The sequence below is a fragment of the Streptomyces sp. NPDC111802 genome (assembly GCF_055634335.1).
On the sequence record NZ_JBVKCZ010000032.1, the window covers coordinates 1 to 56,360 of the forward strand.

At 67.8% G+C, this 56,360-nt stretch carries 53 protein-coding genes (1 of these 53 running past the window's edge); 26 read left to right on the forward strand and 27 right to left on the reverse strand.

The window, feature by feature from the left end:
* Positions 1-553 (reverse strand): chemotaxis protein CheB (locus tag ACZ7NC_RS30345; RefSeq protein WP_471492691.1); only part of this gene is annotated, 553 nt, incomplete at its 3' end.
* A 296-nt stretch (positions 554-849) separates the two neighbouring features.
* Between ACZ7NC_RS30345 and ACZ7NC_RS30350 the strand changes: the two genes are divergently transcribed.
* Complete coding sequence (locus tag ACZ7NC_RS30350; protein WP_471492692.1) at positions 850-1,221, forward strand: STAS domain-containing protein; 372 nt, start codon at positions 850-852, stop codon at positions 1,219-1,221.
* A gap of 357 nt (positions 1,222-1,578) precedes the next feature.
* Here ACZ7NC_RS30350 and thiC read toward each other — a convergent pair whose 3' ends face one another.
* Complete coding sequence (gene thiC / locus ACZ7NC_RS30355) at positions 1,579-3,378, reverse strand: phosphomethylpyrimidine synthase ThiC (RefSeq protein ID WP_471492693.1); 1,800 nt, start codon at positions 3,376-3,378, stop codon at positions 1,579-1,581.
* Positions 3,379-3,895: 517 nt separating this feature from the next.
* Between thiC and ACZ7NC_RS30360 the strand changes: the two genes are divergently transcribed.
* Positions 3,896-5,494 carry a YibE/F family protein gene (locus ACZ7NC_RS30360; RefSeq protein WP_471492694.1) on the forward strand — a complete coding sequence of 533 codons (1,599 nt, stop codon included), beginning with the start codon at positions 3,896-3,898 and terminating at the stop codon, positions 5,492-5,494.
* A gap of 279 nt (positions 5,495-5,773) precedes the next feature.
* Here ACZ7NC_RS30360 and ACZ7NC_RS30365 read toward each other — a convergent pair whose 3' ends face one another.
* The 4 genes from ACZ7NC_RS30365 to ACZ7NC_RS30380 all read right to left on the reverse strand — a co-directional run bounded on the left by ACZ7NC_RS30365 (position 5,774) and on the right by ACZ7NC_RS30380 (position 8,055).
* A complete protein-coding gene (locus tag ACZ7NC_RS30365) occupies positions 5,774-6,211 on the reverse strand; it encodes an SsgA family sporulation/cell division regulator (RefSeq protein WP_471492695.1) in 438 nt (145 codons plus the stop codon).
* A 97-nt stretch (positions 6,212-6,308) separates the two neighbouring features.
* Positions 6,309-7,022, reverse strand: a complete 714-nt coding sequence (locus ACZ7NC_RS30370) for an IclR family transcriptional regulator (RefSeq protein ID WP_471492790.1) — start codon at positions 7,020-7,022, stop codon at positions 6,309-6,311.
* Between the two features lie 342 nt (positions 7,023-7,364).
* Complete coding sequence (locus ACZ7NC_RS30375; RefSeq protein WP_030957557.1) at positions 7,365-7,577, reverse strand: DUF5326 family protein; 213 nt, start codon at positions 7,575-7,577, stop codon at positions 7,365-7,367.
* 160 nt (positions 7,578-7,737) lie between these two features.
* Positions 7,738-8,055: a cupin domain-containing protein gene (locus ACZ7NC_RS30380; protein ID WP_471492696.1), complete on the reverse strand. Its 318-nt coding sequence runs from the start codon at positions 8,053-8,055 to the stop codon at positions 7,738-7,740.
* A 60-nt stretch (positions 8,056-8,115) separates the two neighbouring features.
* On the opposite strand from ACZ7NC_RS30380, the gene ACZ7NC_RS30385 reads away from it, so the two are divergent.
* The 5 genes from ACZ7NC_RS30385 to ACZ7NC_RS30405 all read left to right on the forward strand — a co-directional run bounded on the left by ACZ7NC_RS30385 (position 8,116) and on the right by ACZ7NC_RS30405 (position 11,842).
* Positions 8,116-8,493, forward strand: a complete 378-nt coding sequence (locus ACZ7NC_RS30385) for a phage holin family protein (protein ID WP_471492697.1) — start codon at positions 8,116-8,118, stop codon at positions 8,491-8,493.
* A 7-nt stretch (positions 8,494-8,500) separates the two neighbouring features.
* The gene (locus tag ACZ7NC_RS30390; RefSeq protein WP_471492698.1) at positions 8,501-8,992 is read left to right on the forward strand and encodes a low molecular weight protein-tyrosine-phosphatase; all 492 of its coding nucleotides are present in this window, start codon (positions 8,501-8,503) and stop codon (positions 8,990-8,992) included.
* Positions 8,989-10,134, forward strand: coding sequence for a cystathionine gamma-lyase (locus tag ACZ7NC_RS30395; protein WP_471492699.1), 1,146 nt, complete (start codon positions 8,989-8,991; stop codon positions 10,132-10,134). Before ACZ7NC_RS30390 ends, ACZ7NC_RS30395 begins: the two co-directional genes overlap by 4 nt.
* 231 nt (positions 10,135-10,365) lie before the next feature.
* A complete protein-coding gene (locus ACZ7NC_RS30400; protein WP_471492700.1) occupies positions 10,366-11,271 on the forward strand; it encodes a LysR family transcriptional regulator in 906 nt (301 codons plus the stop codon).
* An 88-nt stretch (positions 11,272-11,359) separates the two neighbouring features.
* Positions 11,360-11,842 (forward strand): NUDIX domain-containing protein, encoded by a 483-nt coding sequence (locus ACZ7NC_RS30405; protein WP_471492701.1) that lies wholly within the window; start codon positions 11,360-11,362, stop codon positions 11,840-11,842.
* Positions 11,843-11,873: 31 nt separating this feature from the next.
* Here ACZ7NC_RS30405 and ACZ7NC_RS30410 read toward each other — a convergent pair whose 3' ends face one another.
* Positions 11,874-13,565 carry a globin domain-containing protein gene (locus tag ACZ7NC_RS30410; protein WP_471492702.1) on the reverse strand — a complete coding sequence of 564 codons (1,692 nt, stop codon included), beginning with the start codon at positions 13,563-13,565 and terminating at the stop codon, positions 11,874-11,876.
* Between the two features lie 414 nt (positions 13,566-13,979).
* On the reverse strand, positions 13,980-14,612 hold the full coding sequence (locus ACZ7NC_RS30415) for an HAD family hydrolase (protein WP_471492703.1): 633 nt from the start codon (positions 14,610-14,612) through the stop codon (positions 13,980-13,982).
* A 287-nt stretch (positions 14,613-14,899) separates the two neighbouring features.
* On the opposite strand from ACZ7NC_RS30415, the gene ACZ7NC_RS30420 reads away from it, so the two are divergent.
* Complete coding sequence (locus tag ACZ7NC_RS30420; RefSeq protein ID WP_471492704.1) at positions 14,900-15,766, forward strand: GNAT family N-acetyltransferase; 867 nt, start codon at positions 14,900-14,902, stop codon at positions 15,764-15,766.
* Between the two features lie 82 nt (positions 15,767-15,848).
* On the opposite strand, the gene ACZ7NC_RS30425 is transcribed toward ACZ7NC_RS30420, so the two are convergent.
* Both ACZ7NC_RS30425 and ACZ7NC_RS30430 read right to left on the reverse strand, forming a co-directional pair.
* A complete protein-coding gene (locus ACZ7NC_RS30425; protein WP_471492705.1) occupies positions 15,849-16,271 on the reverse strand; it encodes a GlcG/HbpS family heme-binding protein in 423 nt (140 codons plus the stop codon).
* Between the two features lie 116 nt (positions 16,272-16,387).
* Positions 16,388-17,599 (reverse strand): MFS transporter, encoded by a 1,212-nt coding sequence (locus ACZ7NC_RS30430; RefSeq protein ID WP_471492706.1) that lies wholly within the window; start codon positions 17,597-17,599, stop codon positions 16,388-16,390.
* 141 nt (positions 17,600-17,740) lie between these two features.
* On the opposite strand from ACZ7NC_RS30430, the gene ACZ7NC_RS30435 reads away from it, so the two are divergent.
* Both ACZ7NC_RS30435 and ACZ7NC_RS30440 read left to right on the forward strand, forming a co-directional pair.
* A complete protein-coding gene (locus ACZ7NC_RS30435; protein ID WP_471492707.1) occupies positions 17,741-18,199 on the forward strand; it encodes a MarR family winged helix-turn-helix transcriptional regulator in 459 nt (152 codons plus the stop codon).
* A 9-nt stretch (positions 18,200-18,208) separates the two neighbouring features.
* Positions 18,209-18,661, forward strand: coding sequence for a GNAT family N-acetyltransferase (locus ACZ7NC_RS30440; protein WP_471492708.1), 453 nt, complete (start codon positions 18,209-18,211; stop codon positions 18,659-18,661).
* 112 nt (positions 18,662-18,773) lie between these two features.
* Here the strand turns inward: ACZ7NC_RS30440 and ACZ7NC_RS30445 are convergent, their stop codons facing one another.
* Entirely contained in the window at positions 18,774-20,165 is a 1,392-nt protein-coding gene (locus ACZ7NC_RS30445) for a serine hydrolase domain-containing protein (RefSeq protein WP_471492709.1), read from the reverse strand.
* 338 nt (positions 20,166-20,503) lie between these two features.
* On the opposite strand from ACZ7NC_RS30445, the gene ACZ7NC_RS30450 reads away from it, so the two are divergent.
* The gene (locus tag ACZ7NC_RS30450; RefSeq protein ID WP_471492710.1) at positions 20,504-21,070 is read left to right on the forward strand and encodes a dihydrofolate reductase family protein; all 567 of its coding nucleotides are present in this window, start codon (positions 20,504-20,506) and stop codon (positions 21,068-21,070) included.
* A 106-nt stretch (positions 21,071-21,176) separates the two neighbouring features.
* On the opposite strand, the gene dnaB is transcribed toward ACZ7NC_RS30450, so the two are convergent.
* On the reverse strand, positions 21,177-22,655 hold the full coding sequence (gene dnaB / locus ACZ7NC_RS30455) for a replicative DNA helicase (RefSeq protein ID WP_471492711.1): 1,479 nt from the start codon (positions 22,653-22,655) through the stop codon (positions 21,177-21,179).
* Positions 22,656-23,114: 459 nt separating this feature from the next.
* Between dnaB and ACZ7NC_RS30460 the strand changes: the two genes are divergently transcribed.
* On the forward strand, positions 23,115-24,452 hold the full coding sequence (locus ACZ7NC_RS30460; RefSeq protein WP_471492712.1) for an MATE family efflux transporter: 1,338 nt from the start codon (positions 23,115-23,117) through the stop codon (positions 24,450-24,452).
* Between the two features lie 163 nt (positions 24,453-24,615).
* Here ACZ7NC_RS30460 and rplI read toward each other — a convergent pair whose 3' ends face one another.
* The 4 genes from rplI to rpsF form a co-directional block, all read right to left on the reverse strand.
* A complete protein-coding gene (rplI, locus tag ACZ7NC_RS30465; RefSeq protein WP_059194386.1) occupies positions 24,616-25,062 on the reverse strand; it encodes a 50S ribosomal protein L9 in 447 nt (148 codons plus the stop codon).
* Between the two features lie 18 nt (positions 25,063-25,080).
* Positions 25,081-25,317 (reverse strand): 30S ribosomal protein S18, encoded by a 237-nt coding sequence (gene rpsR, locus ACZ7NC_RS30470; protein ID WP_003949403.1) that lies wholly within the window; start codon positions 25,315-25,317, stop codon positions 25,081-25,083.
* 57 nt (positions 25,318-25,374) lie between these two features.
* Positions 25,375-25,968, reverse strand: a complete 594-nt coding sequence (locus tag ACZ7NC_RS30475; protein ID WP_471492713.1) for a single-stranded DNA-binding protein — start codon at positions 25,966-25,968, stop codon at positions 25,375-25,377.
* A 77-nt stretch (positions 25,969-26,045) separates the two neighbouring features.
* A complete protein-coding gene (gene rpsF, locus ACZ7NC_RS30480; RefSeq protein ID WP_005482942.1) occupies positions 26,046-26,336 on the reverse strand; it encodes a 30S ribosomal protein S6 in 291 nt (96 codons plus the stop codon).
* A 261-nt stretch (positions 26,337-26,597) separates the two neighbouring features.
* On the opposite strand from rpsF, the gene ACZ7NC_RS30485 reads away from it, so the two are divergent.
* The 3 genes from ACZ7NC_RS30485 (at position 26,598) to ACZ7NC_RS30495 (ending at position 29,371) form a co-directional block, all read left to right on the forward strand.
* Entirely contained in the window at positions 26,598-26,906 is a 309-nt protein-coding gene (locus ACZ7NC_RS30485) for a hypothetical protein (protein WP_471492714.1), read from the forward strand.
* A gap of 216 nt (positions 26,907-27,122) precedes the next feature.
* Positions 27,123-28,241, forward strand: coding sequence for a peptidoglycan bridge formation glycyltransferase FemX (gene femX, locus ACZ7NC_RS30490; protein WP_471492715.1), 1,119 nt, complete (start codon positions 27,123-27,125; stop codon positions 28,239-28,241).
* Between the two features lie 98 nt (positions 28,242-28,339).
* A complete protein-coding gene (locus tag ACZ7NC_RS30495; RefSeq protein WP_471492716.1) occupies positions 28,340-29,371 on the forward strand; it encodes an alanine racemase in 1,032 nt (343 codons plus the stop codon).
* A 94-nt stretch (positions 29,372-29,465) separates the two neighbouring features.
* Here the strand turns inward: ACZ7NC_RS30495 and ACZ7NC_RS30500 are convergent, their stop codons facing one another.
* The gene (locus ACZ7NC_RS30500; RefSeq protein ID WP_471492717.1) at positions 29,466-30,965 is read right to left on the reverse strand and encodes a glycosyltransferase family 87 protein; all 1,500 of its coding nucleotides are present in this window, start codon (positions 30,963-30,965) and stop codon (positions 29,466-29,468) included.
* A gap of 171 nt (positions 30,966-31,136) precedes the next feature.
* The gene (locus ACZ7NC_RS30505) at positions 31,137-33,761 is read right to left on the reverse strand and encodes a transglycosylase domain-containing protein (protein WP_471492718.1); all 2,625 of its coding nucleotides are present in this window, start codon (positions 33,759-33,761) and stop codon (positions 31,137-31,139) included.
* A 352-nt stretch (positions 33,762-34,113) separates the two neighbouring features.
* Between ACZ7NC_RS30505 and ACZ7NC_RS30510 the strand changes: the two genes are divergently transcribed.
* The 4 genes from ACZ7NC_RS30510 (at position 34,114) to ACZ7NC_RS30525 (ending at position 37,904) form a co-directional block, all read left to right on the forward strand.
* Positions 34,114-34,797 carry a PadR family transcriptional regulator gene (locus ACZ7NC_RS30510; protein WP_471492719.1) on the forward strand — a complete coding sequence of 228 codons (684 nt, stop codon included), beginning with the start codon at positions 34,114-34,116 and terminating at the stop codon, positions 34,795-34,797.
* Positions 34,798-34,840: 43 nt separating this feature from the next.
* Positions 34,841-35,923, forward strand: coding sequence for an inositol-3-phosphate synthase (locus ACZ7NC_RS30515; RefSeq protein ID WP_471492720.1), 1,083 nt, complete (start codon positions 34,841-34,843; stop codon positions 35,921-35,923).
* Between the two features lie 96 nt (positions 35,924-36,019).
* Positions 36,020-37,297 (forward strand): MFS transporter, encoded by a 1,278-nt coding sequence (locus ACZ7NC_RS30520; RefSeq protein ID WP_471492721.1) that lies wholly within the window; start codon positions 36,020-36,022, stop codon positions 37,295-37,297.
* Positions 37,298-37,406: 109 nt separating this feature from the next.
* Positions 37,407-37,904 carry a DUF3824 domain-containing protein gene (locus ACZ7NC_RS30525; RefSeq protein ID WP_471492722.1) on the forward strand — a complete coding sequence of 166 codons (498 nt, stop codon included), beginning with the start codon at positions 37,407-37,409 and terminating at the stop codon, positions 37,902-37,904.
* A 166-nt stretch (positions 37,905-38,070) separates the two neighbouring features.
* Here ACZ7NC_RS30525 and ACZ7NC_RS30530 read toward each other — a convergent pair whose 3' ends face one another.
* Complete coding sequence (locus ACZ7NC_RS30530; RefSeq protein WP_471492723.1) at positions 38,071-39,513, reverse strand: CCA tRNA nucleotidyltransferase; 1,443 nt, start codon at positions 39,511-39,513, stop codon at positions 38,071-38,073.
* A 269-nt stretch (positions 39,514-39,782) separates the two neighbouring features.
* Between ACZ7NC_RS30530 and ACZ7NC_RS30535 the strand changes: the two genes are divergently transcribed.
* From ACZ7NC_RS30535 to trxA, 7 genes are all read left to right on the forward strand, one after another.
* On the forward strand, positions 39,783-42,191 hold the full coding sequence (locus ACZ7NC_RS30535) for a DUF6049 family protein (RefSeq protein ID WP_471492724.1): 2,409 nt from the start codon (positions 39,783-39,785) through the stop codon (positions 42,189-42,191).
* Positions 42,192-42,236: 45 nt separating this feature from the next.
* Complete coding sequence (murJ, locus tag ACZ7NC_RS30540) at positions 42,237-44,465, forward strand: murein biosynthesis integral membrane protein MurJ (protein WP_471492725.1); 2,229 nt, start codon at positions 42,237-42,239, stop codon at positions 44,463-44,465.
* A gap of 137 nt (positions 44,466-44,602) precedes the next feature.
* Positions 44,603-46,321: a protein kinase family protein gene (locus ACZ7NC_RS30545; RefSeq protein ID WP_471492726.1), complete on the forward strand. Its 1,719-nt coding sequence runs from the start codon at positions 44,603-44,605 to the stop codon at positions 46,319-46,321.
* Between the two features lie 31 nt (positions 46,322-46,352).
* Positions 46,353-47,093, forward strand: a complete 741-nt coding sequence (gene sigM, locus ACZ7NC_RS30550; RefSeq protein ID WP_471492727.1) for an RNA polymerase sigma factor SigM — start codon at positions 46,353-46,355, stop codon at positions 47,091-47,093.
* On the forward strand, positions 47,090-48,025 hold the full coding sequence (locus tag ACZ7NC_RS30555) for an anti-sigma factor (RefSeq protein WP_471492728.1): 936 nt from the start codon (positions 47,090-47,092) through the stop codon (positions 48,023-48,025). The genes sigM and ACZ7NC_RS30555 overlap by 4 nt, the downstream gene beginning before the upstream one ends.
* A 173-nt stretch (positions 48,026-48,198) precedes the next feature.
* Positions 48,199-49,167 (forward strand): thioredoxin-disulfide reductase, encoded by a 969-nt coding sequence (gene trxB / locus ACZ7NC_RS30560; RefSeq protein WP_471492729.1) that lies wholly within the window; start codon positions 48,199-48,201, stop codon positions 49,165-49,167.
* A gap of 42 nt (positions 49,168-49,209) precedes the next feature.
* Positions 49,210-49,542, forward strand: coding sequence for a thioredoxin (gene trxA / locus ACZ7NC_RS30565; RefSeq protein WP_471492730.1), 333 nt, complete (start codon positions 49,210-49,212; stop codon positions 49,540-49,542).
* 98 nt (positions 49,543-49,640) lie between these two features.
* Here trxA and ACZ7NC_RS30570 read toward each other — a convergent pair whose 3' ends face one another.
* The 8 genes from ACZ7NC_RS30570 to rnpA form a co-directional block, all read right to left on the reverse strand.
* Positions 49,641-50,258: a GNAT family N-acetyltransferase gene (locus ACZ7NC_RS30570; protein WP_471492731.1), complete on the reverse strand. Its 618-nt coding sequence runs from the start codon at positions 50,256-50,258 to the stop codon at positions 49,641-49,643.
* A gap of 318 nt (positions 50,259-50,576) precedes the next feature.
* Positions 50,577-51,674: a ParB/RepB/Spo0J family partition protein gene (locus ACZ7NC_RS30575; RefSeq protein WP_471492732.1), complete on the reverse strand. Its 1,098-nt coding sequence runs from the start codon at positions 51,672-51,674 to the stop codon at positions 50,577-50,579.
* Entirely contained in the window at positions 51,671-52,744 is a 1,074-nt protein-coding gene (locus ACZ7NC_RS30580; RefSeq protein ID WP_471492791.1) for a ParA family protein, read from the reverse strand. Before ACZ7NC_RS30580 ends, ACZ7NC_RS30575 begins: the two co-directional genes overlap by 4 nt.
* A gap of 298 nt (positions 52,745-53,042) precedes the next feature.
* Complete coding sequence (gene rsmG, locus ACZ7NC_RS30585) at positions 53,043-53,759, reverse strand: 16S rRNA (guanine(527)-N(7))-methyltransferase RsmG (RefSeq protein ID WP_471492733.1); 717 nt, start codon at positions 53,757-53,759, stop codon at positions 53,043-53,045.
* Positions 53,760-53,886: 127 nt separating this feature from the next.
* Positions 53,887-54,399 (reverse strand): Jag family protein, encoded by a 513-nt coding sequence (locus tag ACZ7NC_RS30590; RefSeq protein ID WP_393455640.1) that lies wholly within the window; start codon positions 54,397-54,399, stop codon positions 53,887-53,889.
* Positions 54,400-54,414: 15 nt separating this feature from the next.
* Positions 54,415-55,683 (reverse strand): membrane protein insertase YidC, encoded by a 1,269-nt coding sequence (gene yidC, locus ACZ7NC_RS30595; RefSeq protein ID WP_471492734.1) that lies wholly within the window; start codon positions 55,681-55,683, stop codon positions 54,415-54,417.
* 3 nt (positions 55,684-55,686) lie between these two features.
* Complete coding sequence (gene yidD, locus ACZ7NC_RS30600; protein WP_471492735.1) at positions 55,687-56,040, reverse strand: membrane protein insertion efficiency factor YidD; 354 nt, start codon at positions 56,038-56,040, stop codon at positions 55,687-55,689.
* On the reverse strand, positions 56,037-56,360 hold the 3' portion of the coding sequence (gene rnpA / locus ACZ7NC_RS30605; protein WP_148000334.1) for a ribonuclease P protein component. The gene runs 48 nt beyond the window's last position; 324 of the gene's 372 nt are visible here — the last part of the coding sequence; its start codon lies beyond the right edge, outside the window; it ends in the stop codon at positions 56,037-56,039. Before rnpA ends, yidD begins: the two co-directional genes overlap by 4 nt.

Consider the following 56,360-nt stretch of genomic DNA (forward strand, 5'->3'; position numbering starts at 1 on the left):
TCTCAAGAGGTAGCACGAAGTCCACCCCTGCGGCGTCCACCGCCGCCTGCGGCATCCCCGGGAACTCCGCGCTCTGCGGATCCTGCACGATCACCGTGCCCCCGCGCGACTTGACGGCCTCGACCCCCGTGGCGCCGTCCCGGCCGGTCCCGGTGAGTACACAGGCGATCGCTGCCGCCCCGTAGGCACGGGCAACCGACTCAAAAAGGAGATCGGCGGAGGGACGGACGAAGTGGACAAGCTCAGTACTGGTCAGGGTCAGGACACCATCGGAGCCGACCACGAGGTGCCGGTCGGGTGGGGCAATATAGACGGTGCCGGGCAGCGCACACTCCGCCGCCTCCGCAAGCTTCACCCTGAGCTCGGTACGGCGGGCGAGGATCTCGGCGAGCACGGTCCGGTGCCGCCGGTCGAGGTGCTGAACGACCAGCACAGGCACCCGTAGATCGGGGCCCAGCCCCCCGAGCAGCAGACTCAGCCCCTGGACACCGCCCGCGGACGACGCGACGGCGACGATGTTGTAGTCATCCACTGATGGCCTGTCGACCGTCACATCCTGAGCCTAGCCGAACCTTGGCCGACCGGGGAGAGGCGCAAGCAGCAGGCACAGCCGCAGGCCACCCCCTGACTGGCACCTGCGGGCCCATCGTCAAGGATATTCAAGATATTCACCTAAAGGAGGGATGTTCTCTCGGGTGAAGCGTTTCTGTTTGAGATTCCATCCTGCTGCGGGTGTGCATCGGCCTAGAGTCCCGTTGCGTCACCCGTGCTCCCGGTGGCTGTGGACCTCCGTCTTCACCCGCTTCGGAACCCAAGCGGGCAGCCCCCTGAACTCACGGTGATGCCGCCATGTCCAGGAATCCCTCTCCTCCCACCCAGCGCATTCGCATATATGCGACGGCAGGACGAACGGTCGTCGAATTGCTCGGTGACATCGACATCGCCGCCGCCCGCTGGATCACCCCGCAGTTGGACGCGACGACAGGCGGCTCGAAAACCGAGCTTGTAATCGATCTCGGCCCGGTCGAGTTCCTCGACTGCTCAGGACTGACGCTGCTGTGCCGCGCACGACGGCGCATCGAGGAACGAGGCGGACATTTGACTCTCGTCTGCCCTCACCCCGTCATCCGCAAAATGCTCCAGATCACCGGACTCAGCCAAGTCTTCGCCCTGACAGCCACACTGGACGAAGCACTCGACGGCCATACACCCGCGTGCTGAGAGCGGACCCCCGCCAGAGGGGTGTGTTCGCCCACCCAAGGCTGAATCAGGCTCTTACTCTCGGCGCCGTTCACCCTGAGCTGTCACTGGAGACATGCTGCTCATCGAGCAGGAGAATCGGCCTGTGCAACGGGCCATCAACGACCCCGTGCCCCCGGGTCCGAAAAACACTCGTCAAGAGGCCGGAGCCCTTTCCGTAGCGGACATCACCGGACTCCGCCCTCGTCCTCCCGCCCCGTATTCAAGTTGGAGCATACTTCCACACCGCCCCGACCGGCCGTGAGGCCGATCCGCCGGCGGCCGTCGCCCACATTCGACGATGGCCGCCACCATCACTACTTCTCAGGTGTCGGCAGATCAGTCCGCAATCGGCAAGTAGACGCGGTTCCCCTGGGCGGCAAACTCGGCGGACTTGGCCATCATGCCCGCCCGGATCTCCTCGTCGCTGGTCACAGTCCCATCAGGGCCGAATCGTTCAATGATGTTTTTGCTGATCTTCATCGAGCAGAACTTCGGCCCGCACATCGAGCAGAAGTGAGCCGTCTTGGCCGGCTCGGCGGGAAGCGTCTCGTCATGGAACTCCCGTGCCGTGTCCGGGTCCAGGGCGAGATTGAACTGGTCCTCCCACCGGAACTCGAAGCGGGCGTCGGACAGCGCGTCGTCCCACTCCTGCGCACCGGGGTGCCCCTTGGCGAGGTCGGCCGCATGGGCGGCGATCTTGTAGGTGATGACGCCGGTCTTGACGTCGTCACGGTTGGGCAGGCCCAGGTGCTCCTTGGGGGTGACGTAGCAGAGCATGGCCGTGCCCCACCAGGCGATCATGGCGGCACCGATACCCGAGGTGATGTGGTCGTACGCCGGCGCGACGTCCGTGGTCAGCGGGCCGAGCGTATAGAACGGAGCTTCATCGCAGATCTCCTGCTGAAGGTCGATGTTCTCCTTGATCTTGTGCATCGGGACATGGCCCGGGCCCTCGATCATGGTCTGTACGTTGAAACGCTTGGCGATCGTGTTGAGTTCCCCGAGCGTCCTCAACTCCGCGAACTGTGCCTCGTCGTTGGCGTCCGCGATCGAGCCGGGCCGCAGGCCGTCGCCCAGCGAGTACGTGACGTCGTACGCGGCGAGGATCTCGCAGAGTTCCTCGAAGTTCTCGTACAGGAACGACTCCTTGTGGTGCGCCAGGCACCATGCCGCCATGATCGATCCGCCGCGCGAGACGATGCCGGTCTTGCGGTTCGCGGTGAGCGGTACGAACGGCAGGCGGACGCCTGCGTGGACCGTCATGTAGTCCACGCCTTGCTCGGCCTGTTCGATGACCGTGTCCTTGTAGATCTCCCAGGTCAGCTCCTCGGCGCGGCCGTCGACCTTCTCCAGCGCCTGATAGAGCGGCACCGTGCCGATGGGGACGGGGGAGTTGCGCAGCACCCACTCGCGAGTGGTGTGGATGTTGCGGCCGGTCGACAGGTCCATGACCGTGTCGGCGCCCCAACGGGTCGCCCAGGTCATCTTCTCGACCTCCTCCTCGATGGAGGAGGTGACCGCGGAGTTGCCGATGTTGGCGTTGACCTTCACCAGGAACCGCTTGCCGATGATCATCGGCTCGATCTCCGGGTGATTGACGTTGGCGGGGAGTACCGCCCTACCGGCGGCGATCTCCTCGCGGACCACTTCGGGAGAAACGTTCTCCCGGATGGCCACGAACTCCATCTCGGGTGTGATCTCACCGCGGCGTGCATAGGCGAGCTGTGTGACGGCCTGGCCGTCACGACTGCGACGCGGCTGGCGCGGTCGTCCGGGGAAGACCGCGTCGAGGTTGCGCAGGCCGCCACGCGGCGAGGTGTGCTTGATCCCGTCGTCCTCGGGACGGACGGGACGGCCCGCGTAGTCCTCGGTGTCGCCGCGGGCGATGATCCAGTTCTCCCGCAGCGGGGGAAGCCCACGGCGGACGTCGGTCTCGGTGAGTGGATCGGTGTACGGGCCCGATGTGTCGTACAGCGTGACCGACTGCCCGTTGGTGAGGTGCACCTGGCGGACCGGCACCCGCAGATCGGGGCGTGAGCCCTCGACATACGCCTTGTGCCAGCCGATGGACTTCCCGGCCTCCTGGGACTTCTCGTCCTGAACGGAGGCAGGCGTGCGCGCGTCCTTGATGGTCATGAGACCTACTCCCTACGCCGGCATTACCCGGTAACAGGTTCGGCGGTCGACGCAGCGGTATCCGTCTGCCGACGTTTCGTGTGAAACATCACTCGCGATGGGTGATGTTTCATGTGAAACATCGCTGGGACGGAGGTCAGCGCCCTCTCAGCCCGGTGCTCCGAGCTCCCGCGTGTACAAAGGTGGCTCCACGCTAGCGTCAATTCGGGCGCGGTGAACAGAGGGCCCCGGTCGTTCTTGCGATGATCGGTCGGTGACCACGAAGCATGGACCTCCGTACCCACCCCCCGAGCCACCCCGCGGCTCGGGCGCCGGAAGCGGCCCCCGAAGCGGTCCCGGGAACGGTCCCTCGCGGGGCAACGGCCGTACAGACGGCCGGGGTTCAGGTGTTCCCGGAGGCAGATACGACGGCGGATACGGCCGTGGTTCCGTGGGCGGCCAAGGCGATCGGGCGGCTGGAAACGGCGGCTGGCACGAGCACGGCAGCCGACCCGGACCCGGCCCCGGCTCCGAAGGGATGCCGGAGCAGCGAGGCGGAGCCGGCGGGGGGTACGAGCGTGGTCCCGGCGACCGTGGCCCGCACAGCTATGGTCCCGGCGAACCTGGGCCGCACAGCTATGGTTCCGGCGAACCTGGCCCGCACGGCTGTGGTCCCGGCTCCGGCGGCTCGGCGGGGCAGGGACCCGGTCCGAGTGACCGGGACGGTCACGATGCCGGTAGTGGCCATGGTCACGGATCCGGATCCGGCGGGCCACGGGGCGGTGGCGACGGTGACGGGCATGGGCATGGGCATGGGCACTCACACAGTCACGCCCACGGTCCGGCGGCCCCCGTCTCCCGACATCTGCGCAAGGTCATCGCGGCGGTTCTGATCCCGTTCGCGGCGGCGGTGATGGTGGGGCTCGTGGTGCTGTGGCCGGGCGGTGCCCCGGGGCACGAGCGCACCGGGGTCGGCTTCGACCGGCAGACACAGCAGGCCACGGTCACCAAGGTGGTCGAGCTGAACTGCAAGGACGCGGGCAGCTCGGGAGTGCCACCGACCGGCGACACCTCCACCGCCGAGGGTTCCTCCGCGGTGCAGCAGGAGCGCGGCACCTGCAAGAAGGCGACCATCCGGGTCGACACCGGCAAGGACCAGGGCCGTACGTTCACGGAGATTGTCCAGCCCGACCAGTCCCGGCAGTTGCACGAGGGCCAGGAGGTCGTGGTCGCCTACGAGCCCTCCGCGCCCAAGGATCTCCAGTACTCGGTCACCGATGTGAACCGGCGCGTGCCGTTGGCCGTGCTCGCCGGCATCTTCGCACTCGCCGTCGTGGTCGTCGGGCGGCTGCGAGGTGTCATGGCACTGATCTCGCTGGCCATCAGCTTCCTGGTGCTCAACTTCTTCATCCTGCCCGCGATCCTCCAGGGCTCGAACCCGCTGATCGTGGCGGTGGTGGGGTCGAGCGCCATCATGCTGACCGCCCTCTATCTCTGCCACGGCCTCTCGGCCCGTACGTCGGTCGCGGTGCTCGGCACGCTGATCTCGCTGCTGCTGATCGGCGTCCTCGGCTCGGTGTTCATCGACTGGGCCGCGCTCACCGGCAACACCGACGACAACACCGGCCTCATCCACGGGCTGTATCCGTCGATCGACATGAGCGGGTTGCTGCTCGCCGGCATCATCATCGGTTCGCTCGGTGTCCTCGACGACGTGACTGTCACCCAGACGTCCGCGGTCTGGGAGCTGCACGAGGCCAACCCGACGATGGGCTGGCGCGGGCTGTACCGGGCCGGCATCCGCATCGGCCGCGACCACATCGCGTCCGTCGTCAACACGCTCGTCCTCGCCTACGCCGGCGCCGCGCTGCCGCTGTTGCTGCTCTTCTCGATCGCGCAGAGCGGCGTCGGCACGGTCGCCAACAGTGAACTGGTCGCGGAGGAGATCGTGCGCACGCTGGTCGGCTCCATCGGACTGGTCGCGTCGGTTCCGGTGACCACGGCCCTGGCGGCCCTGGTGGTCTCGGCCGACCGGCCGGAGAAGGGGGCGGCGGTGCCAACGGGCACCCAGCCGGCCACGGCGGGCGCGCAGCCGGCTCCGGGTCGCGGCGGGCACGGACGACGGCGCAAGCGGTGAGAACGTCAGCGGTGACGCGGAAGCGGTCACGGCGGATGCGGTTACGCCAGAGGCGGTGACGTCGGATGCGGTCATGGCGGCAGATGCGGTGACCGCAGAGTGCGGTGACGGTCCGGCGCTGACAGCAGAGCGGCCGGCTGAAGGCCGCCCGACCCGGTGCCGCCGACTCCGCCCGTCCGGCGGAGCGTGAACCACACTCGGCGGGGCGGAAGCGCCCCCACGCGCCCCTTGCGCACCCGCTGAAGCGTTACGCCACGCCGCTCTTGCTGACATGACGCCTCACCCGGCGCTCTGCTCCTCCGCCAGGATGCGATCCAGGGCCTCGTCGAGGTGGGCGTCGAAGTCGGCGAGCGTGTCCTCCTGCCCGAGGGGCACCAGCTTGTCGGTGCGGTCGAGGAAGGCCACCAGCGGCGCCACGGAGGAGCGGAACAGCGCCTGGTCCACACCGACCTGAAGCCGGATCAGGACGTCGCCCAGTGTCTCGGCACCCGCCGGTGAGACCCGTACATCTCCCTCCCCGCACGGCCGGCCCACCCCATCGACCAGCAACTCACGGCCGAAGGCCCAGGTCACCGGGGCGTCACCGGGCAAGTGAAAGGTCAGCCGTACCGCGTAGGGATCACAGGTCTCGTAGCGCAGCTCCACCGGGATGCGGAAGGACAGCTCCTCGGAGACGAGAAAGCTCATCATGACCTCTGCCTGTACGGACTCGCGCATCGCCTACCCCGTCGTTTGCCTTCGACTGGCCGGGACCGGATCCCGAGCCTGGAGGAATCTTGCTGAACGTACACGAGAGATCACAAGGAGTGAGTTTTCAGATACTGATAGAGATCGCCAGTGACCCCAGAAGTCGCCCGATCTCCTCCTGCAGCTGACGTGCCGCCGACAGCAGCCGATCGGCCTGTTCGACGGGCATGGAAATGGCCATCGTCGCGGCCGTGGTGCCCACCGTGATCGGGATCGCCGCGCACACCGTGCCCAGCGCGTACTCCTGACGCTCGGTCACCGGCTCCATTCGACGAATCCGCTCCAGACGGCGGAGCAGCGCGCGGCTGTCCCGGACCGTGTACGGGGTGATGGCCTGCACGGGATGGCGCTCGAGGTGGTCGCGCCGGGCGTCCTCGTCCAGCTGGGACAGCAGGCACTGACCGATGGCGTGCGCATGGCCGGTCTCACGGAAGTCGGCCCATTCCTCGACCGCCGGATTTCCGGGGGTGTCCGAGACGCACATGACCTCGATCTCGCCCTCGCGGTACTGGGAGTAGTACACGGGAACCCCAATGGCATCGCGGCATTGGGCGAGCGCGTCGGCGACCGTGCTGCGACGTTTCTGCTCGGCTCCGCTGCTGCTCAGCCGCACGGCAGCCTCCCCGATGAAGAACAGCCCTCTGTCGCGGCGCAGATAGCCCTCGTGCACCAGCGTGCGCAGGAGGTGGTACGCGGTAGGCAGGGCGAGGCCCGTCTCGCGGGCGAGTTGTTTGGCGGGGGCGCCGTACTCATGCTCGGCGACGCATTCCAGCAGGCGCATCGCGCGCTGGACGGAGCCGATGAGCGTCGCGGAGTTGGACTGCTCGGAGGATTCCCGGGAGGCCTGCCGCGGTACCTGAGGTACGGCGGTGCGGGGCCGACCCGGGAGTGCGTGGGGTTGTGAGGATGCGGTCTCAACCGTGGCCAAGGGTCACTCCCGAAGCGCGAGGGGGCGGTCCGTGCTGGGGAACACGGGTGGGGGTACGCCGCTCGCGGGGTCGGTCCCCGCGTCGATTTTCGGACTCTATTGGCCCGCCACCGCTCGCGGACGCCCGGTCCGGGAAACTTCCCTCGCCCGAGGGAACCGGTGATTCCTGTTACCGCCCACCGGTCCCCACGGCCCTCACCAGTCGCTGCGTGACGAAGAGCTCGACATGAACTTCCGTACGACGTAGATCAGTCCACCGACCAGTGCCACGAAGACCAGCAACTTGAAGAGCAGTCCGATCACGAACCCGACCACACTGGCTATCAGCCCCCCGAACACGACCAGAGCGATGACCGGCACCGCGATCCACTTCACCCACCACGGCAGTCCCGCGAAGATCTCACGCATCGCCCTCGTCCTTGCCTCTCCGCCCGTCCTGTGCCGGGTCCTGATTCTCGAATCTGCTGATTCCCTGCACTCGATGCTAGGACCGGCAGGTGCCCCGGCGGGGCCCTCGCAGCCCTTGTCCTCCCCTGATCGATCCCCTAGGGAACCCTGAGGCCAAGGGTCAGCTCTCGGGCGGAGAGAACACCACGAGCACCCGCAGATCCTCGCTGATGTGGTGGAACTTGTGGGCGACTCCGGCCGGGACGTACACCACGCTGCCGCGCGCCACATGCGTGGTCTCCATGCCGACGGTGATCTGGGCCCGGCCGCTCACGACGAAGTAGACCTCGTCCTGGTTGTGCGGTTTCTGTGGATCATGACCTCCCGCATTGAGCGCGTACAGACCGACAGACATGTTCCGTTCCCGCAGAAACTGCAGGTAGGCACCCTCATTGGCGGCGCGCTCCGCCTCCAGTTCGTCAAGCCGGAATGCCTTCATCGCTGATGTTCGCCCTCGTCCCAGTGCTCATGGCCGATCTCGTCTGCCACGATCAGACACATGAAGAATTTCGTAGTCAAGACGATCGCCAACGCAGGCGCCCTGGCGGTCGCCGTCTGGCTGCTCGACAAGATCACCCTCACCGGTGACAGCACGGGCAAGAAGATCGGCACCCTCATAGTCGTCGCGCTGATCTTCGGTTTGGTGAACTTCCTCGTCAAGCCGATCGTGAAGCTCCTCAGCCTTCCGCTGCTCATCCTGACGCTCGGCCTGTTCACCCTGATCGTCAACGCGCTGATGCTGCTGCTGACCTCATGGCTCGCCGACAAGATCGACGTGAGCTTCCATGTCGAGGGCTTCTGGACCGCCGTGCTCGGCGGCCTGATCATCTCCATCGTCTCCTGGGCGCTCAACCTCGCCCTGCCCGACGGGGACTGAGCATCCGATGACCTACCGCGTCTGCTTCGTCTGCACCGGCAACATCTGCCGCTCGCCGATGGCCGAGTCCGTCTTCCGCGCCCGCGTCGAGGAAGTCGGGCTGGACGGCCTGGTCGAGGTCGACAGCGCCGGCACCGGCGGGTGGCACGAGGGCGACCCGGCCGATCCGCGCACCATCTCCGTCCTGGAGGAGCACGGCTACGGCAGCGGCCACACCGCCCGGCAGTTCCAGCCGTCCTGGTTCGACCGCCTCGACCTCGTCATCGCCCTCGACTCCGGCCACCTCAAGGCGCTGCGCCGCCTCGCTCCCTCGCCGGAGGACGCGGCGAAGGTGCGCCTGCTGCGTTCCTACGACCCCTCCGCGGGCGAGGACCTCGATGTGCCGGACCCGTACTACGGCAGCCGGGACGGCTTCGAGGGCTGCCTGGAGATGGTCGAGGCGGCGAGCACGGGGCTCCTTGCGGCGGTCCGCGAACAAGTGGAGGGACAGGCGGCATGAGCGGTGCGGAGGCACAGGGGCTCGGCGGGGACGGCACGCGCGCGGTGCGGGCCGGCCTGCCCGAGCCGGTCAAGTACGAACCGACCCTGCCGGGCCCCGTGTTCGCCGCCCACTTCCATCTGCCGGGCGAGCCGACGGGGCCGTACACCTACGGCCGGGACGAGAACCCGACCTGGACCCACCTCGAGCGCGCCATCGGCGAGCTGGAGGCGCCGGGGGAGGACGGCGTCGAGACGCTGGTCTTCGCCTCGGGCATGGCCGCCACGTCGTCGGTGCTCTTCTCCCAGCTACGGGCGGGGGACGCGGTCGTCCTGCCCAGCGACGGCTACCAGGCGCTGCCCCTGGCACGCGCGCAGTTGGAGGCGTACGGCATCGAGGTGCGGACCGCGCCGACCGGCGGGGACGCGCAGCTCGGCGTCCTGGACGGCGCGAAGCTGCTGTGGATCGAGACCCCGTCCAACCCCGGCCTCGACGTGTGCGACATCCGGCGGCTCGTCTCGGAGGCACACGCGCGTGGCGCGCTCGTCGCCGTCGACAACACGCTCGCCACGCCGCTCGGGCAGCGCCCGCTGGAGCTCGGCGCCGACTTCTCCGTGGCCAGCGGCACCAAGCAACTGACCGGACATGGCGATGTGCTGCTGGGATACGTCACCGGCCGCGACGCCGAGGCCATGGCGGCCGTACGGCGTTGGCGCAAGATCGTCGGAGCGATTCCCGGGCCAATGGAGGCCTGGCTCGCCCACCGGTCCATCGCCACGCTCCACCTGCGCGTGGAGCGGCAGAACGCCAATGCCCTGGCGGTCGCCGAGGCGCTGCGGGACTGGCCCGAGGAACTCGCGGTGCGCTACCCGGGGCTCCCGGGCGACCCCTCGCACAAGATCGCCTCGCAGCAGATGCGGCGCTATGGGTGCGTGGTGTCCTTCACGCTGCCCACGCGCGCGCGTGCCGAGCGCTTCCTGGACGCCCTGCGGCTGGTCGACGACGCGACCAGCTTCGGCGGAGTCCGGTCCACGGCGGAGCGTCGCGGACGCTGGGGAGGCGATGCCGTACCGGAGGGCTTCGTTCGTATGTCGGTCGGCGCCGAGGATCCGGAGGATCTGGTGGCGGATGTGCTGAACGCGCTGGATGAATCGGCCCGGTGACCGGGTCCGGCCCCGCGGCCGCCGTCGTCCGGATACATGGAACGGGCGGTCCGAACCTCCCCCCTCGTGGCTCGGACCGCCCTCGGTTCTGCGCGCGAAGAACCGCGCGAACAAGGCTAGTTGACTCCCTGTCAGTGTCCAATCACAGTAGCGACAGCGACCTATCGACTTATTTATAGTTGGGCCCTGCCCTGGGGGTGATGAGAAGGGCGAGGAAGGGGAGGGTGTGGCATGGATCTGGCCTTGTTGCGCACCTTTGTGACCGTGCACCGGGCCGGCTCCTTCACCCGCGCCGCCGCGCTGCTCGGACTGTCGCAGCCAGCCGTGACCTCACAGATCCGCACCCTGGAAAGGCAGTTGGGCCGCCCCCTCTTCCTACGGCAGGCCCGCGGGGTGACACCGACGACCATGGGCGACGAACTCGCCCACAAGGCCGCACCGCATCTCGACGCCCTGGTGGAGATCGCCGAGACGGGAATCGACGACGAATCCTCGCTACGGACCCTGCACCTCGCCGGCCCTCCTGAGTTCACCGCCGAGCGCGCGCTGCCCGCGCTCACCGAGCTGACCGGCGAGGACGGCCAGGGCTTCGCACTGCGCGCGTCCTTCGGGAACGCCGAGGAGACCCTGGAAGGGCTGGCCGCCGGACATCATGATCTGGCCATCGGTACGGCCCGTCCGCGCGGCGCACTGCTCACGGCGACTCCGCTCTGCGACGAGGAGCACGTGCTCGTCGCGGCTCCCAGCCGGGTGGACCGCATCGGGGCGGGGCAGCTGCGCCACAAGGGAGCGCACGCGCTGGAGGACGTCCCGGTGGTGGAGGTGCATGAGTCCCTCCCCTTCGTCTCCCGTTACTGGGCTTCGGTCTACGACTCCCGCCCCGCCGCCCCGGGCACCGTGATCGTCCCCGACCTGCGCGCGGTTCTCGCATGTACGGTCGCGGGTGCCGGGCTTGCGGTGCTGCCCCGTTATCTGTGCGCGGACGCGTTGGAGCGCGGCGAGGTCGTCGCCCTGCACGATCCGCCGGTGCCGCCGCTGCGGACGTACTTCCTGGTGGTCCGCACCGGAACGCTGGCGATGCCGCACATCGCGCGGGCCCACGAGTGGCTGCTGCGAGCGGCTGCCGACTGGGCCTGAGCAGGACTTTCGGCGGCCTCACGCAACGAGCTCAACCGGTGACGTCTTGCGATGTTTCACGTGGAACCAGCCGGGCCACATTTCTCCCATGACCGTCCGACCCGTGGTCAAGCGCACCGCACGCGCCGTTCTGCTGGACGGCGACGATCTGATCCTGATCAAGCGCACCAAGCCCGGCATGGATCCCTACTGGCTCACGCCCGGTGGCGGGGTCGAGCCGACGGACTCGACCGTCGTCGACGCCCTGCACCGCGAGGTCTATGAAGAGCTCGGCGCCAAGATCACCGATGTGGTGCCCTGCTTCGTCGACACTGTCGAGCACATCGGCGAGGACGGCGGAGCGACCGGCGTGAAGGTGCAGCACTTCTTCGTCTGCCGGCTGGGGTCCATGGACACGTCCTTGCGGCACGGCCCCGAGGTGGATGAGCCCGTCGGCGAGTACGAGATCGTGCGGGTGCCGTTCACCCGGGTCGGGATCGCCTCCGTCCATCTGGTGCCGCTGTCGCTGCGGCACTACCTTGACGGCAACATCGAGGGCGTCCGCGCCATGCACGCGCCCGACCTGGGCTGATATCCGACGGCGACCTGACCGTCGGCGTACGTCAGTTCGCGGCGACGAGCTCCTCCACCGAGTCATGGCGTATGCGCTCGGTCGGGACACCGAGGTCTCTCAGTACGTCGACACCGCTGCGGATCATGCCGGGCGGTCCGGAGACGAAGGCGTCGCACTCGGTCCAGGGCCCGTACTGGCGTATGGCTTCGGGAAGTTGGAGCAGTCCATTCCGGTCCACCACCGGGCGGACCTTCAGCCAGGGGTGGGACTGCTGGAGCCTGAGCATCGTGTCGATGTCGTACAGGTCCTGGTCGGTGCGGGCGCCGTAGAACACCTCGACCGATCGCCGCTCGCCGTGCTCGGCGACATCCTCAACCAGCGCCTTGATGGGCGCTATGCCAGTGCCTCCGCCCAGGCAGAGCAGACCGCTGTCGGTGGTGTGGTTCACGGTCATCGAACCGGTCGGCGGGCCGAGCCGGATGATGTCTCCCGGCCGGGCGCGGTGCACCAGAGCGTTGGAGACCCAGCCGGCGGGCACGGCCTTCACATGGAACGTCAGCAGGCCGTCGGTGCGGGGCGCCGAGGCGAAGGAGTAGTGCCGCCAGATCCTGGGCCACCAGGGTGTCTCCAGGCTTGTGTACTGCCCGGCGACGAAGGGATAGGGCTGGTCGGGGCGGACCGTGACGACGGCGATGTCCGAGGTTCTGAGGTCGTGCGCCACGACCTCCGCGTACCACCAGGCGGGGGCGCGTAGTTCGTCCGCCGCCGCGGCGTCGATCATGACCTGCGAGATCGTCCTGTACGTCCGGACCCAGGCGGCCTCCGTCTCCCCGTCCCAGACGCCGGCGGCGTACTTGCTCAGCGCGCCGATGAGGCACTCGCCGACGGCCGGGTAGTGCTCGGGCCGGGTGCCGTACTTGCGGTGACCGCGGCCCAGGTTCTGCAGGTAGTCCACCAGGACCGGCGTGTTGTCGATGTGCTCGGCAGCGGTGAGCAGGGCCTTGAGCAGCCGATCGCGCTGGGTGTCCATCGCGGCCGGGAACAGGGCCCGCAGGTCGGGGTGGCGCACGAAGAGCAGCGCGTAGAAGTACGACGTGACCTTGTCGGCCACGGGGGCGACCTCGGACATCGTCCGGCGGACCAGAACCGCGTCAGGGGACGCGGGTTGGGCCGGGGCGGGGCGCTGGGTCGGGACATGCAGCTGCGGGGCGGGCGGTGCCAGGGAAGTCGGCGGCGCGAGTGTTGCAGACGGTGTGAAGGGCGTGGAGCCCGATGGATGGGGCCGTGGTGACGTGGCCTGGGCGGCGGCCGGTGCCTGGTGTGGGGCCGGGGAGGGGGCGGAGGCGAACGTCGAGTGCGTGGGCGGTATGTGACCCGAGGTGGGCGGTTCCTGGGTCGATATCGCGAACGCTTCAGGAAGCGGTGCCGGGGCCGGCTGCGGGGTCGGTGTCGGGGCCTGTTCGTGGCTCGACATCGGGGCCCGCGCCCCTCGTTGCGGATCCACCGTTCCGTCGCTCACACGGTGCGCATCGTCGGGGCCTGAGGCGCTGTCCTGGGCCGGCGGGGCCGCCTCATCGGCCGGTGCCGTCCGGCCCACCGGGCGCATCGCGGCCAGGCGCCTGCCCTCGGCCGCCTCCTGTTCGCTGCCCGGAGTCGTCGCCGGCTGCTTGCGCGGCGTGAACCAGCCGCCCCCGCCGCCGGAAGTGCCGTTGTCGGCCGACGTGGTGGTCGGAGCGTCCATGGTGTGCCTCGCCTCGAACATCTTTCGGTCGGTCTGCGCACTTCCTCGATCGGAAGGTGCCTGCTTCCCCCGCGACGGCTTACATTCCCCGTTCGTTGCCGCGATCCAATACGGCCACATTCAACCCGTATTCACACCCGGTACGGACAAGTAAGGCGAGAGTGTGACATTGACCGCAGTACCCTCACCGCACCTTCCCACCGCGCGTCCGCGCCCGGGCTTCATAACCGAGAATGCGGGTCTTCGATCTCTCCGTCCCATTAGGCTGCCTTGCCCTGCGTTCGGTCCGAGCCGGGAGTCCGCATCACAGCTCGGAAACGAACCGGAGTCGACCATACCGGCCGGCGCCCCGATCACAAGTCCCCCCTTGCTCGCTCACGAAATGGACGAGGGGATGAAGGCCGCTTCCTTCAATTACCGGCCGCTGCGCACCAATTCATAGGCTTCCCACAGATCCATCCCCATGTAAGTGTGCGTCGCGAGCCCGGCCAGATGACGGTCCGCATTGACCGCGACGGATACCGGGACGGCACCGAACAGGTCCTTGTCCGACAGCGAGTCGCCATAGGCGACGCATTCGCCCCGTGTCACCCCGAACTCCGCGCAGAGCCGGTCGGCGATGCGGACCTTGGCCTCGGCGCTGAGCACTCCCGCCGGATCGACGGGCTCGGTGAACGGCACAGACGGAAAGAGGGAACCGTACACCGCATGCGCGCCCCAGCCCGTCAGACGCTCCACGAAGAAGGAGGGCGAGAGCGAGACGACGGCGCAGTAGTCGCCCTGTCCCCTGATCTCCGCCCAGACTTCACGGATCCGAGTCAGCCAAGGAGCGGCCTCGAAGGCGGCCGCCACATGAGCCTCGGTGAGATCGGCCCAGAGCGCGTGTACCCGCTGCGCGTACTCAGGTGGGCCGATCAGCCCTGCTGAGATATCCCGGTCGAGCGCGACGGTCTCTTCCTCCAGCCCGAGCTGTCGTGAGATCTCCACGGGCGCGGATGTGCCATGCAGGAGCGTGCCGTCCAGATCGAAGAGGTGAAGTCTCGCCATAGGGCGTGAGGTTAGTGGCGTGGGTTAGTGGCGTGTGCGCTCCATCCCCTGACTGGAGATCTCTCGCTCCCGTGGGTGGAGGTCTGAAGCATTGCGACCGGCCACGCCCGTCGCCACGAACAATCGTGGAAAGCCCTTCATGGTTGCTGGCCGTTCGCCCATGTTTCACGTGAAACACCCAGCGTCTACCGAGACGCTGTGCGGTGGACCATCACATGGCCAAAAGCTCGTACGTCTCCCCGGAAACAGGTGGACGATCAGGGCAGTCGTCAGACAGCCTGACCTGCGTGCCGACTCCTTCCCTCGCCGCTCTGCCCATCCGCCGTCTGACGCTTCGCGACCTCACCGCCTGCGCCGACTTGTCCGAGGATCGGGGTTGGCCCCGTGAGGAGCACAAGTGGGGGTTCCTCCTCACAGCCGGGAAGGGCTACGGCATCGACGACCCCGACGGCGGGCTCGTCAGCGCCTGCGTCGTCACGGAGTACGGACCACAAGAGCGCCCCGGGTTGGGCGCCATCGGCATGGTCCTGGTCTCCGAGCGGCACGCCCGCCAGGGCGTCGGACGTCGGCTGATGCGTCACATCGTCGACTCGATGGGCACGACACCGATGACGCTGCACGCGACGCCGTACGGCCAACCGCTCTACGAGGAGCTCGGCTTCAAGGTCATCGGACGGGCGGAGATGCTCTGCGGGCACTTCATGCCCGACGCCTCGGCGCCTTCGGTGGCCACACGTGCGGCCACCGCCGAGGACCTCAGTGCGCTCGTGCGGCTCGACGGGGAAGTGTTCGGCGCCGATCGCACGCACATCATCACGCGGTTGCCCGCTTTCGCCGACCAGCTTCGCGTCGCCGAGGAGAACGGCCGGATCATCGGTTACGCGGGCGCCTGGCCCAACATGGACACACAGGTTGTGGGTCCGCTGATCGCCCGCGACACCGAGACCGCGAAGGCGCTCATCGCCTCCCTCGCCGCCCACACCGACCGCCCGTTGCGCACGGACATCGACGTACGCCATGAGGAGCTGCTGGACTGGGCGAAGGAGCACGGTCTGACATTCCTCGCCTTCAACTCGGTCATGACGTACGGCATCTCGGAGCTGCCCGGCGACTGGACCCGGCGCTTCGCTCCGCTGACGGTGGCGGCGGGCTGAGGCACCCCACCTCGGGCCGAGGCACTCATGGGAAACACCGGTCCCCATCGGGAACCGGCGTTTCGTCGATACGGACGTGCCGTCAGGCGAGCGCCTCGATCGCGGCCGTCGCGAACCCGTGGTCCTGCTCCGGCGCGCCGCCGCCGACACCGATCGCACCGATCAGCCGACCGTCCCGGTGGATCGGCACACCGCCCGCGATGAACAACAGCGGTCGATCGAGCGCCGTGGGCAGGGTGTGGAAGAGCCCGCCGGGCTGTACCGCGTCGACGAGGTCAGCGGTCGGGGCGTCGAGCTGAAGTGCCGTGTAGGCCTTGCGGGTGCTGGTCTCACCGGAGATCAGCACGGCACGGTCGTTCCGTCGGAAGGCGAGCAGATGGCCTCCTGCATCGAGGACCGTGACACTGACGGTCACGCCGGCCTCCTCGGCCGCACGGTGCGCGGCGGCGACGAGGACGTCGGCCTCCTGGGTCCTCAGGGGGGCGAACGCGGTGACGGTGCTCATGGGTTCTCCTTGCGGTTGGTGCTGGGTGGAGCGGTGCACTGCTGAGGTGGACAGTCACGGAGCCGGATATAGAGCCGGATATGCGGGGGCGGCCCTGACCCCGCACACGCGTCGACTCAGTGGTGTGCGACGGCTCGGTGCTCGGCTGCCGTGGCGCCCGTGACGACGGTGCTCGAGGCCGCTCCGTCACGGCGCTCCAGTGCGGCCGAGAGGATCGCGAGCAGCAGTGCGGCCGCGGCGAGGGCGGCGCCGACCCAGTTCGGGGAGGTGTAGCCGAAGCCGGCGGCGATGACGAGGCCGCCCAGCCAGGCAGAGAGGGCATTGCCGAGGTTGAAGGCGCCGATGTTCACGGCCGAGGCCAGCGTCGGGGCGCCGTGTGCCTGGTCGAGTACGCGCTTCTGGAGCGGCGGGACCGTGGCGAAGCCCAGTGCGCCGATCAGCGCGATGGTGACGGCCGCCAGGACCTTGTTCTGCGCCGTGAGAGTGAAGAGCGCGAGCACGACAGCGAGGGCACCCAGGGAGACGTACAGCAAGGGCATCAGCGCGCGGTCGGCGTACTTGCCGCCGATCAGATTGCCTCCGACCATGCCGAGCCCGAAGAGGACCAGCAGCCAGGTGACGGATCCGTCGGCGAAGCCGGCGACGTGGGTCATCATCGGCGCGATGTAGGTGATGGCCGCGAAGACACCGCCGAAGCCGAGGACCGTCATCGCCATGGCGAGTAGGACCTGGGCGTTCTTGAACGCCGCCAGCTCATGACGCAGCCGTACGCCCTGCGGCTTGGGCAGGTCGGGGACGAGCTTGGCGATGCCGATCAGGCCGACGACGCCGAGGGCGGCGACGATGCCGAAGGTGACCCGCCAGCCCGCGGACTGCCCGACGAACGTGCCCAGCGGGACGCCGACGACATTGGCCACGGTCAGGCCGGTGAACATCATCGCGATGGCGCCGGCCTTCTTGTCCGGGGCGACCAGTTCGGCCGCGACGACGGAGCCGATGCCGAAGAAGGCACCGTGGGCGAGCGAGGCGATCACACGGCCGATCAGCATGACGGCGAAGGCGGGGGCGAGGGCCGAAAGCAGGTTGCCGGCGATGAAGAGTCCCATCAGCAGCATCAGCATCCGCTTGCGGGAGACCTTGGTGCCGAGCACGGTCATGAGCGGAGCGCCGAGGACCACGCCGAGCGCGTAGCCGGTCACCAGGAAGCCCGCGGTGGGGATGGAGACCCCGAAGTCACTCGCGACCTCAGGCAGCAAGCCCATGATCACGAACTCAGTCGTTCCGATTCCGAAGGCCCCGATCGCGAGGGCCAGAAGCGCGAGAGGCATGGAGGGGTAGCACCTTCCAGGAAGATTGCAGGAGCGCTTTACGTTCGAAGACAATACTTGCAGACGCGGCATACTTGCAAGCGCAGGTATTGCGGGCCCTGCTCAACCCTGCCTTCAGCCGCTCCGGACGGAGGAAACCCCATGACAGCGACGGACCCCGCACTCACGGCCCTCGCCCAGGGCTGGTGCGCCCTATCTCTGCTGCACGGCAGGATCGAGACGCACATCGAGCGCGCCCTGCAGTCCAAGCACGACCTGAGCGTGCGCGAGTACTCCCTGCTCGACGTCCTCAGCCGCCAGCACAACGGCGAAGGCGGCCACCTCCAGATGAAGCAGGTCGCCGACGCCGTCATCCTCAGCCAGAGCGCCACCACCAGGCTCGTGACCCGCCTGGAGGACCGCGGACTGCTTTCGCGCTACCTCTGCCCCACCGACCGCCGCGGCATCTACACCGACGTCACCGAAGCCGGCCTCCAACTCCTGGAAGAGGCCCGGCCGACCAATGACAGAGCCCTGCGCGAAGCCCTGGACGAGGCCACGAGAACCCCCGAGCTCGTCCCCCTCGTGCGGGTCGTGGAGTCGCTTCCGGCGCCCGCATAAGGTGCGGGCATGGGAGATCTTGAGATACGCCCCGCTGTCGCCGATGACATCCCCGCGATCGTCGGCATGCTCGCCGACGATCCGCTGGGCGCCCAGCGTGAGTCACTGGACGACCTGACCCCTTACTTCGCGGCGTTCGAGCGGCTCAACAGCGACCCGAACCAGCACATGGTCGTCGCTGTCCGTGAGGGCCGCGTCATCGGCACGCTCCAGCTCACAGTCATTCCCGGGCTCTCCCGGCGCGGCGCCACCAGGTCGATCATCGAGAGCGTACGCATCCACGCCGACGGGCGCGGCAGTGGTCTGGGCACTCTGCTCATCGAGTGGGCGATAGATGAATCCCGACGTCTGGACTGCCAGTTGGTGCAGCTGACCTCCGACAAGAGCCGTACGGACGCCCGCCGCTTCTATGAGCGGCTTGGCTTCACGGCCTCGCACGTGGGCTTCAAGCTCGAGCTGTGAAACGCCGAAGCGCCTGTTTCACGTGAAACAGGCGCTTAGCCAAACCTCCGCTTCGCCGTACCTCGGCTTCGCCAGAATGACGCTTCCTCCGAGCTCTCCCCCCTGCGGACGGTCAGGACGAGCTGATCCCCCGCCACCCGTCGGGATCCACCCCACCCGGCACGGCAGCCCCCTCGTCGTACGGCTGACGCGTGAACACGAAGGACCCGAGGTCCAGATGGTCCAAGGTCCCGTCCGGCCGTCGTACGGCCCTCAGGAGCTCGCCCGCGTAATAGCCCTCCAGCCCCGTCCAGGTGCCGTCACCGTTGGAACGGAACCGTGAGCGACGGCCCTTGCCGGACAGCGGCTCCAGGGAGACCAGGCCGTCGGCCGACAACCGCAGCGCGAAGGCGTGCGTTCCCCAGTACCAATGCCCGGCCAGCTCCAGAACCGCTGCGTCGACGTCCGCCATCGGGCGCCATGGCTCGGGCATCCGCGGCTCGGCCTCGGCGACGATGCGGACGAGGTCGGCGGCAACCGTGAACAGCAGTGGGCCGGAGGTGCAGTTGGCCAGGACGACTGCGGCCAGATCGTCCTCCACGCTCAGGGCAAGGCAGGCGAGGAAGCCCGGCAAGGACCCGGTGTGTCCGAGCAGCGTCCTGCCGTCCTGATGCCGGATCTCCAGGCCCAGACAGTAGGCATAGCCGCTCGTCACGTCCGCAGCCTCCTGCGGAGCCGTCGGCGTCCTCATCTCCCGCAACGACTCGGCACTCAGCACACTGTCGTCGCCCCGGATCAGGAAGGCCGCGAACCGCGCCAAGTCAGCTGTAGTCGACCAGAGTTGACCAGCCGGTGCCATACGACCTAGGTCCTCGACCGGTTCGGGAAGCATCACATCGGCCCAGGGATGCACCGCCCACCCTCCAGCGTGCGGGGCCTCCGGTCGCGTACTCGTGCGGTTCAGCCCCAGGGGTTCGAGCACTTCACGCCGGAGTACGTCCTCCCATGGAGCCCCCCGCAGCCTCTCGACCAGCGCGCCCAGCAACGTGTAGCCCGGATTGGAGTAGTGGAACCGGCGGCCGGACGGATGCAGGAAGGGCTGTTCGCCCAGGACGTCGGACAGCTCGGGCCGCAGGGCTCCGGAGGTCCGCTCCCACCACGGCCCGGGTGACTCGGCCGCCAGCCCACTGGTATGCGCGAGCAGTTCGGCGATGGTGGCCTCCCCCGCCCCAGTGCCCGGCAGATGCTTCTCCAGCGGATCGCCGAGAGCGAGCAAGCCCTCGTCGCGCAGTCGCAGGACGAGGACGGCGGTGAAGGTCTTGGTGATCGAGCCGATGCGGTACTGCACATTCTCGTCCGGTCCGTGCCCGTCCACCGAGGTACGCGAGCCGTGCCACACCGCCCGGCCGTCACGCACGACCGCGGCCACCAGTGAAGGCGCGCGCCCTTCGGCCTGGGCCACGGCGATGCGGTGCAGCAGCGCGCGGCGCGTGGCGGGCAGCAGCTCATCCTGAGATGTCGTCATGCCCACAGTCCATCCCGGTGACCACTCGGTAGTCGAGCGGATAGCCGCCGCCACGGCCGCCGACGCGGCTGTAGGGTCTCGCCGCTCGTGACATGTCGATCTTGCGTGACCTGGGCGTTCTTGGCTGTCTCACGGCCTTGTCACCCATGATCAGTCTCAAATCCACGGCATTTCCTCGCGAGGGCGAGGTCGAGATCAGGCGGCTTGCCCGAGTCGGCCGAGTACACCACGCTGAGCCCCGAGCACGAGGACTACCGGCGAGCCCAGATCGCGCACCGACGAGTTTCCCGCGCCGTGCTGGTCTGTACGCCGGACACCCACGGACGGAAGGCTGCGCCATGCGGAAACTGATCTACGGCATGAATCTGACCCTGGATGGCTACATCACCGCGGCCGGCGACGACATCGGCTGGAGCGGACCGCCGAGCGACGAGCTGTTCCAGTGGTGGCTCGACCACGAGCAGGCGAGTGGCCTGTCGCTGTATGGGCGCAAGCTGTGGGAGACGATGAGCTCCTACTGGCCAACCGGCGACCAGCAGCCCAACGCCACCCCGGCGGAGATCGAGTTCGCGCGGAACTGGCGGGACACGCCGAAGGTGGTGTTCTCCTCGACGATCGACAAGGTCGACTGGAACACCCGTCTGGTCACCGGCGACGCGATCGCCGAGATCACCCGGCTCAAGGCCGAGGACGGCGGCCCCATGAACATCGGCGGCGCAACGCTCGCCGGGGCGGCCATGCGCGCCGGGCTGATCGACGAGTACGCGATCGCCACCCATCCGGTCCTGGTGGGCAGCGGCACGCCGTTCTTCACCGCGCTGGACAGCTGGGTGAACCTGAACCTGGTGGAGAGGCGGACGTTTCCCGGCGGCGTGGTCCTGACCAGGTACGAGACGAGGCGCTGAGCAGCAGCACCCACGCGCTAGCCTCACGGTGATGTCGTATACGACGTCGGTACGACACGGCCCGTGAGATTACGACATCAGCCGCGAGACCCCACAGGGCGGCTGATCAGGTCTGCGCCATGTCCACGAACCGCGAGTAGTGGCCCTGGAAGGCGACCGTGATCGTCGCCGTCGGACCGTTACGGTGCTTGGCCACGATCAGGTCCGCCTCACCGGCGCGGGGCGACTCCTTCTCGTAGGCGTCCTCGCGGTGCAACAGGATGACCATGTCGGCATCCTGCTCGATGGAGCCCGATTCACGCAGGTCGGAGACCATCGGTTTCTTGTCCGTACGCTGCTCGGGGCCACGGTTCAGCTGGGAGAGCGCGATGACCGGGAGCTCCAGCTCCTTGGCGAGCAGCTTGAGATTACGGGACATGTCCGAGACCTCCTGCTGACGGCTCTCGGCGCGCTTGGACCCGCCGGACTGCATCAGCTGGAGGTAGTCGATGACGACGAGCTTGAGGTCGTTGCGCTGCTTCAGGCGGCGGCACTTGGCGCGGATCTCCATCATCGACAGGTTCGGGGAGTCGTCGATGTAGAGCGGGGCAGCCGAGACGTCCGGCATCCGGCGGGCCAGTCGCGTCCAGTCCTCGTCGGTCATCGTGCCCGAGCGCATGTGGTGCAGGGCGACGCGGGCCTCGGCGGACAGCAGACGCATCGCGATCTCGTTGCGGCCCATTTCCAGGGAGAAGATGACGCTCGGCAGATTGTTCTTGATCGACGCGGCTCTGGCGAAGTCCAGCGCGAGGGTCGACTTACCCATGGCGGGTCGCGCGGCGATGACGATCATCTGGCCCGGGTGCAGACCGTTGGTGAGCGAGTCGAAGTCTGTGAATCCTGTGGGTACGCCGGTCATCTCCCCACTACGGGAGCCGATCGCCTCGATCTCGTCGAGCGCGCCCTCCATGATGTCGCCGAGCGGCAGATAGTCCTCGCTGGTGCGCTGCTCGGTGACCGCGTAGATCTCGGCCTGCGCGCGGTTGACGATCTCGTCGACGTCGTCGTCGGCCGCGTATCCCATCTGTGTGATGCGGGTACCGGCCTCGACCAGGCGGCGCAGCACGGCCCGCTCGTGCACGATCTCCGCGTAGTACTCGGCGTTCGCCGCCGTCGGCACCGTCTGGACCAGGGTGTGCAGATAGGAGGCGCCGCCGACCTTGTTGATCTCGCCGCGCTTGGTGAGCTCGGCGGCGATGGTGATCGGGTCGGCCGGCTCACCCTTGGCATAGACGTCGAGGATCGCCTGGAAGATCGTCTCGTGCGCGGGTTTGTAGAAGTCGTGGCCCTTGAGGACCTCGACCACGTCGGCGATGGCGTCCTTGGACAGAAGCATGCCGCCGAGGACGGACTGCTCGGCGTCGAGGTCCTGCGGCGGGACCCGCTCGAAGGCCGAGCCACTGCCCTCCCACTCGCCGCTGTCCCGGCCGCGATCATGCTGCTCGTCCCGCCCTCGGCCACCATCACCACGGCGGCGGGAGGCGGGCAGACGATCGCTGGGGCCGCTGTCGGCCCACGGGTCGTCCAAGGGCTCGGAAATACTCACCGAGCCACCTCCTCACGTCCGCCGAGCGGACCTCGCCGTGCCCCTCAGTTCTACGGCACGCCACTGACAAATAAGAGGCCCAACTCCGGTTCTGCCACGTCGGTTTTGTGACGCTTTCACGGCCGACGAACGGAGCGGGCGCCGGACCACGGTAGGCCCGCGGGCACCGTCAGCCAATCTGGTTATCCACAGGCCATGTGGACGACGGCCCGGATGCTGTGGAGAACTCAGCAAAACCTGTGCACGACCCGGTGGACAGCCCTGTGAACAAGCTCCTAAGGATTCCCTGAAAGCCTCTCTGACCAGCCTCTTTGCCATCCACCGGCTGTGCAGAAGAAAAACTTCCCCAGTCGGACCAAGATCGCTTCGAACGGTGCGCGAAAGCACACAGCACGAGACCACGAGTAAGGGTCAGTATGCAATTGCATCTCTTACCTGTGGACGATTAGATTGGTGGCCATGACCCAGGCCCCCGAGACACCCAAGGCCGCCAGGCGACAGCACGATCGAGAGATCGTCGCACTGGCCCTGCCCGCCTTCGGCGCGCTCGTCGCCGAGCCCCTCTTCGTCTTGGCCGACAGTGCGATCGTCGGCCATCTCGGCACCTCTCAGCTCGCCGGGCTCGGGGTCGCTTCGGCCCTCCTCATGACAGCGGTCAGCGTCTTCGTCTTCCTCGCCTACGCCACCACGGCAGCGGTTGCACGACGCGTCGGCGCCGACGACCTCCCAGCGGCGATACGCCAGGGCATGGACGGCATCTGGCTGGCCATCCTCCTGGGTGTCACCGTCGCCGCGCTCGTCCTGCCCACAGCACCGTTTCTCGTGGAACTCTTCGGCGCCTCCGACACCGCCGCCCCGTATGCGACCACCTATCTACGGATCTCGGCACTCGGCATACCGGCCATGCTCGTTGTGCTCGCCTCCACCGGCGTCCTGCGTGGCCTCCAGGACACCAGAACCCCGCTCTATGTCGCCGTCGCGGGCTTCATCGCCAACGCCGCCCTCAACGTAGGTCTCGTCTACGGCGCCGGTCTCGGCATCGCAGGCTCCGCCTGGGGAACCGTCATCGCCCAGTGCGGCATGGCCGTGATCTATCTCGTGGTGGTCGTCCGCGGCGCGCGCGAGCACGGTGCCTCCCTGCGCCCCGACGCGGCCGGGATAAGGGCCTCCGCTCAGGCCGGCGTGCCCCTGCTGGCCCGCACCCTCTCGCTGCGGGCGATCCTGATGATCGCGACGGCTGTGGCAGCCCGTCTCGGAGATGCCGACATCGCGGCACACCAGATCATCCTGTCGCTGTGGAGCCTGCTCGCCTTTGCGCTGGACGCCATTGCCATCGCCGGGCAGGCCATCATCGGGCGATATCTCGGTGCCGGCGATGCCGAGGGCGCTCGCGCCGCCTGCCGCCGCATGGTGGAGTGGGGCATCGCAGCCGGCGTCGTCCTCGGACTGCTCGTAGTGATTGCCCGGCCGCTCTTCCTGCCGCTGTTCACCGGCGATCCGGTCGTCAAGGACGCTGCGTTGCCCGCCCTTCTCGTGGTCGCGCTCTCCCAGCCGATCTGCGGCGTCGTCTTCGTCCTGGACGGCGTCCTGATGGGAGCGGGCGACGGCCCCTACCTCGCCTGGGCCATGGTGCTCACCCTGGCAGTATTCACCCCGGTCGCGTTGCTCGTCCCCGTGATCGGCGGCGGCCTGACGGCAGTGTGGGCGGCCATGACGCTGATGATGGCCGTGCGCATGCTGACCCTCTGGGGGCGTACACACTCGGGCCGCTGGATCGTCACGGGCGCGACGCGCTGACTGTTTCACGTGAAACACGCTGTTTCACGTGAAACGGCTGCGCCCCCGTCCTCAAGGACACGCCTCATCTCTGGGGCCCGCTCGCTGCGAAGCGAAGGGGCCGTACCCCAGCGGGTACGGCCCCTTCATTCAGCTGTGCAAGCCGAACTCAGCGATGCAGCGATCAGGCCGCAACGACCTCGATGTTGACCTTGGCGGCAACCTCGGGGTGCAGACGCACGGACGTCTCGTGGGCGCCCAGGGTCTTGATCGGCGAACCGAGCTCGATGCGGCGCTTGTCGACCTCGGGGCCACCGGAAGCCTTGATCGCCGAGGCGATGTCAGCCGGAGTGACGGAACCGAAGAGACGACCGGCGTCGCCGGAGCGAACGGCCAGACGAACCTTGACGGCCTCGAGTTGGCCCTTGATCTGGTTGGCCTGCTCGATGGTCTGGATCTCGTGGATCTTGCGAGCACGACGGATCTGCTCGACGTCCTTCTCGCCACCCTTGGTCCAGCGGATAGCGAACTTCCGCGGGATCAGGTAGTTGCGAGCGTAACCGTCCTTGACGTCGACGACGTCGCCCGCGGCACCGAGGCCGGAGACCTCGTGGGTGAGGATGATCTTCATGTGTCGGTCACCCTTCCCTTATCGCGCGGTGGAGGTGTAGGGCAGCAGCGCCATCTCACGGCTGTTCTTCACGGCCGTGGCGACGTCACGCTGGTGCTGCGTGCAGTTGCCGGTCACGCGGCGGGCACGGATCTTGCCGCGGTCGGAAATGAACTTCCGCAGCATGTTCGTGTCCTTGTAGTCCACGTACGTGACCTTGTCCTTGCAGAAAGCGCAGACCTTCTTCTTCGGCTTGCGCACAGGCGGCTTCGCCATGGTGATTCTCCTGTGTGATCAAGAAGTTTGGGTACGACCCGCCCTCGACCCGAAGGTCTAGAAGGGGGGCTCGTCCGAGTAGCCGCCGCCACCGCCGGCACCGCCGCCGGAGTTTCCACCCCAGCCTCCGCCGCCGCCCTGCTGGCCACCGGCGGGAGCGCCGGTCGCCCACGGGTCGTCGGCGGGAGCGCCGCCGCCCTGCTGGCCGCCGCCGGAGTTTCCACCCCAGCTGCCGCCACCCTGGCCGCCACCGCCGCCGTAACCACCCTGGCCACCACGGGCGCCACCGGAGGTCTTGGTGACCTTCGCCGTGGCGTTCCGCAGGCTGGCGCCGACTTCCTCGACGTCCAGCTCGTAGACCGTGCGCTTGACGCCCTCACGGTCCTCGTAGGACCGCTGCTTCAGCCGGCCCTGCACGATGACGCGCATGCCTCGCTGCAGCGACTCGGCGACGTTCTCCGCCGCCTGACGCCAGACCGAGCAGGTCAGGAACAGGCTCTCGCCGTCCTTCCACTCGTTCGTCTGACGGTCGAAGGTGCGGGGGGTGGACGCGACACGGAACTTCGCGACCGCCGCACCGGAAGGGGTGAAGCGCAGCTCGGGGTCGTCGACAAGATTGCCGACGACCGTGATGACGGTCTCGCCTGCCATGGGGGAACCTCTCGGCGGGTTTGCTGCTGGCTGCTTGGTGCTGCTACTCGAATCCCGAGATCAGCTGAGCGGGGAGCTCAGTGGGTCTCGGGGCGGAGGACCTTGGTCCGGAGGACCGACTCGTTCAGGTTCATCTGGCGGTCGAGCTCCTTGACGACCGCAGGCTCGGCCTGCAGGTCGATGACCGAGTAGATGCCCTCGGGCTTCTTCTTGATCTCGTACGAGAGACGACGACGGCCCCAGGTGTCGACCTTCTCGACCTTGCCGTTGCCCTCACGGACGACGGAGAGGAAGTTCTCGATCAGGGGGGCGACAGCGCGCTCCTCCAGATCGGGGTCGAGGATGACCATCACCTCGTAGTGACGCATGTGGAACCCACCTCCTTTGGACTCAGCGGCCACGGTCGTTCCGTGGCAGGAGGGTTGTGATGCGTACGCAACGGTATCGGCCGCCACTGACAATCGGGGTTACCTCGCGGTTCCCGAGCTGGCCCGGGCAGACACCGGTGCAGACGGTACACACTACCCGCACACCGGCGTCCGGTTGAAATCCGGCCGCCGTCGCCCACAATCTGTACACATCGGGTGTGTATGGCGCTACGATGCGCCGCTTTCCGCAGGAGGTGCCCTATGGCACAGGTATTGCGACCCAACACCGTCGGAGGCCTCTTCGCCACGGACGGAAAGCCCCATCCCCTCCAGGACACCCTGCTTGCGGTGACCCTGGTGTTGGGCATCACGTCCTTCGTCACGGCCCAGTTCCACGACCTGCACCTGCTCAGCTCCTGGACCGGTCTGGTGGGCATCCTCACCGGTGCCTACGGCCAGTGGATCTCGGTGACGACCCGTGAGCGGTTCGGTCTGATCCTGGGCCTCGGTGCCTCCGGAGTCGGCTTCTTCCTCGGCATGGCGCACGGCGGGCTCTTCGGCGGCTTCTGACGCCGGGGACAGCGCCCTCCTCGCACCGGCCGCGGAGATCGTCCTCCGAACACCGGTAGAACACTGCATAGAACACCCTCGCACGCCCCGGCGGCCCTCCAGGCCAGGGTGAAGCTGCCGTACGCCCATTCGGGGCGCTCCCGAGGCGCAGTAGGCTTCCGCGAGAGCCGGAGCCCCTGTACCCATGGGGACACACCAGCCCGAGGAGCGCCCCGAATGAGCCTGACCCTGAGGACGATCAGTCGCGAGCAGCATCTGGCATACATCCAGAGCCTGCCGGCGGCGAGCCACATGCAGGTCCCGGCCTGGGCAGACGTCAAGGCGGAGTGGCGCTCGGAGAGCCTCGGGTGGTTCGACAAGAGCGGTGAGCTGGTCGGCGCGGGCCTCGTCCTCTACCGGCAGCTGCCCAAGATCAAGCGCTATCTCGCCTATCTTCCCGAGGGTCCGGTCATCAACTGGTTCGCGCCGAATCTGACCGACTGGCTGGAACCGATGCTCGCGCACCTGAAGAACCAGGGTGCCTTCTCCGTGAAGATGGGCCCGCCGGTGATCATCCGGCGCTGGGAGGCGGGCTCCATCAAGCAGGGCATCCAGAACCCGGACGTGAAGCGGCTGCGCGACATCGAGGCGGACTTCATCGAGCCGCGCGCCTTCGAGGTGGCCGACAAGCTGCGTCGTATGGGCTGGCAGCAGGGCGAGGACGGCGGGGCCGGCTTCGGCGACGTACAGCCGCGCTATGTCTACCAGGTGCCGCTGGCCAACCGGTCCCTGGAAGAGGTCCACAAGAACTTCAACCAGCTGTGGCGACGCAACATCAAGAAGGCCGAGAAGGCCGGCGTCGAGGTCGTCCAGGGCGGCTACCAGGACCTCGAGGAGTGGCAGCGGCTGTACGAGATCACTGCCGTGCGTGACCACTTCCGGCCACGCCCGCTGTCGTACTTCCAGCGCATGTGGACGGCCCTCAACACCGAGGACCCCAACCGCATGCGGCTGTACTTCGCCCGCCACAACGGTGTGAACCTCTCGGCGGCGACGATGCTGATCGTGGGCGGCCACGTCTGGTATTCCTACGGCGCCTCCGACAACATCGGCCGTGAGGTCCGGCCCTCGAACGCGATGCAGTGGCGCATGCTGCGCGACGCCTACGCCCTCGGCGCCACCGTCTACGACCTGCGCGGCATCTCTGACTCGCTGGACGAAACCGACCACCTCTTCGGCCTGATCCAGTTCAAGGTGGGCACGGGCGGGCAGGCCGCCGAGTACCTCGGGGAATGGGACTTCCCGCTCAACAAGCTGCTCCACAAGGCGCTCGACATCTACATGTCGCGTCGCTGACCTCGCGTTCTCTGCTTCGATACCGTCAACAGCTGCACCGTCGATAGCTTCCATATCTCTGATACACCGCAGCCACGAGAAAGGTTCCAGGTCCGGCCATGGCGCTCACGCTCTACGTCGACACCGCGCGCTGGCGGGCGCACCACAAGCACGTGCAGGAGCAGTTCCCGGGCCTCGTACCGGTCTGCAAGGGCAACGGCTACGGGTTCGGGCACGAGCGGCTCGCGGAGGAGGCCACGCGGCTGGGCTCGGACATACTCGCCGTCGGCACGACGTACGAGGCCGCACGCATCAAGGACTACTTCGGCGGCGACCTGCTGGTGCTGACGCCGTACCGGCGCGGTGAGGAGCCGGTGCCGCTGCCCGACCGGGTCATCCGCTCCGTCTCGTCGGTGGACGGCGTGTACGGCCTCGTGGGCGCCCGTGTGGTCATCGAGGTGATGTCCTCGATGAAGCGACACGGCATCAGCGAACAGGACCTGCCGCAGCTGCACTCCGCCATCGAGAACGTCCGGCTGGAGGGCTTCGCCATCCACCTGCCGCTGGACCGCACCGACGGCTCCGACGCCGTCGAGGAGGTCATCGGCTGGATGGACCGGCTGCGCGCGGCCCGGCTGCCGCTGCACACGATGTTCGTCAGTCACCTCAAGGCCGAGGAACTCGCCCGTCTGCAGCAGCAGTTCCCGCAGACTCGCTTCCGCGCGCGCATCGGCACCCGGCTGTGGCTGGGGGACCACGATGCCACCGAGTACCGCGGCGCGGTCCTGGACGTCACTCGGGTCTCCAAGGGGGACCGCTTCGGCTACCGGCAGCAGAAGGCGGCTTCTGACGGCTTCCTGGTGGTCGTGGCGGGCGGTACGTCGCACGGGGTGGGCCTGGAGGCCCCGAAGGCCCTGCACGGCGTCATGCCGCGCGCCAAGGGCGTCGCCCGTGCGGGCCTCGCCACGGTCAACCGGAACCTTTCTCCCTTCGTGTGGGGCGGCAAGCAGCGCTGGTTCGCGGAGCCGCCGCACATGCAGGTCTCGATCCTGTTCGTCCCCTCGGACGCCCCCGAGCCGAAGGTCGGCGACGAGCTGGTCGCCCATCTGCGGCACACCACCACGCAGTTCGACCGCATCGTCGACCGCTGAGCGACAGCCGCTCGGCAACACGGCACCAACGAAAAGGCCGTACACGGAACTCTCCGTGTACGGCCTTCTGCGTGCCCTTGCCACACCCGTTCGCTCAGAGCGAACTGTTGGCCGATCCCTGGCTGCCCCACTCGACCTGAGGCCCCTCGAAGTGGGCCGCGTGCCGCGGTGGATGCGTGGCGGCGCCGAGCACGAACGCGTCCTCCGCCCTGTCGAGGACACCGCCCGAGGGGTCGTCCTCGCCGGCCCTGCGCACCGGATCACGGTCCGGCATGAGGATGTCCCGTACGACGACGGCGCACAGGTACAGCGTCCCCAGCAGGTGCACACCGATGGCCCAGTGGTAGCCGTCGGGCGGCAGTCCCTTGTGGGCGTCCCCGCTGGTCGTGTACGCGAGGTACATCCAGATGCCCAGGAAGTACGCCACCTCGCACGCCTGCCAGATGAGGAAGTCCCGCCACCGCGGCCGGGCCAGCACGGCCAGCGGCACCAGCCACAGGACGTACTGCGGCGAGTAGACCTTGTTGGTGAGGATGAACGCCGCAACGATCAGGAAGGCCAGCTGGGCGAAGCGCGGGCGCCGGGGCGCGGTGAGTGTGAGCGCGGCGATGCCGGCACAGCACAGCAGCATCAGCAGCGTGGCGAGCGTGTTGACGGTCTCGGTGCTCAGCGGGTCGGTGGAGTTCTGGGCCAGGATCAGCCAGAACGAGCCGAAGTCGACGCCTCGCTCCTGACTGAACCGGTAGAACTGCGACCACCCGTCCCAGGCGAGGAGCATCACCGGAAGGTTCACGACCAGCCAGGCGAGGACGGTGCCGCCCAGCGCCTTGCCGAAGTCCCGCCACTTGCCGGCACGCCAGCACAGGACGAACAACGGGCCCAGCAGGAAGACGGGATACAGCTTCGCGGCCGTGGCGAGCCCCAACAGGATGCCGAAGGCGACAGAGCGGCCACGGGACCACATCAGCATCGCCGCGGCCGTCAGGGCGACGGCCAGCAGGTCCCAGTTGATGGTGGCCGTCAGCGCGAAGGCGGGCGCCAGAGCGACCAGCAGACCGTCCCAGGGCCGCCGGGCGTGTGTACGGGTCACACAGACGGCGATGACGGCCGCACAGGCCATCAGCATCCCGGCGTTGACCATCCAGTACCACTGCTCCTGGTCCTGGATGGTGCCGCTGCCCGGCGTGAGCCAGGAGGCGACCTCCATGAACACACCAGTGAGCACCGGGTACTCGAGGTACTCCATGTCACCGGAGAGCTTGTCGAAGTACGGCACCAGACCGTCGGCGAAGCCTCGGCCCTGGTAGAGATGCGGAATGTCCGAGTAGCAGGCATGTGTGTACTGCGAGCTGGCACCGAAGAACCAGGCGCCGTCATAGCAGGGCGCCTTCTGGACCAGACCGAGCGCGAACATGCCGATCGCGACGAGCGCGACGATCCGCACGGGAGTCCACCAGGACGTCCCGAGCAGGGCACGCCGTCCGATGGGGCCACCGATCAGCTCGCTCCCGCGCGCGGCGACCTCGTCCTCCTCGGTCGGCCGCACCGGATCCGGCTCGTGCACGCTCGTGGGCGTCGTCTCTGCACTGGGCATGGGGCACATCCTGCCGTACGTGTCTGAGAACGGTGCGAGGACGACTGGGGTGTGCCGGTCGAGTGTTTCACGTGAAACCGACGTTTCACGTGAAACAGCGGCAAAGGCCGGTGGCCGGCACCCATCGTGGGTACCGGCCACCGGCCTTCTCGCGTCACATCAGCCCGCCGGTCAGCCGGACGGTCCACCGAAGATGCCTCCGTTGCCGTTGGCATTGCCTCCGGAGTTATCCGTCTCCGTTACGGTCGGCGTCGGCGACGAGGTCGCGCCCCCGTCCGAGCCACCGTTCTGCCCACCGTTGCTGGTGTTGCATTGCCAGTCGAACTCACTGCATGTCTCGGTCGCTGTCGGCGACGGCGACGTCTGCGACTCAGAGGGCGACGGCGTCGGCGACGGGCTTTCCTCCTCGGTCTCCGTCGGCGAAGGCGCCACGGTCGGAGTCGGTGTCTCCTCGATGATCTCGCCGATGGGCTCCGCCTCAGGGAAAGCCTCGTAGTCGATGCCCTTCATGGCCTCGGCCATGTAGTCCTTCCAGACCTGCGCCGGAATGTCACCACCGTGGATGGAGGGCACGCCGCCGGTGCCGTTCATGGAGAGCAGCTTGCCCTTGCTCGGGTCCGTCCGGAACAGCGTGACGGCCGTGGACAGCTCCCGGGTGTAGCCGACGAACCACGCCGACTTGTTCTCGTCGGTCGTACCGGTCTTGCCGGCCACCGGGAACCCGATGTCCGCGACCTTCTTACCGGTGCCGTTCTTGACCACGTTCTCCAGGACGTCCGTCACATTGTTTGCGACGTTCTCGTCCATGGCGATCTGCTTCTTCGGGGCTTCGAACCCGTCGAGCTCCTCGCCGTCCTTGAGCACCTTGGTGACCGAGTACGGCTCGAAGTGCTCGCCCGAGGCGGCGAAGGTGCCGTACGCGTCAGCCATGCGGATGGCGCTGGGCGTCGACGTACCGAGCGAGAAGGAGACGTTCCTGATGTTGGCCTTGTCGAAGAAGCTGGACGAGATGCCCATCTTCTCCGCCATCTCCTGGGTCTTGGACAGACCGACGTCGATACCCAGCTGTGCGAACGGACTGTTGATCGACTGCTCCATGGCCTTTCTGAGCGTCACCTCGCCCCAGGCCGTGGTGCCCTCGTTCTTCTGCCGGAAGGGCCTTCCTTTATCCATGATCGGGTCGCCGTTCTGGTCCTTGATCTCCAGAAGGTCGTTGCCGTTGTACTTGGTCAGCGGCGAGAGCGGTTCTCCATCGGTCTTGTAGGTCCCGTACTCCATCGCGGAGGCCAGCACGATGGGCTTCCAGGTCGATCCGACCGGCACACCTAGCGTGTTGGCGTTGTTGGAGTAGTGCCCCTTGTCGTAGCCCTCGCCGCCGTACAGCGCGACGATCGCTCCGGACTTGGGGTCGACCGACGCGCCACCGAACTGGACGTACTTGTCCTTCTCTCGCTTCTTGGGCTCTAGGAAGCTCTTCCGCGTCTTCTCAACGGCCGCCGCCAGCTGGTTGACCTTGTCCTTGTCGAAGGTCGTGTAGATCCGGTAGCCGCCCTTCTCCAGGTCCTCGGGCGACAGGCCCGCCTTCTTGGCGACGTACTCCTTGGCGATGTCGATGAGGTAGCCGGACTGACCGGACAGGTTCGAGTTCTGCTTCTTGAACTTGGGGAAGTCAACGACCTTGGCACGCTCCGCCGGCGAGAGACGCCCCACCTCGACCATGCGGCCCAGGATCCACGACCAGCGTTCCTTGGCACGCTTGGTGTTCTGCTCGGCCGAGGCGCCCGCTCCCACGCCCCCGTCGGGGTTGTAGAAGTTCGGGCCCTTCAGCACGGACGCGAGGAAGGCACACTGCGAGGTGGTGAGGTTCTTGGCGTCCACACCGAAGTACGCCTGAGCCGCCGCCTGGATGCCGTAGGAGTTACGGCCGTAGTAGGCGGTGTTGAGGTAGCCCGCGAGGATGTCGTCCTTGGACATCTTCTGGCCCACCTTGATGGAGATGAACAGCTCCTTGAACTTACGGGAGATCGTCTGGTCCTGGCTCAGATAGGTGTTTTTGACGAACTGCTGGGTGATGGTCGAACCACCCTGCGTCTCGCCGCCCTTCGCCATGTTGAGGACAGCCCGGGCGATACCGGCGGGGTCGATGCCCTTGTCCTTGTAGAAGGACGCGTTCTCGGCGGCGACCACCGCGTTCTTCATGTCCTTCGGGATCTCGGCGTTGCTCACGAGCTGGCGGTTCGTCTGACCGCCGGTCGACGCCATCTGCTTGTTGTTGGACCAGTAGAAGACGTTGTTCTGCGCCATGGCCGTGTCCTGGGCCTTGGGGATGCCCACCATGGCGTACCCGATACCGGCCGCGGCGACCAGGCCACCCATGAAGGCGAGAAAGGCCCCGGTGACGAGCCTCCACGACGGCACCCAGCGCGCCATGCCGTACTTGCCCGCGCGCGGATAGTCGATGAACCGCTTCTCGGCCGGCGGGACCGGACGTCCTCTGCCTCGCCCCGGACCGTTCGGTCCGCCGGGAGCCGCGCGGCGGCCACCTCTGCCCGGTTCGGCCGCTCTGCGGCGGCCACCGCCGTTCCTCTGGGCCGCGCGGCGTGCTTCCGCGCGGCCGCTGTACGGACGTTCCTCGCTTCCCGAACCGGTGGAACCCGACCCGTAAGAGTCGGAGGGAGATCCGGTGGCGCCTCGCGGTGCCGCTCGTCGGCCTGAGGACGAGGCGGCCTGACCGCGTCGGGCCGCGGCACGTCCGCCTCCCTGCGGCTGCGGCGGTTTGCGACGGTGCTCGCTCATCGAACGACTACTCCTCGGACAGGCGCACCCCTGCGCGCCTGGCAACGACGGCGGTTTTCCGGTCCCCCCGGAGTACGGATGTGGTCGGTTCCTCATTCACCCGTACTGCACCAAGGATGACGACGCCCTCAGGTGTCACTCGGTTCCCGGTGCTGTGCATGGCGCACAGACTACGCACCGCCAAAGCCCCCCTAGCCCCGAACTTCACCCCAAATCAGGCAACTCGCTCCACATGAATCGTTGATGTGATCCCGTTCACCGTTCCCCCACTTGTCGCATCCGGAAGGTCGTTCTATCGTCGTGATGTATCGAGTCGATACATCAGCGCGACATACGACGAGGAGGCGAGGGGATGAGCCGACGTTCCGGGATCCTTGAGTTCGCCGTACTCGGACTGCTGCGCGAGTCCCCGATGCACGGCTACGAGCTGCGCAAACGACTCAATACGTCACTGGGCGTGTTCCGTGCGTTCAGCTACGGCACGCTTTACCCCTGCCTCAAGACGCTGGTCGCCAACGGCTGGTTGATCGAGGAACCGGGGAGCACCGCCGAGGACGCGCTCGCCGCACCGCTCGCGGGCCGTCGCGCCAAGATCGTCTACCGCTTGACGGCGGAAGGTAAGGAGCACTTCGAGGAGCTGCTCTCCCAGACCGGGCCCGACGCGTACGAGGACGAGCACTTCGCTGCCCGATTTGCTTTCTTCGGACGCACACCACAGGACGTGCGCATGCGCGTGCTGGAGGGCCGGCGCAGTCGTCTGGAGGAGCGCCTGGAGAAGATGCGTGCCTCCTTGGCACGCACCCGGGAGCGCCTCGACGACTACACACTTGAGCTCCAGCGCCACGGGATGGAGTCCGTGGAGCGCGAAGTGCGCTGGCTGAACGAGCTCATCGAGAGCGAGCGGGCCGGACGGGATCTCAAGGGTCCCGCCTCCGGGGGGCCCGACTCGCGGGACACCACATCTGGAGCGCCGGGCGTCCTGCCCCGGCCGGGGGAAGACCCTCGGCCGGATACGCCCGGCGAGACCGCCACGTGAGGTCCACTCAGGACCTCACTCGTACACACAGGGAGCAACCGGAATGGGTTCGGTTCGCGTAGCCGTCGTCGGCGTGGGCAACTGCGCTGCGTCGCTGGTTCAGGGAGTCGAGTACTACAAGGACGCCGATCCGGCGTCGAGGGTCCCCGGCCTGATGCATGTGCAGTTCGGCGAGTACCACGTCCGTGACGTCGAGTTCGTCGCGGCCTTCGATGTCGACGCGAAGAAGGTCGGCCTCGACCTGGCGGACGCCATCGGTGCCAGCGAGAACAACACCATCAAGATCTGCGACGTGCCGCGCACCGGCGTGACCGTCCAGCGCGGCCACACCCTCGACGGCCTCGGTAAGTACTACCGCGAGACCATCGAGGAGTCCGCCGAGGCCCCGGTCGACATCGTCCAGGTCCTCAAGGACAAGCAGGTCGACGTCCTCGTCTGCTACCTGCCGGTGGGCTCCGAGGACGCCGCGAAGTTCTACGCCCAGTGCGCCATCGACGCCAAGGTCGCCTTCGTCAACGCGCTGCCGGTCTTCATCGCCGGAACGAAGGAATGGGCGGACAAGTTCACCGAGGCGGGCGTCCCGATCGTCGGTGACGACATCAAGTCCCAGGTCGGCGCCACCATCACGCACCGCGTCATGGCGAAGCTGTTCGAAGACCGCGGCGTCATCCTGGACCGCACGATGCAGCTGAACGTCGGCGGCAACATGGACTTCAAGAACATGCTCGAGCGTGACCGCCTCGAGTCCAAGAAGATCTCCAAGACGCAGGCCGTCACCTCGCAGATCCCCGACCGGGAGCTCGGCGAGAAGAACGTCCACATCGGCCCCTCCGACTACGTGGCCTGGCTCGACGACCGCAAGTGGGCGTACGTCCGCCTCGAGGGCCGCGCCTTCGGTGACGTCCCACTAAACCTGGAGTACAAGCTCGAGGTCTGGGACTCCCCGAACTCCGCCGGCGTCATCATCGATGCCCTGCGCGCCGCGAAGATCGCCAAGGACCGCGGCATCGGCGGCCCGATCCTGTCGGCCTCCAGCTACTTCATGAAGTCCCCGCCGGTCCAGTACTTCGACGACCAGGCCCGCGAGAACGTCGAGAAGTTCATCAAGGGTGAGGTCGAGCGCTGAGCACCACAGCGCCGCACTAGAACGCTCCTGCCAGAGCTACCGAAGGTCCCCGGGTTGTACCGCCCGGGGACCTTCCCGTATGTGAGGCTGTGCCCCATGTCCGTCGTACGCGACCTGCGGGTCCTGCTGCGCCTGCGGAACTTCCGGCGCCTGCTCGTCGTACGTCTGCTCTCGCAGGGCGCCGACGGCGTCTACCAGACCGCGCTCGCCACGTACGTCGTCTTCTCCCCGGAGAAACAGACCTCGGCCGCCGCCATCGCCTCCGCAATGGCGGTGCTGCTCCTGCCGTACTCCCTCGTGGGCCCCTTCTCCGGCGTCCTGCTGGACCGCTGGCGCCGCCGCCAGGTCCTTCTCTACGGCAGCCTGCTGCGCACCGTGTTGGCCTCCGCCACCGCCGCCCTGATCGTCACCCAGGTCCCGGACTGGCTCTTCTACGTCTCCGCCCTGTGCGTCACCGCCGTCAACCGCTTCGTCCTGTCCGGCCTGTCCGCCGCGCTGCCGCGCGTGGTCGACGAGGAACGGCTCGTGATCGCCAACTCCCTTTCCCCGACCGCGGGAACGCTCGCCGCGACCGCCGGTGCCGGACTGGCCTTCGTCGTACGGCTGGTCGTCTGGGACTCCGACGCCGCCGTGGTGCTCCTGGGAGCCGCCCTGTACCTGTGCGCGGGGCTGGCGTCGCTGCGCATGGCACCGGAACTGCTGGGCCCCGATCGCGAGTTGGTGCAGCCACGCCTCGCGGCGGCACTCTCCGGCACCGCCCGCGACCTGACGGCAGGGGTGCGCCATCTCTCCACTCCGCCACGCCGCGAGGCGGCCTGGGCGCTGTTCTCGATGACCCTGATGCGCTTCTGCTACGGCGCCCTGCTGGTCATGGTGCTGATGCTGTGCCGGTACGCCTTCTCCTCCGACCCCGATGACGGACTCGCCCTGCTGGGGCTGGCGTTGGGCATCTCCGGCGCCGGCTTCTTCGCTGCGGCCGTGGTGACCCCGTGGGCCGCGGCGCGGCTCGGGCCCGGCCGCTGGATCGCCGTGTGCGCGGGGGTCGCCGCCGTCCTGGTGTTCGCCCTCGGTCTCCCCTTCGCCACAACTCCCATGCTGGTAGCGGCATTCGTCCTGGGCCTGACGACGCAGGGCGCGAAGATCGCGACGGACACGATCGTGCAGTCCTCGGTCGACGACGGCTTCCGCGGCCGGACCTTCTCCGTCTACGACGTGCTGTTCAACGTCGCCTTCGTCGGAGCCGCCGGAGTGGCCGCCCTGATACTGCCGCCGGACGGCCGTTCGGCGCCTCTTGTGGTCACAGTCGCCGTTATCTACGCGGCAGTTGCTGTGGCTATGGCCCGCTTTGAGGCTCGGTCTGTGTCACATCCCTGACACAGGGGCACTCCCGGCTACAGAGTTGTCAGTGGGGGCCGGTAGCTTACGTCCGTCTTACATCGCGCATTGTTCGCGATCAGCACCCATGTTCTAGGGGGACCATCCAGTGACGACTCCGCCGTCCCAGGGCAATCCATTCGCCCAAGGCCAGAACCCGTACACCCAGGGGCAGCCCCAGGGGCCGGCTCCGTACCCGCAGCAGCCGGGCCAGCCGGGCTTTCCCCCGCAGGGCGGGGCGCCCTACGCGCCGGTTCCTCCGGAGCAGCCGCGCCGCAAGGTCAGCTTCAAGACGGTCAAGAACGTCATCGTCGGCGTGGCGGTCGTGACTGCGGTCATCTTCGGCTACATAGCCAGCCTGGATGACGCGGACCAGGCGAAGGTGGGCGACTGCCTGAAGTCCGCTTCGTCGTCGGGCTCGGACGACCGCATGGAGGTCGTGGAGTGCTCCTCCTCCGAGGCCGAGGCCAAGGTGCTCAAGAAGATTGACGGCACCTACACCTCGTTCACCGCCGAGAGCGAATGCCGCAAGGTCAGCGAGGCCACCAGCTTCTACGCCCAGACCGGTGACGGCGACAACTTCCTGCTGTGCCTGTCGGAGGTCTGATCTGACCGCTCCGCGCACCGAGGAGCTGTGACGATGCTTGAGGGGCTGTGTTTCACGTGAAACACAGCCCCTCAGCACGTAACCGCGCTCTTCATGGAGAGGGCAGGCGATTCATGGAGAGGGCGGGCGATGTTTCACGTGAAACATCGCCCGCCCTCTCTGACCCTCAGCTCTGCTCGGCCCACCACTCCTTGAGCGCGGCCACCGCCTCATCGTGCTGCATCGGCCCGTTCTCCAGTCGAAGCTCCAGCATGTGCTTGTATGCGCGACCGATGACTGGGCCGGGCCCGACGCCCAGGATCTCCATGATCTGGTTTCCGTCGAGGTCGGGGCGGATGGCGTCGAGCTCCTCCTGCTCCTGGAGCTGTGCGATCCGCTCCTCCAGGCCGTCGTAGGCACGGGACAGTGCCGCCGCCTTGCGCTTGTTCCGCGTCGTGCAGTCCGAGCGGGTCAGCTTGTGGAGTCGATCGAGGAGCGGGCCGGCGTCACGGACGTAGCGGCGGACGGCCGAGTCCGTCCACTCACCCATGCCGTAGCCGTGGAAGCGCAGATGGAGCTCGACCAGACGTGAGACGTCCTTCACCAGCTCGTTGGAGTACTTCAGCGCCGTCATACGCTTCTTGGTCATCTTCGCGCCGACCACCTCGTGGTGGTGGAACGAGACCCGGCCGTCCTTCTCGAAGCGACGCGTGCGCGGCTTGCCGATGTCGTGCAGCAGCGCGGCCAGCCGGAGGGTGAGGTCGGGACCGTTCTCCTCCAGCGCCATCGCCTGCTCCAGGACGATCAGCGAGTGCTCGTAGACGTCCTTGTGCCGGTGGTGCTCGTCGCTCTCCAGCCGCAGTGCCGGCAGCTCGGGCAGCACATGGCCGGCGAGCCCGGTGTCGACCAGCAGCGTCAGGCCCGTGCGCGGGTGGGCGGACAGGATCAACTTGTTCAGCTCGTCCCGAACCCGCTCCGCCGAGACGATCTCGATCCGCTCGGCCATCTCCTTCATGGCCGTCACCACCTCGGGCGCCACCTCGAAGTCGAGCTGTGCCGCGAAACGCGCCGCCCGCATCATCCGCAGCGGGTCGTCCGAGAAGGACGCCTCCGGCGTACCCGGAGTCCTCAGCACACGCGTCGCGAGATCCTCCAGCCCGCCATGCGGGTCGATGAACTCCTTCTCCGGCAGCGCGACGGCCATCGCGTTGACCGTGAAGTCGCGCCGGACGAGGTCTTCCTCGATCGAGTCGCCGTACGACACCTCGGGCTTGCGCGAAGTTCGGTCGTACGCCTCCGAGCGGTAAGTCGTCACCTCGATCTGGTAGCCGTCCTTCTGGACGCCGACCGTACCGAAGGCGATCCCGACCTCCCAGACCGCGTCCGCCCACGGGCGCACGATCCTCAGCACGTCCTCGGGACGGGCGTCGGTCGTGAAGTCCAGGTCATTGCCGAGCCGGCCCAGCAGCGCGTCCCGGACCGACCCGCCGACCAGGGCGAGTGAGAACCCGGCCTCCTGGAAACGGCGGGCGAGGTCGTCGGCGACAGGTGCGACCCGCAGCAGCTCGCTCACCGCGCGTTGCTGCACCTGACTCAGGACACTGGACTTGTCTTCGTTGGCGTTCGGCACAACAGAAGAGGGTACGTGGCCCTGGCCGCGCCGGGCGTCTCCATTAAACGTGCACACCGCGTGCACGGACACCGCTATCCATACGGGCACAAGGACTGCTCTTGAGGCGCAGGGAAACGCTCCGCTTTATACCTGCACATACAGGACAGGCTGACGGTGTGGACCGATCTTGTGGGGCACTCCGCGGCACTTCCCCTCAGCGCGCATCGTTACCATGCGTGGACGCACATTCCGACGACCACTGACGACGACGAGGGACGGGCGAGCGCGTGGCCGAGGCGGCAGACTTCCAGGGGATGAGTCCCTCACCTGCCCGCCGGTGGCTGCGGCGCACCGGAGCACTGATCGCCGGGGCGCCTCTGCTGGCCGGCCTGCTCCAGCTGTCCGCCGCGGCGCCCTCGCATGCCGCAGGCCAGGACTCCCTGAAGGCCGCTTCCGGCTCGGGCACGGTGGCCGTCGCTGTGGACTCGCTCACCCCCGCCGTCCCCACCGAGGGCGACACGCTGACCGTGTCCGGCACGGTGACCAACGAGGGCAAGCAGACCGTCACCGACGCGCAGGTGGACCTGCGTCTCGGCCCGGCGATGAGCACGCGCTCGGACATCGACACGGTCGCCCAGCGCACCGACCAGCAGGCGGGCCTCGACGGATCCCCGGTGGGCGGCAAGTACATCAAGGAGTTCGCCAAGCTCACGCCGGGCGTCGCCCAGCGCTTCAGCATCTCCGTGCCGGTCGACAAGCTGGACCTCGGCGGGGACGGGGTCTACCAGTTCGCCGTCTCCCTGTCCGGCGAGACGTCCGCGCAGCCCTGGGACCGGGTACTCGGTATCCAGCGGACGTTCCTGCCGTGGCAGCCGGACGAGGCCGACACGAAGACGCGGACGACGGTTCTGTGGCCGCTCATCTCCACCTCGCACATGACTGCCGAGACGGGGTCGAACGAGTCACAGACGCCGGTCTTCCATGACGACGACCTCGCCGAGGAGATCGCCCCGGGCGGCCGTCTCCAGCAGCTCGTGGCGCTGGGCAAGGATCTCGACGTCACCTGGGTGATCGACCCCGACCTGCTGGCCTCGGTCGACGCGATGACGGACAGCTACCGCGTCCAGGGCGAGGGCGACACGACCACGGCGGGCACCCACCAGGAGGTGGCCAAGCAGTGGCTGGCCGATCTCCAGGAGGCCGTGCAGGACAAGGAGATCGTCGCCCTCCCCTTCGCCGACCCCGACCTGGCCTCCCTGGCCCACAACGGCACGAACGTCACCGGCTCCCTGAACCACCTCAAGGAGGCCACCGACGTCGCCGCAGACACCGTCGACTCGATCCTCCACGTCGAGCCGACGACCGACTTCGCCTGGCCCGTGAACGGCGCCGTCGACCCCTCCATCGTCAAGGTCGCCACCTCCGCCGGCGCGGACAAGGTGATCGCCCGCAATGACAGCCTGGTGGAGACCGGCGGCCTGCCCTACACGCCCTCCGCGGCCCGCCCCATCGGGGGCGGCACCACGGCGGTGGTCGCGGACGCGCGGATGTCGACGGTGTTCCAGGGCAGCCTGACAAGGGCGTCGAGCTCGACGCTCGCCGTGCAGCGGTTCCTGGCCCAGAGCCTGGCCCTCAACCGCCAGTCGGACAAGCAGCGCAGCATCGTCGTCACCCCGCAGCGGATGCCGACGGCGAGCCAGGCCCAGGCGATGGCCGACGCGGTAGCGGCACTCGAGGGCAGCACGTGGTCCGAGTCCCAGGGACTCACGGCCGCCGCCACGGCCAAGCCCGACTCCGGCGCCATCACCAAGGTGCCGTCGTCGTCCCGGTACGCGTCCTCGCTGCGCAAGCAGGAGCTGCCGCGCGCGGCCTTCGAGCAGATCGCGACCACGCAGGACAAGCTCGACAACTTCAAGGTGATCCTCACCGACCAGTCCCGGGTGGTGACCCCCTTCGGGCGGGCCATGAACCGCGAGATGTCCACCTCGTGGCGTGGCCGCTCCGCGGAGGCGGCCGACTACCGCAACGGCGTCGAGGCGTACATCAACTCCCTGGCCGGCCAGGTCACACTGATCGACAAGTCCGAGACCAAACTCTCCGGGCGCAGCGCCACGATCCCCGTGACCGTGCAGAACAATCTGGTGCAGGGCGTCGATCACCTGGTGCTGCGGCTCACCTCGACAAGCCCGAGGCGCCTGGAGATCGGTGGCGAGAGCTATGACGAGCAGAACGTCTCGGTCTCGGGCGGACACAGCCAGACGGTGAAGTTCACCACCTCGGCTCAGGCCAACGGCCAGGCCACGGTGATCGCCCAGCTGTACACGGAGGACGGCCAGAAGTACGGTGCGCCCGTCACCTTCGATGTGAAGGTCACCGAGTTCACGGCCACCGTGATGCTGGTCATCGGCGGCGGCTTCCTGCTGCTGGTACTCGCCGGGTTCCGGATGTACACGCAGCGCAAGCGCGCGGTAGCCCGTGACGCCGGTGAGGACGGTTCCCTGGAGACGAGCGAGACCGACGGCGGCCCGGAGAACCCGGAAGGCACCGAGGACCGTCTCATTCCGGAGGAGCTTGTCGAGGAGGAGTCCCGCGCCGATACCCGGGCAGACGCCTCGGAGCAGCCGAGTGACCCGACACCGGACACCGCAGCGGAAAGCGCCGACCCGTCCGGCACGGGTGAGAGAGTGGACCGTTGAGCGATGTCGTGGCCGGTGGGCCCGGGACGATGAGGTGGGGTAACCATGAACGCGCCGTACGACGGTGACCGCGGCCAGGCCGCGGGCAGCTCGGGGCACCCCGAGGGCCCGCCGCCCGAGCCCGGCCAGGTGCCGCCGCAGCACCCCGCGGACATGTACCTCCAGGACGCCTACGCCCAGGACCCCTACCGAGGCCAGGAACTCTCCGCCCAGGACCCCGTCGCCGAGGCGCTGTACGACCGTGCCGCGCACCCGCCGCCCCCGCCGGGCACGTACGAGCCCCAGCAGCCGCTCTACGCCCAGCCGCCCCAGTCTCCGTACGCCCCCGACCCTCGCGTGTGGGCCCAGACCCCGGCGCCCGAGCCGGAGGGCCCGACCCAGTACCTGCCGTACGGCGACGACCCCCGCACGACCCAGTACGTGGGCGTCGACGACCTCGTTTCGCACTCCGCCGAGCAGCAGGAGCACGACGCCTTCGCGCACCTCTTCCGCGATCAGCAGCAGGGCGGCCATCCGCAGCACCAGCCCCCGGCAACGGTCCCGGGGCCCGCCTCGGCGCCCGCAGCGGGCCCCACACCCCCTGCGGGGCCCGAGACGGACGCGCCTGCGCCCGCCCCCGCCCCGGCGCCCGCCGCGAAGAAGGGCGGGCGGGCCGGAGGACTGCTGAAGTCGAGCGCGGTCATGGCAGCGGGCACGATGGTGTCCCGGCTCACCGGATTCGTACGGTCCATGATGATCGTCTCGGCATTGGGTCTGGGCCTACTCGGTGACTCCTTCCAGGTCGCGTACCAGCTGCCCACGATGATCTACATCCTGACCGTCGGCGGCGGTCTCAACTCCGTCTTCGTGCCGCAGCTGGTGCGCGCGATGAAGGACGACGAGGACGGCGGCGAGGCATACGCGAACCGTCTGCTGACGCTGGTGATGGTGGCGCTCGCCGCACTCACCACACTCGCGATGTTCGGCGCGCCGCTCCTGGTCCGGGCCCTGTCCACCCCGGTCGCCAACGACCCCGCCGCCAACGACGTGGCCATCACCTTCACCCGCTACTTCCTGCCCTCGATCTTCTTCATGGGCGTCCATGTGGTGATGGGACAGATCCTCAACGCCCGCGGCAAGTTCGGCGCGATGATGTGGACGCCGGTCCTGAACAACATCGTCATCATCGTGACGCTCGGGATGTTCCTCTGGGTGTACGGCACCGCGGAGCGCTCCGGCATGGCGGTCACGAACATCCCGCCGGAGGGCCAGCGGCTCCTCGGCATCGGTGTATTGCTCGGGTTGGTCGTGCAAGCCCTGGCGATGATCCCGTACCTGCGTGAGACGGGTTTCCGGCTGCGGCTGCGCTTCGACTGGAAGGGCCACGGTCTCGGCAAGGCGGCGATGCTCGCGAAGTGGACGATCCTGTTCGTCCTCGCCAACCAAGCGGGTGCCCTCGTGGTCACCCAGCTGTCCACCGCGGCCGGCATCAACTCCGATGTCGACGGAACCGGCTTCGCAGCCTACGCCAACGCCCAGTTGATCTGGGGTCTGCCGCAGGCCATCATCACCGTCTCGCTGATGGCCGCGCTGCTGCCCCGCATCTCGCGTTCCGCGGCCGAGGACGACAGCGGTGCCGTCCGGGACGACATCTCCCAGGGGCTGCGGACCACGGCCGTCGCGATCGTCCCCATCGCCTTCGGGTTCCTTGCCCTCGGCATCCCGATGTGCACGCTGATGTTCGGCTCGTCGGGCACCGGCGAGGCCACCAACATGGGCTTCATGCTGATGGCCTTCGGCCTCGGTCTCATCCCGTACTCCGTGCAGTACGTGGTGCTGCGCGCCTTCTACGCCTACGAGGACACCCGGACGCCCTTCTACAACACGGTGATCGTGGCGGCCGTCAACGCTGTCGCCTCGGCCGTCTGTTACTTCGTCATCCCGGCCCGCTGGGCAGTCGTCGGAATGGCCGCCTCGTACGGCCTGGCCTACGCGATCGGCGTCGGTGTGGCCTGGAGCCGGCTGCGCAAGAAGCTCGGCGGCGACCTCGACGGCGGCCGGGTGATGCGGACGTACGCCAGACTCGGCATCGCCTCCGTGCCCGCGGCGCTGCTGAGCGGGGCGGCCTGCTACGGCATCACCCAGGCCCTCGGCCAGGGCGTTCTCGGCTCCCTCGCCGCCCTGCTGGCCGGTGGAGCAGTGTTGCTCGGGGTCTTCTTCGTCGCGGCGCGCCGGATGCGCATCGACGAGCTGAACTCACTGGTCGGCATGGTTCGCGGGCGTCTGGGTCGCTGAGGCGGGGGTACGCGCACAACCATCGTCCGCCATCGTGTGTCGTGCATAGCGGCGGACTGTGGGCACAATTGGTTTCGGCGTCGGACGGCGTGCTCGGGGTCTCAGAGCACGCAACGGATGGGGAGGCAGGAACGACGGTGGCGGAACGGAGCACGGCTGCCGTCGACGTGGCAGACAACAGCGGCGACGAGCCGCTGACCGCACAGGCGGACCAGTCCACGGCCGACGGGGTGGCCAAGAATCGGGAGCGGGACACGGACATCGACGAGGCACAGGGGAGTGGCGGGACCGAAGGTCCCGGGAAGGCCTCACCGCCCGAACTGCACAGCGGTCACAAGCTCGCCAGACGCTACCGCCTGGAGGAGTGCGTCACCCGTCTGGACGGTTTCAGCAGTTGGCGTGCGGTGGACGAGAAACTCCGTCGCGCCGTGGGCGTACACCTCCTGCCCGCAGACCACGCACGCGCCCGTTCGGTTCTGGCCGCGGCCCGCTCCTCCGCGCTGCTCGGCGACCCCCGCTTCGTCCAAGTCCTCGACGCCGTGGAGGAGAACGACCTCGTCTACGTCGTCCACGAATGGCTCCCCGACGCCACCGAGCTGACGACGCTGCTCGCCCCCGGCCCGCTGGAGGTGTACGACGCCTACCAGATGGTCACCCAGGTGTCCGCCGCCATGGCCGCCGCCCACCGCGAAGGCCTGGCCCATCTGCGGCTCAACCCGAACGCCGTGCTGCGCACATCGACCGGCCAGTGGCGCATTCGCGGCCTCGCGGTGAACGCCGCGCTGCGCGGCATCGGTTCCGACACCCCGCAGCGCACCGACACGGAGGCCATCGGCGCCCTGTTGTACGCCGCGCTGACTCAGCGCTGGCCGTACGAGAGCGACGCCTACGGCCTGTCCGGGCTGCCGAAGGACGTCGGGCTGATCGCCCCGGACCAGGTGCGGGCGGGTGTCCACCGTGGGTTGTCCGAGCTCGCCATGCGCGCGCTGGCCAATGACGGCGCGACGGCCTCCCGCCACGAGTCCGCGTGCACAACCCCGGAGGAGCTCGTGAAGGCGATCGGCGAGATGCCCCGCATCCGCCCGCCGGAGCCCGCGTTCACCGCCCCGCCGGACTACCAGCGCACGACGTACCAGCAGGGCTCATACGGCCGACAGGCGCAGCATCCCGGTGTCACGCAGCCGGTGCCGGCCCCCCCGCCCCCATTGCAGAGCCGCACCGGCAAGGCCCTGAAGTGGGCCGTGTCGGCCCTTCTGATCGCCGCCCTGGGCCTCGGCAGCTGGCAGCTCGCGGACGCGCTCATGGACCAGGGCAAGTCCGACGGCACCGACCAGACGCAGACGACGGACGACAACGACAAGACAGGCGACAAGACCAGGCCGGCCAAGCCGCTCGGCATCGAGGGCGCCCAGGAGTACGTGGCCGAGGGCGACGCCCAGCATCCTGGCGACGTGGGTCTGACGTACGACGACAGCACATCAACGGGATGGCGGACCAACAGCTACAGGGACGGTCCGGAGATAGTGATCAAGCCCGGAGTCGGCATCGTCTACGACCTCGGCTCCGACCAGGAGGTGTCGACCGCGACGCTCTCCCTCCGGTACGGCGGCGATCACACCACCGTCAAGCTGTACGCCAGCGACTCTCTGGATTCGGGCACCCCGTTGAGTTCGATGAAGCAGCTGGGCGAGGCGACGACGAGCGGCACCTCTGCGAAGGTGACGGTCGACAAGCCCGTGAAGAGCCGCTACGTGCTGGTGTGGCTGACCGCCATGCCGTACTCCGGCGCCGATTCCGCCAACTACAGCCAGCCCGGCTACAAGCAGGCCATCACCAACGTGAAGTTCACCGAGTGACAGCTCACCGCATCCCAGGGGAGGGGGTCCGATGGCAGACGGCACCGCACACCGCGACGCGAGCGATCAGGACCTTCTGGCCCTGCATGTAGCCGGCGATCCCGACGCCTTCGGTGAGCTCGTGCGCCGGCACCGCGACCGACTCTGGGCGGTGGCCCTGCGGACGCTCGGGGACCGCGAGGAGGCCGCTGACGCCGTCCAGGACGCCCTCGTATCGGCCTACCGGGCCGCCCACACATTCAAGGGCCGCTCGGCCGTCACAACGTGGCTGCACCGGATCACGGTGAACGCCTGTCTGGACCGCGCCCGCAAAGCAGCCTCCCGGAAGACCTCCCCGGTGGACGACACCGAGCGCCTGGAGCAGCTGCTGGAGCCGCATGAGTCCGCCTCGGCGCCCGCGGAGCGAAACGATCTGCACCGCCAGCTGCTGGAGGCACTCGGCACACTTCCGCCCGACCAGCGGGCAGCGCTCGTTCTGGTGGACATGCAGGGCTACCCGGTCGCGGAGGCCGCTCGGGTCCTCGATGTGCCCACCGGCACGGTCAAGAGCCGATGTGCGCGTGGCAGAGCCAGACTCCTGCCCCTCCTCACGCATCTACGGCCGGAGAGAACCGGGGAGGGCAACGATCCTGGCGCGCAGCGGAACCGGACGCAGGGGACATCCGTCCCACCGGCAGCGGGTCCACGTGCCACGGGTTCACAAGCCGAGGGTGCGCGCGATACCGGTCCGAGTGATTCAGCTGCTGTGAAGGGCGGAGGTGGGCGAGCGTGACATCCACGACGGACACGGCGGGGCACCCGGACGTCGCCGAGATCTCCGACCTCACTGAGGGCCTTCTCTCTCCGACCAGGTCCGCTGATCTACGTCGGCATCTGAGCGAGTGCGAGCTGTGCGCGGACGTCCACGCATCGCTGGAGGAGATCCGGGGACTGCTCGGCACGCTGCCCGGCCCGTCGCGCATGCCCACCGATGTCGCCGAACGCATCGATGCCGCCCTTGCCGCGGAGGCTCTGCTGAGCGCCACGGCTCCCGATGACGGCGATCAGTCGAAGCTCGCCCGCGCTGCGCATTCGGTCTCGGACGTGGACGAGGGTGCGCATGTTTCACGTGAAACATCGTCTGCGGCAGAACGTCCGGTAGGGCATGCCCGCACCTCGACCACCGGCCCCGCCCGCAAGAGCCACAAGGACCGCAAGAGGGCCGGACGACGCAAGATCGCCGTCCTGAGCGCAGCATTCACGGCCGCGGCCCTGGGTCTCGGATCCGTTCTGCTCACCTCGCTCATGGGTGGTGGAGGATCCGGTCCGTCGGCCGACGGGGGGCAGACTGCCGCCGATACCTTCTCCGCGGCGAAGCTGGAGAATCAGGTCTCTGACCTTCTGGCCAAGAGCGAGAGCTCCGTGGGTAGCTCCCATAAGCCGGATCGCAGCTTGGGTATGGAAGGCGGGCCCGACACCGCGAGTCCACGGACCTTCCGCGAGATCACGGTGCCTGACTGCATCCGCAAGGGCATCGGCCGCAATGACACTGCTCTTGCTGCTGAGGAAGGCCGCTACAAGGGCAAGGACGCTCTGCTGGTCGTGCTGCCCGCTGCCTCTGATGTCAGCCGGGTCACCGCCTACGTCATGGACGCGTCCTGTGTGAAGCATCCGTCGACCGCTGAGGCAGAGGTTCTCCTGACGGACTCCTACGCGCGCCGCTGAGAGACCGGCGGTTCGTCTTCGTCTGAGGCGTCATAACCCCCGACACTGTGGCGTCACCGTGTGCCCGGACACAGTGGGAATGCGCGCCCCTTAGGATCCGTTGGGTGGGGTGAGAGTTCTGAAAGGGGCTCCCACCGGTCCGATGACGTATTCCAGAGACGAGGAATCAAGCCGTGAGCGACGTCCGTAACGTGATCATCATCGGCTCCGGGCCCGCCGGCTACACGGCGGCGCTCTACACCGCGCGCGCGTCGCTGAAGCCGCTGGTGTTCGAGGGAGCCGTCACCGCTGGCGGTGCGCTCATGAACACCACCGAGGTGGAGAACTTCCCGGGCTTCCAGGACGGCATCATGGGCCCCGAGCTCATGGACAACATGCGCGGCCAGGCCGAGCGCTTCGGAGCTGAGCTCGTCCCGGACGACATCGTCAACGTCGACCTGAGCGGTGAGATCAAGACCGTCACCGACACCGCGGGCACAGTCCACCGCGCGAAGGCGGTCATCGTCGCCACCGGCTCGCAGCACCGCAAGCTCGGCCTGCCGAACGAGGACGCGCTCTCCGGTCGCGGCGTCTCGTGGTGCGCCACCTGTGACGGCTTCTTCTTCAAGGACCAGGACATCGCCGTGATCGGTGGCGGCGACACCGCGATGGAGGAGGCAACCTTCCTCTCCCGCTTCGCCAAGTCCGTGACGGTCGTCCACCGCCGGGACACCCTGCGCGCCTCCAAGGCGATGCAGGACCGCGCCTTTGCCGACCCGAAGATCAAGTTCGTCTGGGACAGCGAGGTCGCCGAGGTCCAGGGCGACCAGAAGCTCTCCGGCCTGAAGCTGCGCAACATCAAGACCGGCGAGCTCTCGGACCTGGCGGTCACCGGCCTGTTCATCGCGATCGGCCACGACCCGCGCACCGAGCTGTTCAAGGGCCAGCTGGAGCTGGACGAGGAGGGCTACCTGAAGGTCGCCGCCCCCTCCACCCGCACCAACCTCACTGGCGTCTTCGGCGCCGGCGATGTGGTTGACCACACCTACCGCCAGGCGATCACGGCAGCCGGTACCGGCTGTTCCGCCGCTCTCGACGCCGAGCGCTTCCTCGCCGCCCTCGCGGACGAGGAGAAGGCCGAGCCCGAGAAGACCTCTGTCTGACCCCCATCCCGCCCCACGCACCAATCAGTAAAGGAGCCCGCCGTGGCCGGCACCCTGAAGCATGTGACTGACGACTCCTTCGAGCAGGACGTCCTCAAGAGCGAGAAGCCCGTCCTGGTGGACTTCTGGGCCGCGTGGTGCGGTCCGTGCCGTCAGATCGCGCCTTCCCTCGAGGCGATCGCCGCCGAGCACGGCGACAAGATCGAGATCGTCAAGCTCAACATTGACGAGAACCCGGGTACGGCCGCCAAGTACGGCGTCATGTCCATCCCGACGCTGAACGTCTACCACAACGGTGAAGTCGCCAAGACCATCGTTGGTGCGAAGCCGAAGGCCGCGATCCTCCGCGACCTCGAGGACTTCATCGCCGAGTGATGTTTCACGTGAAACACGAATGGGCCAACCCTCTCGGGTTGGCCCATTCGCTTTAGAGGGACGCGCCTCGCCCTAGAGGTAGAGGGACGCAGCACCGATCAGAGAGGCCGCAACGCCGGTTCCTTCTGCACGGCGCCCAGCAGCCGGTCGATCGCCATCTCCACGTCTTCCTTCCACGACAGCGTCGTCCGCAGTTCCAGCCGCAGGCGCGGGAAAGTGGGGTGCGGGCGAACCGTCTTGAAGCCCACCGCCAGGAGATGGTCTGCGGGCAGCACACAAGCCGGCTCTTTCCAACGCGCGTCTCCGAAGGCCTCGATCGCCTTGAAGCCTCGCCTGAGCAGATCCTTGGCAACCGTCTGCACCATCACTCGCCCCAGTCCCTGCCCTTGATAGCCCGGCATGATGAACGCCGTCATCAGCTGCACCGCGTCCGGTGAGACGGGGCTCGTGGGGAACGCGCTCGAACGCGGCACATAAGCCGGCGGTGCGTACAGCACGAAGCCGACCGGTACCTCGTCGACATAGACGACTCGACCACAGGAGCCCCAGTCCAGCAGGACGGCCGAGATCCAGGCTTCCTTCTCCAGGGCGGCTGTGCCGTCCTTTACCGCGGCCTCGCCGCTGACCGGGTCCAACTCCCAGAAGACACACGAGCGGCAGCGCTTGGGAAGGTCCGGAAGGTTGTCCAGCGTGAGCGGTACGAGCCGACGCCCCATGAAGGCTGTTCCTCGCTTCCTTCGCCCGCGGCATCGCGAGCGGCTGTCAGGGCGCTTCGTTCCCTGAGCAGGCTGCCGACGAACCCGCCGACCGCGCCCAGCCCAAGACCCGCGCTCACCAGTCCGGTGCGGCTCACCGTTCGCATGGACCCCGCCTCCCCTAAGAGGTCTGCCAGGTGGATGCGCCATTCCCGAACGCATCGTATCCACGATGTGATTCCATCGATACCGCCTGAAAGCAAAGTGCGGGCCGTGTTCCGGTACACACCGGACACGGCCCACGTGAATGGTCGGACACCAGACCCGACCGGGCGGGACTCAGTCCTCGTACTCCTCCGCGTCGTCGCCCTGAAGGCTCTTCTGAAGAGCGAGCTTCTCGCCCGGAGCGAACGTGCTGAGGATCCGCTCCAGGTCCTCCGGGGAGGCGAACTCGACGGTGATCTTGCCCTTCTTCTGACCGAGCTCGACCTTCACCCGCGTCTCGAAACGATCAGAAAGCCGGGTCGCGAGGTCCGACAGTGCCGGGGAAGGAACAGAGCCGGCACGCGGTCCCCTGGCGCGCGGGGTCTTCTGCGGCCGGGAGCCCATCAGGGTCACGATCTCTTCAACGGACCGGACGGAGAGCCCCTCGGCCACTACCCGGTAGGCGAGCCGCTCCTGCTCCTCCGGGTCCTCGACGGAGAGGAGAGCGCGCGCATGACCGGCGGAGAGCACTCCGGCAGCCACCCGGTTCTGGACCTTGGGCGAGAGCTTCAGCAGACGCAGGGTGTTGGAGACCTGGGGCCGGGAACGGCCAATGCGGTCGGCCAACTGGTCATGCGTGCAGTTGAAGTCCTTCAGCAACTGATCGTAGGCGGCGGCCTCTTCGATCGGGTTCAGCTGGGCGCGGTGCAGGTTCTCCAGCAGCGCGTCCAGGAGAAGCTTCTCGTCATCCGTGGCCCGAACGATCGCCGGGATCGCGTCGAGGCCGGCCTCACGGCAGGCCCGCCACCGCCGCTCACCCATGATGAGCTCATACCGCGCGGGGCCGATCTGCCGGACGACGATCGGCTGGAGGAGACCGACCTCCTGGATGGAGGTGACGAGTTCCTGCAGAGCGTCCTCGTCGAAGACCTCACGTGGCTGACGCGGGTTCGGTGTGATCGCGTCGAGAGGGATCTCCGCGAAGTGGGCGCCCATGGGAGCGGCGGGCGTCTCCGCTGCGCCGCTCGACGACGGCTCCTCGGTTTCATGTGAAACAGGCGGCAGCGTGGCCACCTTGGCCGCGGCCACCCCGCGGTCGGTCAGCATCGGGACACTGGCCGGGGATGCGGAAGCATTGCCTCCCATCGCAGCCGGGGGCACCGCCTTCTCGGTCGGTGCAGCAGGGATCAGTGCGCCGAGACCACGACCCAAACCCCTCCGTCGCTCGCTCACTGGATCCCCTCCACCATGCTCGGGTTGCTCTGTGCGCCGATGTGGGCGTTCGTCGGGTCATAGCTGACGCCGACACCCTTCAGCGCGATTTCTCGTGCCGCCTCAAGATAGGACAGCGCACCGCTCGATCCTGGATCGTAGGTCAGCACCGTCTGTCCATAGCTCGGCGCCTCGGAGATACGGACCGAGCGGGGAATGCTGGTCCGCAGCACCTCGTCGCCGAAGTGGCTGCGCACTTCGTCCGCAACCTGGGACGCGAGCCGCGTCCGGCCGTCGTACATGGTGAGCAGAATGGTCGAGACATGCAGGGCGGGGTTGAGGTGCCCCCGCACCAGGTCGACGTTGCGCAGCAGCTGCCCCAGGCCCTCCAGCGCGTAGTACTCGCACTGGATAGGGATCAGGACCTCCTGCCCGGCCACAAGCGCGTTGACCGTCAACAGGCCGAGCGAGGGCGGGCAGTCGATGAGGACGTAGTCCAGCGGCTGCTCATAGGCCTGGATCGCACGCTCGAGTCGGCTCTCGCGTGCCACCAGAGACACCAGCTCGATCTCCGCACCGGCGAGATCGATCGTGGCGGGGGCACAGAAGAGACCCTCGACATCAGGTACCGGCTGGACGACTTCCGCGAGCGGCCTGCTCTCGACCAACACGTCATAGATGGAAGGCACTTCGGCGTGATGGTCGATCCCCAGGGCAGTGGACGCATTGCCCTGCGGGTCGAGGTCGATGACCAGCACGCGGCCGCCATGCAGGGCAAGCGAAGCGGCAAGATTGACGGTCGTCGTCGTCTTGCCCACGCCCCCCTTCTGGTTGGCAACCACCATGACGCGGGTCTGCTCGGGCCGTGGCAGGCCCTCGCCGGCGCGGCCTAGAGCCTCCACCGCCAGTTGGGCAGCACGACCGATGGGAGTGTCGTCCATCGGGGGCGGTGTTTCACGTGAAACATCCTCCCCCATCGATTCGGTACGGGGACCGGGGACCGGATCGGTCATCGGTCCCGCGATGTTGGCGTCGGACCGCAAGGATTCACTCTCCTCGACTTCAGGCTCGCAATGAACAGAGCCTCCCATGCCTTCGGGGTCGTGAACCAGTGAGGCCTGTTGTTCTGTGGAGAAATCCACCTCTGTGGAAAACTCTGTGCCCCGCAAGGGGGACGGAGCGTCACTAGAAGGCCCTTCTCCGAGGGAACCGAGAGGCTTTCGGTCGCGAGGTTCGGCCGCGGCGCGTCCGCGACTGATGATGCCATGCAGCAGTGAGCGACGTTTCACGTGAAACACGATGCACAGCAGACGTGGCCGAACTGTCGCGACACTCCGGCATGGGTAGGTTTGCCAGCTTGTGTGGAGTACGTCTCGTCGTCAGGACGGATCAGCGCCGCCGGCGTGCACGTCCCGTACTGGCTGCCTTCGCCCGCTTGGCGGCGAAGCGCACACCACCCGGACTCTCCCCGACCTCGACGCGCACAACGGTCGACATCGGATCCACCACGCCTTCACCGACATGGAGGATCGACGTCTCCACCGCTCCCAGCTTGCTCAGAGCCGTCGCTGCGCTCTTCAGCTCCTCCTCCGCGGTGTCGCCCTTGAGCGCCAGCATCTCGCCGTACGGGCGCAGCAGCGGGATCCCCCAGGTGGCCAGCCGGTCCAGCGGAGCCACCGCACGGGCGGTCACCACATGCACCGGCGGCAGCTTCCCCATGACCTCTTCGGCCCGGCCGCGGACGACCGTCACATGGTCCAGGCCGAGCAGTTCTACGACCTCCGTCAGGAAGTTCGTACGTCGCAGGAGAGGCTCCAGCAACGTGATCTTCAGGTCCTCCCGGACCAACGCCAGCGGGACGCCGGGCAGGCCGGCTCCCGAGCCGACGTCGCACACCGTCACGCCCTCGGGAACGACCTCCGAGAGCACCGCGCAGTTCAGCAGATGCCGCTCCCACAGGCGGGGCACCTCTCGCGGGCCGATCAGGCCACGCTGCACACCCGCCTCGGCGAGCAGTTCGGCGTAGCGGACCGCATCAGCGTAGCGATCGCCGAACACCTCACGTGCCTGCTCAGGCGCAGGGGGAAGCTCCGCTGCCTCCGTCACGGGGGACCGTCCTTCCGTACCGTGCCGACACCCAGGGCGCCTGCACCAGAACCACCAGAACTAACAGGCTGACAAAGTTCGGCCCCGCCTGCGCACAGACGGGGCCGGAGGGAAACGTACGAGCCGATCAAGCGGGAAGCACGACGACGAACCGCTGCGGCTCCTCGCCCTCGGACTCGCTCCGCAGGCCCGCCGTCTTGACCGCGTCGTGCACGACCTTGCGCTCGAACGGCGTCATCGGCTTCAGCTTCACGGGCTCGCCGGTGTTCTTCACCTCAGCGGCGGCCTTGGCACCCAGCTCGGAGAGCTCGGCGCGCTTCTTGGCCCGGTAGCCGGCGATGTCCAGCATCAGCCGGCTGCGGTCGCCGGTCTCCCGGTGCACGGCCAGTCGCGTGAGCTCCTGGAGCGCCTCCAGCACCTCGCCGTCACGCCCGACCAGCTTCTGCAGGTCTCGGCCGCCCGCGTCGCTGATGATCGAGACAGCGGCGCGGTCGGCCTCGACGTCCATGTCGATGTCGCCGTCGAGATCGGCGATGTCGAGCAGACCCTCGAGGTAATCCGCCGCGATCTCGCCCTCCTGCTCCAGGCGGGTCAGGGTGTCTGCACCCTCGGCAGCGGCGGAGGTGGTGCCTTCCGTCACGGGATGGGCTCCTTCTTACTTCTTGGACGGGGACTTGGGGCGCTGCGGGCCGCCCTTGCGCTGCCCGGACTGGGCCTTGCTACGGGCGCCGCTACCGGGCTTCTGCGCGGCCTTCTTGGCAGCGCCGGGCTTGGCGTCCTCGGGCTCGTCGGACTTCTCCAACGACGTCGGCTCGTCGGCCTGCTTCGGAGCGCCGGACTGACGCTGGGCCTTGCTCTGCCGCTTCGGCTGCTGGCGCTTGGGGGCCGCGCCGGTGGTCGGCGTACCGTCCTCGGCCACGGTGGCCACGGCGGCGTCGCTCTTCACCACGGTGCCATCCGTCTGCGCCGCGAGACCGGACTTGCTCAGGGCGTTGATGAACTTGCGCTCGAACTCGTTGCGGTCGCGCCCCTTGGCGACGATGGCCCTGACGATGGCGCGCTCGCCACGGCTGCGGGTCTTGCCGTGGGTCGTGACGTGCTTGGTCAGGCGCTCCAGGTACGCGGCCTGGGCCTTGGAACCCGGGGTCGGGTTGTTGTGGATGACGTACATCTGCTGGCCCATGGTCCACACGTTGGTGGTCAGCCAGTAGACGAGGACACCGACGGGGAAGTTGATACCGAAGACGGCGAACATGACCGGGAAGACGTACATCAGCATCTTCTGCTGCTGCATGAACGGCGTCTTCACCGTGGTGTCGACGTTCTTCGTCATCAGCTGGCGCTGCGTGTAGAACTGCGACGCCGACATCAGGACGATCATGACCGCGGTGACGATGCGGACCGTGGTCAGCGAGGCGTCGAGCGCGGCGACATCGGCCGAGCTGTCGGTGAACTTCGCTGCCAGCGGGGCCCCGAAGATGTGTGCCTGCTGCGCGCTCTTCAGCAGGCTCTCGTTGATCACACCGATGGTGTCGTTATTGGCGATGCTGTTGAGCACGTGGTACAGGGCGAAGAAGAACGGCGACTGCGCCAGGATGGGAAGGCACGAGGAGAGCGGGTTGGTGCCCGTCTCCTTGTACAGCTTCATCATCTCTTCGGACTGACGCTGTTTGTCGTTCTTGTAGCGCTCCTGGATCTTCTTCATCTCGGGCTGGAGCGTCTGCATGGCCCGAGTCGCCTTGATCTGCTTCACGAAGAGCGGGATCAGGCAGATACGAATCAGAATCACCAGGGACACGATGGACAGGCCCCAGGCCCACCCTGTGTCGGCGCCGAAGATGGCGCCGTACACCGTGTGGAACTGGACGATGACCCAGGAAACGGGTGTGGTGATGAAGCTGAAGAGGCTGGCAATCGTGTCCACTAATCATGCTCCTTGGACATGGGACGGGGTCTCTGCGGCCGGGCTCGAAGGAATGTCCCCCTCGATGGCCGTTTCGGCGGCGGAGGGCCCGCCCTTCCGTGCGCGCCAAGCGTTGCGCAGCATCTCGTGCCACCGTGGGCGCCTTCGCGGCGGGACATGGTCCACACCGCCCAGCGACCACGGGTTGCACCGCAGGATGCGCCAAGCGGTGAGCGCCGTGCCCTTGATCGCACCGTGTCGGTCGATGGCCGTGTACCCGTAGTGGGAGCACGAGGGGTAGTACTTGCACACCGGCCCGAGCAGCGGACTGATCGTCCACTGGTACAGCTTGATCAGAGCCAGCAGTGGGTACTTCATCGCGCGCCCCCTCCCAGCAGCCGCTGCAGAGCGGCATCCAGGTCTCGGGCCAGCTGTGCATGGTCGGCATCACCCGCACCGGGCAACGCTCGTACGACTACCAGGCTACCGGGGGGCAGCTGGTCGACTCGGTCGCGCATCAGATGGCGAAGCCTGCGCTTCACCTTGTTGCGCACGACCGCGCCACCCACAGCCTTGCTCACGACGAAACCCGCACGCGTCGGGGGAGCGCTCTCCCCAGGCGCGTGCGGGTCCGTGGCACCGCTACGAAGGTGGACGACGAGAGTCGGGCGTCCAGCCCGGCGTCCTCGCCGTACCGC

Coding starts and splice junctions, on each gene's coding strand:
- ACZ7NC_RS30580 (WP_471492791.1), bottom strand. CDS start 52,744: ATGGGAGGCTCTGTTCATTGCGAGCCTGAAGTCGAGGAGAGTGAATCC.
- ACZ7NC_RS30430 (WP_471492706.1), bottom strand. CDS start 17,599: ATGCCTCTCGCGCTTCTGGCCCTCGCGATCGGGGCCTTCGGAATCGGA.
- ACZ7NC_RS30570 (WP_471492731.1), bottom strand. CDS start 50,258: ATGGGGCGTCGGCTCGTACCGCTCACGCTGGACAACCTTCCGGACCTT.
- ACZ7NC_RS30475 (WP_471492713.1), bottom strand. CDS start 25,968: ATGGCAGGCGAGACCGTCATCACGGTCGTCGGCAATCTTGTCGACGAC.
- thiC (WP_471492693.1), bottom strand. CDS start 3,378: ATGACCATCAAGGACGCGCGCACGCCTGCCTCCGTTCAGGACGAGAAG.
- rpsR (WP_003949403.1), bottom strand. CDS start 25,317: ATGGCGAAGCCGCCTGTGCGCAAGCCGAAGAAGAAGGTCTGCGCTTTC.
- sigM (WP_471492727.1), top strand. CDS start 46,353: ATGGCAGACGGCACCGCACACCGCGACGCGAGCGATCAGGACCTTCTG.
- ACZ7NC_RS30435 (WP_471492707.1), top strand. CDS start 17,741: ATGACAGCGACGGACCCCGCACTCACGGCCCTCGCCCAGGGCTGGTGC.
- ACZ7NC_RS30515 (WP_471492720.1), top strand. CDS start 34,841: ATGGGTTCGGTTCGCGTAGCCGTCGTCGGCGTGGGCAACTGCGCTGCG.
- ACZ7NC_RS30510 (WP_471492719.1), top strand. CDS start 34,114: ATGAGCCGACGTTCCGGGATCCTTGAGTTCGCCGTACTCGGACTGCTG.
- ACZ7NC_RS30400 (WP_471492700.1), top strand. CDS start 10,366: ATGGATCTGGCCTTGTTGCGCACCTTTGTGACCGTGCACCGGGCCGGC.
- ACZ7NC_RS30375 (WP_030957557.1), bottom strand. CDS start 7,577: ATGCGTGAGATCTTCGCGGGACTGCCGTGGTGGGTGAAGTGGATCGCG.
- rplI (WP_059194386.1), bottom strand. CDS start 25,062: ATGAAGATCATCCTCACCCACGAGGTCTCCGGCCTCGGTGCCGCGGGC.
- ACZ7NC_RS30440 (WP_471492708.1), top strand. CDS start 18,209: ATGGGAGATCTTGAGATACGCCCCGCTGTCGCCGATGACATCCCCGCG.
- ACZ7NC_RS30380 (WP_471492696.1), bottom strand. CDS start 8,055: ATGAAGGCATTCCGGCTTGACGAACTGGAGGCGGAGCGCGCCGCCAAT.
- ACZ7NC_RS30365 (WP_471492695.1), bottom strand. CDS start 6,211: ATGCGCGAGTCCGTACAGGCAGAGGTCATGATGAGCTTTCTCGTCTCC.
- rpsF (WP_005482942.1), bottom strand. CDS start 26,336: ATGCGTCACTACGAGGTGATGGTCATCCTCGACCCCGATCTGGAGGAG.
- ACZ7NC_RS30360 (WP_471492694.1), top strand. CDS start 3,896: ATGCCGGAGCAGCGAGGCGGAGCCGGCGGGGGGTACGAGCGTGGTCCC.
- ACZ7NC_RS30505 (WP_471492718.1), bottom strand. CDS start 33,761: ATGAGCGAGCACCGTCGCAAACCGCCGCAGCCGCAGGGAGGCGGACGT.
- ACZ7NC_RS30460 (WP_471492712.1), top strand. CDS start 23,115: ATGACCCAGGCCCCCGAGACACCCAAGGCCGCCAGGCGACAGCACGAT.
- yidD (WP_471492735.1), bottom strand. CDS start 56,040: ATGAAGTACCCACTGCTGGCTCTGATCAAGCTGTACCAGTGGACGATC.
- ACZ7NC_RS30415 (WP_471492703.1), bottom strand. CDS start 14,612: ATGGCGAGACTTCACCTCTTCGATCTGGACGGCACGCTCCTGCATGGC.
- ACZ7NC_RS30390 (WP_471492698.1), top strand. CDS start 8,501: ATGACCTACCGCGTCTGCTTCGTCTGCACCGGCAACATCTGCCGCTCG.
- ACZ7NC_RS30495 (WP_471492716.1), top strand. CDS start 28,340: ATGGCGCTCACGCTCTACGTCGACACCGCGCGCTGGCGGGCGCACCAC.
- ACZ7NC_RS30405 (WP_471492701.1), top strand. CDS start 11,360: ATGACCGTCCGACCCGTGGTCAAGCGCACCGCACGCGCCGTTCTGCTG.
- ACZ7NC_RS30425 (WP_471492705.1), bottom strand. CDS start 16,271: ATGAGCACCGTCACCGCGTTCGCCCCCCTGAGGACCCAGGAGGCCGAC.
- ACZ7NC_RS30385 (WP_471492697.1), top strand. CDS start 8,116: ATGAAGAATTTCGTAGTCAAGACGATCGCCAACGCAGGCGCCCTGGCG.
- ACZ7NC_RS30500 (WP_471492717.1), bottom strand. CDS start 30,965: ATGCCCAGTGCAGAGACGACGCCCACGAGCGTGCACGAGCCGGATCCG.
- ACZ7NC_RS30395 (WP_471492699.1), top strand. CDS start 8,989: ATGAGCGGTGCGGAGGCACAGGGGCTCGGCGGGGACGGCACGCGCGCG.
- ACZ7NC_RS30520 (WP_471492721.1), top strand. CDS start 36,020: ATGTCCGTCGTACGCGACCTGCGGGTCCTGCTGCGCCTGCGGAACTTC.
- murJ (WP_471492725.1), top strand. CDS start 42,237: ATGAACGCGCCGTACGACGGTGACCGCGGCCAGGCCGCGGGCAGCTCG.
- ACZ7NC_RS30410 (WP_471492702.1), bottom strand. CDS start 13,565: ATGGACGCTCCGACCACCACGTCGGCCGACAACGGCACTTCCGGCGGC.
- ACZ7NC_RS30485 (WP_471492714.1), top strand. CDS start 26,598: ATGGCACAGGTATTGCGACCCAACACCGTCGGAGGCCTCTTCGCCACG.
- femX (WP_471492715.1), top strand. CDS start 27,123: ATGAGCCTGACCCTGAGGACGATCAGTCGCGAGCAGCATCTGGCATAC.
- ACZ7NC_RS30445 (WP_471492709.1), bottom strand. CDS start 20,165: ATGACGACATCTCAGGATGAGCTGCTGCCCGCCACGCGCCGCGCGCTG.
- ACZ7NC_RS30370 (WP_471492790.1), bottom strand. CDS start 7,022: ATGCGCCTGCTGGAATGCGTCGCCGAGCATGAGTACGGCGCCCCCGCC.
- ACZ7NC_RS30450 (WP_471492710.1), top strand. CDS start 20,504: ATGCGGAAACTGATCTACGGCATGAATCTGACCCTGGATGGCTACATC.
- ACZ7NC_RS30350 (WP_471492692.1), top strand. CDS start 850: ATGTCCAGGAATCCCTCTCCTCCCACCCAGCGCATTCGCATATATGCG.